This is a genomic window from Burkholderia sp. RF7-non_BP4 (genome assembly GCF_001521935.1).
Classification (GTDB): Bacteria; Pseudomonadota; Gammaproteobacteria; order Burkholderiales; family Burkholderiaceae; genus Burkholderia; species Burkholderia diffusa.
The window spans coordinates 56,962-111,964 of the sequence record NZ_LOTA01000076.1; the positions used below are offsets into that span (position 1 = coordinate 56,962).

Sequence of the window (55,003 nt, forward strand, 5' to 3'; positions counted from 1 at the left end):
GTGGAAGAACTGCGCGAGCGCGTGCGCGCGTTCATGGACGCGCACATCGTGCCGCGCATCCGGCAGTGGAACGAGGAAGTGCATGCGGGGCAGTATCCCGTGTCGTTCATGGAGGCGCTGAAGGCGCGCGCGAAGGCCGAAGGGCTGTGGAACCTGTTCCTGCCGCACCTGAAGGACGACGAGCCGGGCACCGGGCTGACGAATCTCGAATACGCGCCGCTCGCCGAGATCATGGGGCGCGTGGGCTGGGCGTCGGAGGTGTTCAACTGCAACGCGCCGGACACCGGCAACATGGAGCTGCTGCACATGTTCGCGACGCCCGAGCAGCGCGAACAGTGGCTGCTGCCGCTCTTGCGCGGCGAGATCCGTTCGGCGTTCGCGATGACGGAGCCCGACGTCGCGTCGTCGGATGCGACCAACATCACGACGCGCATCGAGCGCGTGGGCGACGAATACGTGATCAACGGCCGCAAGTGGTTCATCACGAACGCCGCGCATCCGAATTGCAGGATCTTCATCGTGATGGGCAAGACCGATCCCGACGCGGAATCGCACCGGCAGCAGAGCATGATCCTCGTGCCGCGCGACACGCCGGGCGTGACGGTCGTGCGCAACATCACGGTGGTCAATCATTACGCGCCCGAAGGGCACTGCGAGATCACGTTCGACAACGTGCGCGTGCCGGCGCGCAACCTGCTCGGCGACGAAGGCAGCGGCTTCGCGCTCGCACAGGCGCGCCTCGGGCCGGGCCGGATTCACCACTGCATGCGTTCGATCGGCGCGGCCGAACTCGCGCTGGAACTGATGATCGACCGCGCGCAGTCGCGCGAGGCGTTCGGCAAGCCGCTGAACCGGCACGGCACGATCGGCGAATGGATCGCGCGCTCGCGCATCGAGATCGATCAGGCGCGCCTGCTGGTGCTGAAGGCCGCATGGATGATCGACAAGGTCGGCGCGAAGGCGGCGCGCAAGGAAATCTCGATGATCAAGGCGCTCGTGCCGACCGTCTACACGGACGTGTGCGACCGCGCGATGCAGGTGTTCGGCGCGATGGGCCTGAGCCCCGATACGCCGCTCGCCGACCTGTGGACCTGGGGCCGCGCGCTGCGCTTCGCGGACGGCCCGGACGAGGTGCATCTGCAGGCGATCGCGCGCATGGAAATCAAGGACGCCGTGCGCGGTTCGACCGAGCCGTACCTGACGCGGCCGCCGCGCGGTTGAGCCGCGCGCCGCGCGGGGAGGCGACGTGGCGGAGCGGGAGACGCATGCCGTATTAAGATGCCGGCAAGGAGATCCGGCGATGCGCCTTTCGAAGATTGATCTGAACCTGTTCGTCGTATTCGAGGCGATCTACAACAAGCGCAACCTGACGCGCGCGGCCGAGGTGCTGAACCTCACGCAGCCGGCCGTCAGCAACGCGCTGGCGCGGCTGCGCAAGACGCTGAACGACCCGCTGTTCGTCAGCACGCCGGCCGGGATGATGCCGACGCCGATGGCCGAGAACATCGTCGGCCGCGTGCGCGAGGCGCTGCAACTGCTCGATTCGAGCGCGCACGAAGGCGACGTGTTCGATCCCGCTTCGTCGGAGCGCGTGTTCCGGCTCAGCATGAGCGACTTGACCGAGGCGCTGCTGCTGCCCGCGCTCGGTGAACTGCTGCAGACGCATGCGCCCGGCATGCACGTGCGCAGCTACACGATGGATCGCCGCGAAGTGGCGACCGCGCTCGCGAACGGCTCCGTCGACATCGCGATCGACGCGCCGCTGATCGGCGATCCGCACCTGCACCAGGCGCTGCTCGTGCGCGACCGCTACGCGTGCATGATCCGCGACGATCACCCGTTCAAGGGCGACACGCTGACCATGGACGACTACCTGTCGATGGGGCACATCCACGTGTCGAGCCGCCGCAAGGGCAGCGGGCACGTCGACGCGGAGCTGACGCGCCTCGGGCTGCGCCGCAATATCCAGATGCGCGTGCAGCACTACATGGTCGCGCCGCTGATCGCGATGCGCGGCGATCTCGCGCTGACGGCGCCGCTCAGGCTGCTGAAGCGTTACCCGGCGCGGATTCTCGAACTGCCGTTCGAGATGCCGGCGCTCGAATACTTCTGCTACTGGCATCGCAGCGCCGATCAGGATCAGGGCAGTCGGTGGCTGCGTGAGCAGTTGATGATGCTGATGGGCGGGATGGGCGAGCCGCAGTGAAGGGCGCGGCGTGCGCCCGCGCGTGCCGGCTCAATACGAATCGTCGTCGAAGCGCGACGATGCGGGCCGGCGCTTCATGTCCTTCACCCAGGCCCTGACCTGATCCGGATCCTCGAATTCGCGCAGCGCGACGGTCAGGTCCTGGTTGCTGCGCTGCATGCCGGCGATGTCGCGCGCGAGCATGCGCAGGACCGTATCGGGCGCGACCTTGGTGGACGACGCGATGCCGTAGCTCCGCCGAAAATCGTTCTCGACGTGCCGGATCTCCTGATCGAGTTCGCGCAGTTGTTCCTCGAGGATGCCGTTGTAGCGCGCGAGCCGCGCTTCGCCGAGGCCGTCGATCGTGCGCCGATCGATCTGCTCGATCTCCAGCTGCAGTTCCAGCAGCTGCAGCAGGTTGCCCTTCTCGTAAGCGCGGTTGACTCGCTGCATCAGCGCGGTCTTGCGTTGCTGTTCCTGCGGATCGGTTTCGCGATCGGGATGCAGCGCGCTCGCGAGCTTGCGATAGATCTCGCGGATCGATTTGCTCGATTCGGCCTGCTCGGCCTCGATCCTGGCCTGCGCGGCCGACTGCTTCGGCGATTTCTTGCGTTTTGCGCGCTGGGCCTCGCGGGCCGCGTGAGCGGCCATGTCGCGCTCGAACTGTGCGTCGAGTTCGGCCTGCATCCGTTCGGCGAGTTCGTCGGGCGACAGTGAGTCGAGATCCTCGGCCGGTTGCGATTGCGGTTGGGGCTCCCGTTCCGGTTCCCGTTCCGTCGCCTCGGGCTCGGCCGCCACGTTGCCGACGCGCGCCGATTCGGCGTGCCGGTTGAAAATGACCTTCAACGCTGCGTCGTCGCTGACGTTCAGCAGGTCGCGCGCCATGTCGGCGATCAGGTCGGACAGCGTGCGCTGCTCGGCCTTGCTCAAGCCTTTTCGCAGGAACGTGTCGTCGAGCAGATGAATCAGCCGGATCCGCAGCGCCGTCGCTTCCTGTTCGAGCGGCAACAGCCCGTCGACGAACTTCTTCTGGAACGCCGGCATCACGGCTTCCCACGCGCCGAGCCGCTCGCGCCGCTTTTCGATGTGCTCGACGAGCGTATTGAAGGTTTGCTGGGCTTTCGACAGGCTGGCTGTCTCGTGACCGGGCGCGATGGCGACCGCGGCACCGCGACGTGCGGTCATGATGAATCTCCTCCGGCCGCGGCAAGGGGGCGCGGCAGGCCGGTATTTTAGCCGGCATCTCCGTGGCAGGCGGCGGGACGGACGGCTCGGGGAGCCGTGCACGCCGCGCGGCAAGCTCAGAACAACTGCCCCTGCCCCGAGATCACGCGTTCGAAATCGTCGCGCAGGAACGGCAGGATCGCATCGGCGACCGGCTGCAACTGACGGCTCACGTAGAACGCGTAGTCGATCGGCGAGCGCATCGTCTCGAGCGGCTCCGGGCCGGCCGTCGTCATCACGTAGCTGATCCAGCCGCCGCGCTGGTATTGCAGCGGCCGGCCGCGCGCCTGGTTGAATTCGTCGGCGATCCGCGCGGCGCGCACGTGCGGCGGCACGTTGCGCTGGTATTCGCTCAACGGCCGGCGCACGCGCTTGCGGTAGATGAGTTGCGCGTCGTATTCGCCGGCCAGCGTGCGGCGCACGTAGTCGCGAATGAAATCCTGGTACGGCTCGCGCTTGAACACGCGCCGGTACAGTTCGCGCTGGAATGCCTGCGCGAGCGGCGTCCAGTCGGTGCGCACCGTTTCGAGCCCCTTGAACACGAGGTCCTCGCCGCCGTTCGCCGCGAGCGCGAGGCCCGCATAGCGCTTCTTGCTGCCTTCTTCCGCGCCACGCACGGTCGGCATCAGGAAGCGCCGGTAATGCCGCTCGTACTGCAGTTCGAGCGCGCTTTCCAGCCCGAAGCGATCGCGCAGGTGCGCCTGCCACCAGCGGTTCACGTGGTCGACGAGCGCGCGGCCCTTGGCGGCGGCCGCGTCGTCGTCGTGCTCGCGCCCGAGCCAGACGAAGGTCGAATCGGTATCGCCGTAGATGACTTCGTAGCCCTGCGCCTCGATCAGCTCGCGCGTGCGATGCATGATCTCGTGGCCGCGCATCGTGATCGACGACGCGAGGCGCGGATCGAAGAACCGGCAGCCGGTCGAACCGAGCACGCCGTAGAACGAATTCATGATGATCTTCAGCGCCTGCGACAGCGGCGCGTTGCGCTGGCGTTTCGCTTCGTCGCGGCCTTCCGACACGCGCCGCACGATGTCGGGCAGGCAATGCGCGGTGCGCGAGAAGCGCGCGCCGAGAAAGCCCGGCACCGACGTGTCGTCGCCCGGATGCGCGAGCCCCTCGATCAACCCGACCGGGTCGATCAGGAACGTGCGGATGATCGACGGATAAAGGCTCTTGTAATCGAATACGAGCACCGAGTCGTACAGCCCGGGCCGCGAATCCATCACGAAGCCGCCGGGGCTGTTCTGGCCCGTCACGTCGCCGAGGTTCGGCGCGACGTAGCCGAGCCGGTGCATGCGCGGCAGGTACAGGTGCGTGAACGCGGCGACCGAGCCGCCGGTGCGATCGGCCGCGAGGCCCGTGACGGTCGCGCGTTCGAGCGCGAAGGACAGCAGGTCGGCCTTGTCGAAGATGCGCGTGACGAGTTCGCAGTCCTTCAGGTTGTAGCGCGCGAGCGCGGGTTTGTCGTGATCGAAGCGGCGCTGGATCTCGTCCATCCGCTGATACGGGTTGTCGATCGACTTGCCTTCGCCGAGCAGCGACTGCGACACGTATTCGAGGCTGAACGACGGGAACGTCCACGTCGCCGATTTCAGCATGTCGATGCCGTCGAGGATCAGGCGGCCGGCCGCGCCCGCGAAGAAATGGTCGGGCTGCTGGCCGTGCGCGCGCCACTCGAGCACGCTGCCGCCGCGGCCGAGCTTCAGCGGCACGCCGTATTGCTCCGAATGCGCATGGAGGATGCGCAGGTCGAACTGCACGAGGTTCCAGCCGATCACCGCATCGGGATCGTGTTCATCGAACCAGTCGTTGAGGCGTGTGAGGATCTCGGCCCGGCTGTCGCAGTAGTCGAGGCGGAAGTCGATGGCCGGCGCGTCGCCGTTCGGCGGGCCGAGCATGTAGACCTGTCGCTGTCCGCAGCCTTCGAGCGCGATCGAATACAACTCGCCGTGGACGCTCGTCTCGATGTCGAGCGACACGCAGCGCAGTGCCGGCCGATAGTCGGTCGCGGGTTTCAGTTCGGCGTCGGTCAGCGTGCCGTCGCGGCCGGCCGTGCCGCGAAACAGCACGGGTGCGGTGATGAAGCGCTCCATCGCGTAGCGATCGGGCGGCTGCACGTCGGCTTCGTAGACGTCGACGCCGGCCGCGGCGAGGCGTTTCTGGAGGCCGGACAGGTGGCGGTAGCGACGGCAGTAGAGGCCGGCCACCGCGCGCTGCCGGAAGTCGCGCAGCGCGAGCGGGCGCAGTTCGGCATCGCGTTCGCCGGCGAGCGTGCGTTCGGCGAGCGCCTGCTGCTCGGCCGGCACGAACGCGACGGCTTCCTGCGGGCGCAGCCGCACGCGGCGCGGTCCGTGTTCGGTTGCCAGCCAGAACTCGATCTCGATGCCGGATGCGGTGTCCCGCCAGTGGCGGGTGAGGATGAAACCCTGCTCGAACGCCGTCAAAACGCTTGCTCGTCGTGGATGCCCAGGCGGCGGATTTTAGCGCCTCTCGCGCGGTTCCCGCCGAAGGGCGCGTCGATGGCATCAGGTGGCAGGAAGCCGCCGCGCGATCCGCCACGCAGCGCATCGACCGCGTGCAGCCGTCGGCGTCGCGTGCAGACCGGACGACGCGTGTGCGTCACGTATTCGTCTGCCGAGCGTGCCGCGCCGCGGCGGCATTCAAGCCGGCATCGGCGCGAAATTCCGCTTCAGGTGTTCCGCTCGCCGTGGCCGCTGATAGAGATAGCCCTGCGCGTACTGAATCCCGACCGAATGCAGCGCGCGATGCTGCTCTTCCGTTTCCACGCCCTCGGCAATGATCTTAAGGCCGTAGTGGTGGGCGACCGCCGCGATTCCTTCGATCAGTTTCGCGTTGCCCGTCGTGAGCTGCGAGATGAACTGTCGATCGATCTTCACGTAGTCGAACGGAAAGCGCGACAGCATGTCGAGGTTGCTGTGATGCGTGCCGAAGTCGTCGATCGCGAACTTCGCGCCTTTCGCGCGCAGCGTGGCGAACATCTCGGTGGTGCGCGGATTCTTCTCGAGCAGGATGCGCTCGGTCACTTCGAGCACCAGCGTGCAACCCGGTGGAAGCCGGCCGATCGTGTCTTCGACGACGGACACGAAGCGGGCGCGTTCGAGATCCTTCGGCGCGACGTTGATCGCGATGCGCAGCGGCATCGACGGCGCGAGTGCGGTCAGCTCCGATACGGCCGTCCGAAGCACGAACTCGGTCACCTTCGGCAGGACCGCACTCGACTCGACCTGCGGCACGAACACGGCCGGACTGATGGCCCCCCATTTCGGATGGTGCCAGCGCAGCAGCGCCTCGACGCCGACGGTCCGTCGCGTTTCGACGTCGACGATCGGCTGGTAGACGACATGAAATTCGTTGCGCTTCAGCGCATTGCGAACGGCCTTCAGCAACAGCCGGCGCGGCGCTATTGCGAGCAGGTACGCGGCCGCGACGAGGCCGTTGACCAGCAGCGCGATCGTCAGGCAGATGAGGCGGTAGCGCCGCTGCACCTGCGAAACGTAGGGTTCCGCCGAGGTGACGGAGACCGTGAACGGCCAGGCGTTCGACGCGATCTTGCTGCCGGTGGCCGGCGCCGCGCCGAATGACGGCACGAACGCGCCATGCTGATCGATGCTGCCCGCGCCCTCGATCGACAGCGTGGCCGTTTCCGCCCCGAAGCGGGTCCCGTGCGCGAGCATGTCCGCCACATAGTCGCCCTCGACCACATAAAGGACGCCGGAGTCGGGCGCGGTCGCGCGAAACGCCGCCAGCACCGGAACGTTCTGCTGAAACGGCGTCTGCCGGAGCAGCGTGATGGCCGTCATCCCCGGCGCGGGCGCGTGAATGTACGCGTCGAGCGGGACGTCGATCGCGCCCAGCGCCGACGAGCACGTGACGCGACCGCCGTTCGCCAGCCCGACGGCCCGAAGATAGCGCAGGTGAGTGCCCACTTCGGCGAGCGTCCTGAAGATCGTCGTGCAGGGCCGCCCGACCAGCGCGTTCAACTCATTCGGGTGCCGCGAGCGAATCCCGTCGAGGATGCGGTCGACCGATATCACGATGTCGTTCGCGACGTCGCGTTCGTGCCGTGCAATCGAGTCGCGCGCGAGGCGCCCTGCAACGACGAGCGCCAGCATGAACACGAGAATGCAGACGATCAGGGCGCCGGGAAAGACGACATGCGGCCACGCGCCGCTGCGCTGGAACGCGGGCTTCGGGCGCGGTGCGAGCGCGGCGGGTCCTCGGGTCGTACTTGTTGTTGTGCGCATGTGAATGCAGGTCGAACCGGTCGATGGCTTGGCGCGAGGCATTCGCCGTGCCTGGCCGGGGCACGGCGGCTCGCGCCCATATCGGGACGCAAATCGATTCTACGCTCGCGAAACGCACGAAGCGACAGCGCGGCGAGCACAGGATTCGAGGCGCTTTCTCGTAACATACATCGACAACGCATGTATATCGGTATCGCACGCCCAAAAAAAACCCGGCCGCATCGGTATGCAGCCGGGACAGAAGTCACCGTCTCTTGGCACGAGGATGGTGCGCGGCAAGTATAAGGCGTGTCCCACCTTATTACGAAATATTGCTACCTAAAATGTAGATAAATATCGAGATTGATGCTTGGCGAGAAATATTTGCGCCGCGCGTCATTTCCGGCGGCCGTGCTTCAGAAGTCGTTGCGCATCTTGTGGAGCAGGTCGCGAGGCGATTGATGCGTGTCCACGGCGGTAAGGACGTCGGTCAGGAACCACGGCAGGTTCAGCTGCGTATCGGAATCGCCGACGCAGATGCGGATCGGCGGCGCCTTTGGTGCCGCGCGGGAGCCGGGCGCGGTGCCGGCGGACGTCGAGGACGGCACGCAGTTTCTCGCTTGCTGCGCAACCGGCGCGGCGGCGTTGTCCGTCGCGGTGCCGGCGACCGCCGGCAAGCCGACGGCGGCAAGCAGGATCAGGATGGCGAAAGTGGCGGCGCGTTTCATGTGATTCTCCGGCGATGCACGTTCGACACCGCCGGCGGGCCCAAGTTCGGCAAGCCGCCGAGGCCCCGCAGGCGCGACGACATGGGCATGTCCGACGCGTTCGAACGCGCTGCGTGAGCGGTCTCGCGCACCGGATCGATCGTTCAAACGTCAAGAATCGTTTGGATCACCCATCAGACGCTTGCGATGCCGAATGCGCTCATTTATCGTGCCGCCACGACGGCGCCGATACCGGGCGTCGAGCCAGTTCGCAAGGAGCATTCGTCATTACCGCATTCAATCGTCGCACGCAAATTCGTGCCTTTCTCGTCGCATCGGTCGCGTATCTCAACCTGTCGCAGCCCGCGTCGGCGGCCTATACGGAATCGTGGATGAGCGACCACGACGTCAAGGAATACGCACATCAGATCAAGCATTCGCCCGTGGCGGCGAGCGGTGTGACGGCCGTGAAGCCGGGGCGGCAAACCGGCTCTTCGCGGTCGAATGCGCCGGCCGCGGCGCACGCCGACGCGAAACCCGTGTCGAAGGCGCACGCGGCGCCTGCGAAGACCCGCAAGGTCGAGCATGCGGTCGGCATCGATCCGAAGGCGCCCGTCGTCGCGAAGCCGAAGGCCGTGCGAACGGCGCACAAAACCGCGGCCGTCCAGCATTGACGCCGCGATAACCAACGCATTCGACCTTCACGGAGAATCTCATGTCGCTGATGGACCGCCTGCTGTCACGCGGCGTGCAGAACGGCACGTCGAGAAGGCGCGTGATCGTGCGTGTCTGGCTCGACGAGCACGGGCGTGTCCGCGATCTCAAGGTCAGGCGCAGTTGCGGCGACGCCGCGCTCGACGAGAAGGCGCTTCACGCGATTGCGGTGATGCGCTTCCCCGGCGGTCACCTCGGCTCGGGCGGGAAATCGGCGAAGCGCTGGCACGATCTCGATTACCCGGTGGACTGACGACGCGTCACGGATAGCCGTAGCAGCACTTCAATTTCCTGCAATCGTAGACGTGGCTTCGCTCAGTCGCACGCTGCCTGAAAATCCGACTCGCGTGCGTTGTGCAGCATCTTCACGATGACCCGCGAGCCGTTCCGATGCGCGTATGCAGGTGCTCAGGTCAGTGCAGGCCTGCCGATGCGATCGAGCGCATCGTGTCGGTGATGCGCACGCAACGCGACAGGCCGAACGTCTCGGCTTCGCGGCGTTCCGGTTCGCTGCTCGCGACGGCCACCGCGCGCTCGGGCGGCACGCCCAGCGCCTGCAGCGCGACGTCGAATGGATGCTGATTTGCTACGGAGTCCTTCTGATGAGCGTCGGTCACGACGACCGAGAAGCGGTCGAGGTTCGCGCGGCCGAACTGGCCTTCGAACATGTCGCTGAGCCGGGCGGCAGGCAGCGTCGTGACGAGACCGAGTCGATATCCTTGCTCCGACGCGCTGTCGAGCCACTGGATGATCGCATCGCGCTGGTTGCGCGATTCGTGGGAATCCGGTGTCGCTTCGATCTGAGCGAATGCGGCGTCGAGACGGGTGACGATGGCTTCGATGACCACGGTGATTCCTCTCCTGAGACGTGACGATCCGTTCGCGGACGGGAATGCCGCACACATTAGCGTCGATCCGGAATATGCGACCAATTAATATTTATATCCGACTCATACGATTCGACTAATGAATGGGGCGATGAGCCAGCGCTGGCGCGGGATGCATGTGAGGGCGTGTTTTCCGGATGATCTGCATCGAATCGACGCGCTTAGACGTGATGCACCAAAGGCGCGCACGAAATGAATGCACCCGATGTGTGCAGATGAAAAAACGGCGTATCGGGCGAGATGCGCCCGATACGCCGTGTTGCGATGCCGCGTGGCGGTCGGCGATCAGTGCAGCTTGATCGACGGCTGGTTGCGGCTTTGCAGCCAGTGGCTCAGCGACTGGAACAGCGCGCGCTTCAGTCCGTACACGCTGAACAGATGCTTGCGGTACAGGAACTTGTACAGCCCGATCGCGGCGAGCCCGTCGACGATCAGCGAGCGCGAACGCACGCCGAGGTCGGCCTGATACACGGCGCCCGCTTGGCCGAGCGACACGACGGTGCCCGCATCGCGGAACGTGAAGCCCGACACCGGCTTGCCGGCGAGGCGCCGTGCGAGCGCATCGCCGAGATACACGGCCTGCTGGTGCGCGACCTGCGCGCGCGGCGGCAGGAAACCGCTCGCATCGGCCGACGGGCATGCAGCGCAGTCGCCGAATGCATACACGTGCGGATCGTCGGGCGTCTGCAGCGTGTCGGTCACGATCACCTGGTTCGACCGGTTGAGCGCGATGTCGCCCAGTTCCCGCAGGATCGCGGGGCCCGCGACGCCGGCCGCCCAGATCGTGATGTCGCTCGCAAGCCGCTCGCCGGTCGCGGTCATGACCGCGTCCGCGCCCACTTCCGCGACGCGTGTATCCGTCAGCACGTCGACGTTCAGCGTGCGCAATTGCGCGTGCATCCTGGCCGACAGCCTTGCGTCGAGCGCCGGCAGGATGCGCGGGCCGCCTTCGATCAGCCGGATATGCACGTCGCGCGCGGACACCAGTGCCTTGAAGCGATACGTCGTCAGCTGCTGGATCGCGTGGCGCAGCGCCGCGGCCAGTTCGACACCCGTCGCGCCCGCGCCGATCACGTTGATGCAGATCGGTGCCGCGCGGTGCGCCGGCTGCTGCTCGGCCAGGTGGTTCGCCTTCGTGCAGGCGGCCAGGAACTTGCGGCGGAAATCCTCGGCCTGGTCGAGATTTTCGAGCGGTAGCGCGTGCCGCGCGGCGCCCGGCACGTTGAAGAAGTTCGTCACGCTGCCGACGGCCAGCACCAGATCGTCGTAGCCGAGCTCGCGTTGCGGCAGGACCTCCGTGCCGTCCGCGTCCTGCACCGGCGCGATCGTCGCCGTGCGTGCCGCGCGGTCGACCTGCTGCAACGCGCCCCGCACGAAGCGGAAGCCGTGGCGCTTCGCCTGCGCCGCGTATTCGATCGTGTGCGAGGCCGGATCGCGATGGCCGGATGCGGCTTCGTGCAGCAGCGGCTTCCAGAAGTGCGTCGGGTAGCGGTCGACGAGCACGACGTCGGCTTGCCCGCGGCGGCCGATCGTGTCGCCGAGACGCGTGGCGAGCTGCAGGCCGCCGGCGCCGCCGCCGACGATCACGATGCGCGGCACGCGCGGTGCGCGATCCGTTGCAAGGGTAGGCGTGATGTGGTCCATGTTGTGGCTCCCGCTGATGACGATTCGGATGACATTGCTCAAGAACCGACGATATAGTTTTGAACCTACGCGAACAATTTAATGTTTATAAGCGACCCATATGTATTCACTTATAGGAAAGACCGCGACGTTCCGGCAGCTCAAGGCGCTGGACATGATCGCGCGGCTCGGCAGCGTGTCGCGCGCGGCCGAGGAGCTGAACCTGACGCAGCCGGCCGTGTCGCTGCAGGTTCGCCTGCTCGAGGAGGCGGTGGGCGCCGCGTTGCTGCAGCGGGTGGGGCGCGGCGTGCAGCTGACCGCCGCCGGTGAAATCGTGGCGCGCTATGCGCGCGAGATCCTGCATCTATGGAGCGAGGCCGGCGACGAAGTGGCCGCGCTGACGGGCGACCTCGGCGGCACGCTGCGGATCGGCGCGATCACGACGGCCGAATACCTGATTCCGCCGCTGCTGGTGAAATTCACCGCGACGCGACCGCACGTGAAGACCTACTTCAAGGTCGGTAATCGCGACGACATCATCCGCATGCTCGCAACGCATGAAATCGATCTCGCGGTGATGGGCAGCGCACCGAAGGAGCTGCGCACGCACGCGGTCGAGTTCGCGAAGCATCCGATGGTGTTCGTCGCGGCGCCGGGCCATCCGCTGATGCAGCGCAAGCGCGTCGCGCTGAAGGATCTCGAATCCGCGCATCTGCTCGTGCGCGAACGCGGCGCGGGCACGCGCTCGACCGTCGAGAGCCTGTTCAAGACGGCCGGCTACCGTTTCCATGTGGGCTCCGAACTGTCGAGCAACGAGGCGATCAAGCAGATGGCCGAAGCGGGGCTCGGCGTCGCGTTCCTGTCGTTGCACGCGTGTGCACTCGAATTGCGCACGGGGCTGCTCGGGCAACTGCCGTTTCCGGGCAACCCGATCGAGCGCGAATGGTATGTGGTCACGCTCGCCGACCGGCGGATCTCGCAGGTGACGGGGCTGTTTCGCGACTTCCTGATCAAGCAGGGCGCGCCGGTGATCGACGGCGCGACGGTCGCGCCGCACGAGCGGCGGCGCAAGTAGACGCACGCCGGGACGCGGGCGGCGTGTGCGAGCCGTGCGTGCCGTCGGTCAAACGAGCCCGAAGTCGTCGTTGCTGTCGGGAATCGACGCGAGCAGCCGTTCGAGGCGGTACCAGCCGAGCATGCGCAGGCATCGCGCGGCGAAGGCGATCCGGTCGTTGCGGGGAGCGGGGCCGTCAGGACGGCGGGTTGTCCGGGACGGCGAAGAGGGAATGAACGCCGCGCGCAATGGGCAGGAATGGGGCATGACGGTCTCCGTAGGTGTCGGATGAAGCCCATCGTAAGCGCCGCGGCGCCCGTCGGCGCGCACGCAAGGATGCGGCGGAGCAGGAACGGATGATCTTTTTCTGCTCGTTGCGGGAATGGCGGCGCGCGCCCGGCGAACGGCCGGAAAAAGCGTCACAATGCGCGTTCGACCCACGATCTGGTGGAGAAGAACCATGAGCGATCCGATTCTCGCCGCGCCGACCGACAACGGCGTGCCGGTCAGCCTGCGCTCCAGCCGCGGGCTCGGCTGGCGCGGCTTCGGCGCGTCGCTGCTGGAGATTCGCGCGGGTACGTACCGGATTCCGGCGGCCGATCATCACCGCATCGGCGTGCATATCGGCTCGCCCGTGCGCGCGGATTGCGTGTGCGACGGCCAGCGCGTGTCGCGCATCCAGGCGCACGGCGACATCGACGTGATTCCCGCCGGCCTGCCGGGCCAATGGACGGACAGCGCCGACTGCCGGATCCTGCACGTCATGCTCAGCGACACGTTCGTGCGACGCACGTTCGAGCAACTCGAGCTGAAGCCGTCGCAGGCGCAGATCCGCCGGCGGCTGCAGGTGCGCGATCCGCGCCTGCAACACATTGCATGGGCGATGGCCGCCGAACTCGAGGCGGAAGACGCGTCCGACCCGCTCTATGCGGAGAGCCTGTGCACGGCGCTCGTCGCGCGACTGGTCGATGGCCAGCCCGTGTTCCACGAGCGCCGGCGGACGCTCGCGCCGAAGGCGGCGGCGCGCGTGATCGACTATGTCGAGGCCAACCTCGAACGCCGCATGACGCTTGCCGAGCTTGCGGCGCTCGTGTCGATCAGCGTGCCGCATTTCAAGGTGCTGTTTCGCGAGACGCTCGGGATGCCGGTGCATCAGTACGTGGTGCGGCGCCGGATCGAGCGCGCGAAGGCGTTGCTGCTCGAAGGCCGGCTCAGCATCAGCCAGATCGCGCTCGAAGCCGGGTTCGCCCATCAGAGCCATATGGCGAACTGGATGAATCGCGTGCTGGGCGCGACGCCGACGGAGGTCGCGCGGTCCGGCGCGCGGGGCGGGCTCCGGCTGGCTTATGACGGCGAGGACGATGCGTCGACGTCGGATCGATAGCCGCTGACGAACCGGTGGGCCGTGCGATCCGTGTGCGGCCCCGCATCCCGTCATCCTTTCCTGTTCACATCATCCGCGCCTGCGCGCCTTCCCGTTCGCGCACGCCGACAATCACTGCACCTTCATCCTCCAGGAGCGGATCGTGTTCGTGATTTTCGGAGCATCAGGCAACATCGGCTCGTCGACCGTGACGACCCTGCGCCACGCAGGCCATCCCGTGCGCGCCGTGCTGCGCGACGCACGCCATCGCGAACGTTTCGCGCAACTCGGCTGCGAAGTGGCGATCGCCGACCTGACGGATGCAGGTGCGATCGCCACGGCGATCGACGGCGCGCAAGCCGTGCAGATGCTGTGTCCGGTGCCCGTCGCCGACGGCGACCCGGCCGCGACGATGGCGCGCACGCTCGACGTCGTGACCGGCGCACTCGCCGCGAATCCGCCGCCGGCACTGCTTGCGCTGTCGGACTATGGCGCGGAACTTGACGGCAACACGGGCATCACGCGGTTGTTTCATCTGCTGGAAGAGAAGTTGAAGACGGTCCCGACCCGGCTGACGCTGTTGCGCTCGGCAGAACATCTGCAGAACTGGACTCGCGTGTTGCCGGTCGCGCTTGCAACCGGCGTGCTGCCGAGTTTTCACCATCCGGTCGACAAGGTATTTCCGACGGTATGGGCGCTCGACGTGGGCGTCGCGGCGGCGCGGCTGCTGCTCGATGCCGCGGAAACCGGCAACGGGCCGCGCATCGTCAGCATCGAGGGCCCGCGGCGCGTGAGCGTGCGAGACATCGCGGAGACGCTCGGCGCGGCCGCGGACCGCGAGATCGTCGCGCGCGAACTGCCGCGCGACGCATGGACCGCGACGCTGCTGCGCGCGGGCCTTAGGGAGCGACATGCGCAGCTGATCGTCGATCTGTACGACGTGCACAACGCGGGGCAGATCGACGTCGAGGCTGGTGTGTCGGAGCGGTTTTACGGGAAGACGACGCTGACCGATGCGCTTGCGCAACTGATGCGGCAGCACGCGCGATGACAGCGGCGGCGACGCGTGTGGCGCATCACGCCTGCCGCCGCACCCTGCTCAACACCGCATAAGAAAGCGACCCGATCACGATCCCCCAGAACGCGGACCCGAGCCCGAGCCAAGTCATCCCCGACGCAGTCGCGAGGAACGTGATCACCGACGCTTCGCGATGCGCCTCGTCCTCGAAGATCCCGTGTACGTTCGCGCCGATCGCACCGATCAGCGCGAGCCCGGCGAGAATCGCGACGAAAGCCTTCGGCAGTGCAAAGAACAGCGTGACGATCGTCCCCGCGAAGAGCCCGCCGATCAGGTAGATCACGCCGTTCGCGATGCCCGCGATATAACGCCGGTCCGGATCCTCGTGCGAATCCTTGCCGGTGCACAGCGCCGCGGTGATCGCCGCGACGACGATCGTGATCCCGCCGAAGCACGCGACGACAAGCGACATCACGCTGGTTGCGGTGATGATCGGCCGCGCCGGCGTGTGATAGCCCGAGACGCGCAGGATCGTCATGCCGGGCAGGAACTGGCCGGTGAGACTCACGACGACGAGCGGCAGCGCGAGGCTGAGCGTGGTGCCGAGCGTCCATTCGGGGGCGATGAAGATCGGCCGCGCGATGCTCGGCGACACGTTGCCGAGATGCGCCATCCCGAGCAGCATCGCGAGCGCGGCGCCGGTCAGCAGCACGAGCACGATGCTGTAGCGCGGCAACAGGCGCTTGAAGATCACGTACGCCGCGATCATCCCGAACCCGAGCACCGGCTGCGCAGTCGCGGCGGAGAACGCATGCATGCCGAACGGCAGCAGGATGCCGGCCATCATCCCGCACGCGATGCCGCGCGGAATGTGGCGCACGAGCCGGTCGAAATAGCCGGTGATGCCGATCACGAGGATGATCAACGCGGCCGTGATGTACGCGCCGACGGCCTGGTTCAGCGTCAACTGCGGAAAGAGGCCGACGAGCAGCGCGGTGCCGGGCGCCGACCATGCGGTCACGATCGGCACCTTCAGTTTCCAGCTCGCGAAGAGGCCCGACACGCCCGCGCCGATCGAGATCGCCCAGACCCACGACGCCACCATCTCATCGGATACATGCGCGGCCTGCGACGCCTGGAAGAAGATCGCGAGCGGGCCCGCGTAGGAAATCAGCACCGCGAGAAAGCCCGCGGTGACCGCGGAGACGGACCAGTCGTTGCCGATCGAGCGGATCGCGCCGGGCGAGGTGTTCGGTTGCATCGTCGTAGGGGAGTGCGGCGCGCGGCCGGGAGGCTGAGCCGGGGCGAATGATTGTTGGAGGCCCCGGACGATCCGTCATTCTGGGCATTGCCGCTGAAAATGGCAATTTGCCGATGAGGATCGGTGTTGTCGGCTTTTCGTAAGCAATGCGCGTCGCGGTAGCCGTGCGGCCTTGCGCGGGCGTCGCCGCATCGGGCGCCTTCCCGGCGCGGCGCGACCCGCTCAAGCGTTACGTACTGATCTGAAGATACCCGTCGACCGCGGCGACCTTCGCACCGCTGCCCGTCGACAGCGACGCCGTGCCGTGGTCGAACGGATGCACGGGCCCGTCGGTCGGCGTCCACGCGTGGCGCGCCAGCAGTTCGCGATAGCCGCCGCGGATCACGAAGCCGCCGCATTTCTCCAGATACGCGTCGCGCCGCATCCGGTACGCGCGCGGCAGGTCGTACCACGGCAGCCTCGGCAGGTCGTGATGCACGAGGTGATAGTTGTTGTTCAGGTACAGCAGCCGCATCGCGAAGCCGGCCTCGTTGATGACGATGCGCGCCTTCGGATGACGCGCGGCGCGGTGCTCGAACAGCGAACGGATCATCGCGAGCGACAGCGCGGGCCACGTGACGGCCAGCAGGTAGTACCACCACGGCACGCCGATCGCTCGCTGCAGCCATGCGAGTAGCGCGCCCACGCAGACGGCGTGCGTCACCCACATCCGCAGATAGCGGAAGTCGCCGCGCCGGAACGCCGCGAATGCGTCGGCGAACATCGCGGCGACGCTCGCCGGCGGCCCGAACACGAGACGTCCGACGAAGGTGGTGCGCGCAACGGTCAGCGCGCGACGCCAGCGCGGCAACCGCGCCCACTGCGCGCGCGATACGTAGTTCGTTTCCGGGTCGACGCCCGGCACGGTCAGGTCCTCATCGCGGTGATGGTCGAGGTGCGTGTCGCGATAAAGCGTGTACGGATACCAGATCGTCAACGGCGGATAGCCGAGCAGCCGGTTCACGAACGCGGAGCGCGTCGGGTGGCCGTGCAGCAGCTCATGCTGCAGCGACATGTGCCACGCGCCGAGCAGGATCAGCGGCGGTGTCGCGGCCGCGAGCGACAGGCGCTCGGCACGTACGAGCAGCAGCACGGCGAGCCAGCCGCCGTAGATCGCGACGACCAGCAGCCACGTCGGCCACTCGGTGCGGGCAGTGAAGCGGGCGTCGAGTGCGGCGATCGCGCGCGCGTGGTCGACGTCGAAGTATTCGGCCATGGTGCTGGGGCGGGATGTAGCGGGTGATACGGGTGCTGCACGGGTAACGGGTAGCGGACGATCGCGCCGTTGCGAGCCGCGATGCAGGTGGCCGACTTGCGTCGCGACTCGCAGTCGACCGCTACGGCGAGCGGCTTGCGACGGCGTCGCGACACTGGAACGCTACCCGGCTCGCGTAGTCAGGCCAACCAAGCAATTCGCATTTGCTTATCGCTGCGCGACCGATAAGCATTGACCGCGCCCGGGCGCGTGCCGGACCTGTGCGAAACCCGGGCGAACGGGCTTTCTCCAACGCACCGCCGATGCGTAGAATGCGCACATGAGCCCATGGATCGCCGGACTGCCGATGTATAACGTGACGCCGCGCCACGCCGCACTGTGGCGCGCGTTGCTGCGTGACGCACTCGATGCGTTCGCGCGTCACGGCGGGCCGGCCGGCGTCGCGCTGCTCGACGAACCGTTCGGAGATCTGCACGCGCTGTGGCACCGCAGCGACGTGCTGTTGTCGCAGACATGCGGTTATCCGTACCGGATGCTCGGATTGCGCGATGCCGTTCACCTGATCGCGACTCCGGCATTCGATGTGCCCGGCTGCGACGGCGCGCGGTACCGCAGTGTGCTGGTGGTATCGGCGCGCGTGCATGCGGGTGGCGCGACGACGCTGGCTGCCTGTCGCGGATTGCGGGCCGCATTCAACGGCGCGGACTCACACAGCGGGATGAACGCGTTCCGGCACGCGGTCGCGCCGCACGCGCACGACGGGCGCTTCTTCGGTTCGGTCGTGTCGTTCGGCTCGCACCTGAACGTGCTGCGCGCGCTGGCGGCAGGTGCTGCCGATTGCGCGGCGATCGACTGCGTGACGTTCGCATACGTGCGTGACGCACTGCCCGAGTTATTGAACGACATCCGGATCATCGGCATGACGGCGTCGGCGCCGGGCTTGCCATTGATTGCATCGAGGGCGCTGAACGGGAGCCTCGTGGAGGGGTTGCAGGATGCGCTCGATCACGCGGTCGCGGTCGATGCTGATCGGGTGACCGCACTGCGCCTGAAGGGGTTCGAGCGCCTGCCGCCGGCTGCCTACGACACGATTGCCGATCTCGCGCGGGACGCGGCCGCGCACGGGTATCCCGAGCTGGCGTGATGCGGCGGCGCGGCTGCCGTGGCAGCCGCGCTACTTCAGGTCATTCCTCGTCCATCAACCGGACCTTGACCCGCTTGCCCTTGATCTTCCCCGCATTGAGCTTGCGCAGCGCGTCGCGCGCGACGCCGCGCTCGATCGCGACGTAGGTCGAGAACTCGGTCACGTTGATCTTGCCGATCTGCTTGCCGTCGAACCCCGCGTCGCCGGTCAGCGCGCCGAGCACGTCGCCCGGACGGATCTTGTCCTTGCGGCCGCCGAGAATCTGCAGCGTTTCCATCGGCGGCAGCAGCGTGTCGTTGCCGGCCGGCTTCAGTTCCGCGAGCGGATGCCATTCGACGTCGCGCTTCTGCGCCTGCTCGATCGCGCCGACGCGGCCCATCTCGTCCATGCTGGCGAGGCTCAGCGCCCAGCCTTCCTGGTCCGCGCGGCCGGTGCGGCCGATGCGGTGCACGTGCACTTCGGGGTCGGGCGTCACGTCGACGTTGATCACCGCCTCCAGCTGCGCGATGTCGAGCCCGCGCGCGGCGACGTCGGTCGCGACCAGCACCGAACAGCTGCGATTCGCGAACTGGATCAGCACCTGGTCGCGTTCGCGCTGTTCGAGCTCGCCGTGCAGCGCGAGCGCGTGGAAGCCCTGCGCGTGCAGCACGTCGAGCAGGTCGCGGCATTGCTGCTTGGTGTTGCAGAACGCGATCGTGCTCACCGGCCGGTAGTGGTTCAGCAACTGGCCGACCGCGTGCAGCCGCTCGGTTTCCGTCACTTCGTAGAAGCGCTGGCGGATCTTGCTGTCGTCGTGGCGCTCTTCGAGCTTCACTTCCTTCGGATTACGCAGGAACTGCTGGCTCAGCTTCGCGATGCCGTCGGGATAGGTCGCCGAGAACAGCAGCGTCTGGCGCGTCGTCGGGCACATCCGCGCGACCTTCGCGATGTCGTCGAAGAAGCCCATGTCGAGCATCCGGTCGGCTTCGTCGAGCACGAGCGTGTTCAGCGCGTCGAGCTTCAGGTTGCCGCGGTCGAGGTGATCCATGATGCGGCCCGGCGTGCCCACGACGATATGCGCGCCGTGCTCGAGGCTCTGCGCCTGCGGCCGCATCGGCGTGCCGCCGCACAGCGTCAGCACCTTCACGTTTTCCTCGGCGCGCGCGAGGCGGCGCACTTCCTGCGCGACCTGGTCGGCGAGCTCGCGCGTCGGGCACAGGATCATCGCCTGCACGTCGAAGCGGCGCGCGTCGAGGCGCGCCAGCAGCGCGAGCGAGAACGCGGCGGTCTTGCCGCTGCCCGTCTTCGCCTGCGCGATCAGGTCCTGGCCGGCCAGCGCGATCGGCAGGCTCGCGGCCTGGATCGGCGTCATGTCGACATAGCCGAGCTGCGTGAGGTTCGCGAGCGTGGCGGGCGTCAGCGGCAGTGCGCTGAACGGCGTGGCGGTCGATTGGGTCATGTCAGGAGAGGTCTCCGAGGTAAGGGCGGCCTTCCATCTGTTCGTAGAGGACGTTACCTTCATCGTCCTCGAAGCGTTCGAGATAGTTGCGCGCGCCGCACAGCGGGCAGCGGAACAGCAGCCCCTGGCCTTCGTCCTTGATGACGACGTCGGACGTCTCCCACTGCGTGCCGCAGCTCTGGTTTCGGCAGGTAAACACGGTCTTTCTCCAGCTGAATTCGGTTGATGGCGCGCCCGGCGGGCGCGGCAACGGCGTGCGGCGCTCGCGCGGCTCGGGCGCGGGCCGCACCGGCGGTCGCGTGGACCGCGTCGATGCGGATGGTGGATCGGGTGGCGACGGCGTCGCGCGTGCCCGCAATTCTAGCGGATGCGGGGGGCCGGCAGTGGGCGACACGGCAGCGGACGAGCGTCGAGGCGCGGCCGGGGAGGGCGTCGCCGACGGGTGCGAGCGGTGCCGCCCGCATCCGCCATGAAAAACGGCCGCCCCGAAGGGCGGCCGTGCGATGCGGCGAAACGGGGCCGGACGCGTTACAGCGCCATGTCGGCCGATGCCTTCGCGGGGCGCGCCGGGGCGGTGCCCGTCGCCTGCGACGGCGCCGTCAGGTCGATCTTCGGCGGCGGCGAGAGCTGCAGCACGTCGCTCGTGTAGGTCCATTCCTCGACGACCTTCGCCGGGCTGTCGTTCAGCTTCGTGCCGTAGCTCGGCACGATCTGGCGGAGCTTCTGCTGCCATTCGGGCGTCGCGACCTTGTCCTTGAACACCTTCTGCATCAGGTTCAGCATGATCGGCGCGGCCGTCGACGCGCCCGGCGATGCGCCGAGCAGGCCCGCGATGCTGCCGTCCTGCGAGCTGACGATCTCGGTGCCGAGTTTCAGCACGCCGCCCTTTTTCGGGTCGCGCTTGATGATCTGCACGCGCTGGCCGGCCTGCCACAGGCGCCAGTCTTCCTTCTTCGCGTCCGGGAAATATTCCTTCAGCGCGTTGAAGCGGTCGTCGTCGGACAGCATCAGCTGGCCGGCGAGGTACTGGACGAGCGGGAATTCGTCGACGCCCACGCGCATCATCGGCGCGACGTTGTGCAGGTTGGTGCTCTTCGCGAGGTCGAAGTACGAGCCGTTCTTCAGGAACTTGGTCGAGAACGTCGCGAACGGCCCGAACAGGATGATCTTCTTGCCGTCGATGATGCGCGTGTCGAGGTGCGGCACCGACATCGGCGGCGAGCCGACCGACGCCTTGCCGTACGCCTTCGCGAGGTGGCGCTTCACGACCTCGGGGTTGTCGGTCACGAGGAACGAGCCGCCGACCGGGAACGCGCCGTAGTCCTTCGCCTCGGGGATGCCCGACGCCTGCAGCAGGTGCAGCGCACCGCCGCCCGCGCCGATGAACACGAATTTCGCGTCGACGGCCTGCGGCGGTTCATCCGAATGCAGCTTCACCCACGACACGTGCCACGTGCCGTCCGCGTTGCGCGAGATCTCGCGCACTTCGCTGGACAGCGACAGCGTGAAGTTCGGCTGCGTCTTCAGGTAGCCGACGAACTGGCGCGTGATCTCGCCGAAGTTCACGTCGGTGCCGATCGGCGTCCACGTCGCCGCGACCTTCTGGTTGCGGTCGCGGCCTTCCATCATCAGCGGCACCCACTGCTTGATCTGGTCGTGGTCTTCCGAATACTGCATCCCGCGGAACAGCGGGCTCGCCTGCAGCGCGTCGTAGCGCTTCTTCAGGAAGCGGACGTTGTCGTCGCCCCACACGAAGCTCATGTGCGGCGTCGAGTTGATGAACGAGTGCGGATTCTTCAGCACGCCCTGCCTGACTTGCCAGGCCCAGAACTGGCGCGAGATCTGGAACGACTCGTTGATCTCGATCGCCTTCGAGATGTCGATCCTGCCGTCCGCCTTCTCCGGCGTGTAGTTCAGTTCCGCGAGCGCCGAGTGGCCGGTGCCCGCGTTGTTCCAGCCGTTCGAGCTTTCCAGCGCGACGCCGTCGAGGCGTTCGACCATCGTCATCGACCAGTCGGGCTGAAGCTCGTGCAGCCACACGCCGAGCGTCGAGCTCATGATGCCGCCGCCCACCAGCAGGACGTCGACCTTCTTCGTATCGGCGGCATGCGCGGACGACGCCGCGACGCACAGCGCGAGCGCCGACAGTATTACCCGTAACGTTTTGATCACAGCAGATCCCTTTTTCAACTTGGATGCATCGGTTTGCCATGCCGCCCGGCCGATGCGGATTCGCGTCCGGCCCGCGCATCCGGAGATCCGGATCGCGAATCCGGAATTCCGGAACGGCCGCGTTCGCCGTTGCATTTGCGCACGCGAAGCCGTTGCGAAGGACACCTTCGGATCGACTTCAAGAAGTCATGCAATCGCATGCTTCGCGGTCGTGCCGGGCGCGCGCGGGCCCGTGCCGCAGGCCTCGCCGGACGGCGCTTCAGGCCGCGTCGAAAGAGGCCGCGCGCAATGCATTTCGCGGGGGCGGGATGGCAAGGGGCGCGTAATATAACCGAACTCGATTGCCGTGTCGCACGCGCGGAATATCCTTGTTTTCGTGGGGTTTTTTGCGTGTCCGGGTTTCCGGAACGACGGTGCGCGGAACGGGAAGAACGGCGGGGTCGGAACGGTCGCGACGCGCGCGATATCGATACTTCATCCGGACCGCGGCGTTGCACCGCGATCCGGTTCCGGTCACGGCATCACTTCGACGAAGCGCTCCGGCAAAACTGTTCGTACGCCTGCGCCGAATTCGCGAAGCCTTGCGCCTTCGCGAGTTCCCACGGACGCTCGCATTGCTGCGTGCGTTCGCACCATGCGTAGCCGGCCGAGCCGATGCAGCCATGCGCATCGCGATCGCCGCCGACGATCGGCGGCGCGGCCTGGGCGGTTTGCGCGGCCTGCGAGGCCCGCGTGTCCTGCCCGGCGACATCGGGCGGAAGCGGCGAAGCCGGCTGAGTCGCGCACGCGCCCAATGCAAGCGCGCAGGCGATCATGGCGGCAAGCGACGCGGAAGAAATGCAATGCTTCATACGGTAGCGCTCCATGGGATGAGGTTCGACGGTGGATGCCCGCGGACGGGCGCTTGAACGATTCGATCACGTATCCGGCACCGGCACGCGTGACGAGAACTTGACCTCGCACGTCGCGCTGCGCGTCACGACGCCTGCACGCGGCGCGTGTCGGCCCGGCGCTGCTGTTCGGCGTCATGCACGATGTGCAGCTCGCGCGTGCGGATCGGCAGTGCGCAATCCGCATCGGCAAGCGTCTTGCGCACCTGGCGCGCGAGGCGCCAGCGCATCGCCCAGAACGTGTCGGGGTGCGTCCACACGCGCACGTTCGCGATCGCCGTGCTGTCGTCGAAACGCATCACCATCACGTCCGGTGCGGGATCCTGGAGGACGTCGGGATCGGCTTCCGCCAGCGCGCGCAGTGCGTCGAGTGCACGATCGATGTCGTCGTGCACGGACACTTCCACTTCCAGATCGAGACGCCGCGTCGGATTGCGCGTGTAGTTGCGGATCGCGCTGCCCCACAGCGCGCTGTTCGGCACGTATTCGCAGATGCCGTCCGGCTTCGTCAGCCGCGTCATGAAGAGCCCGACTTCTTCCACCGTCCCGGCGACGTTCGATCCGCCGTCGATGAAGTCGCCCACCTTGAATGGCCGTAGCAGCAACAGCATGATGCCGGCCGCGATGTTCTGCATCGTGCCCTGCAGTGCGAGCCCGATCGCGAGGCCGGCCGCGCCGAGCACCGCGACGACGCTCGCGGTTTCGATGCCGAGCTGCGACAGCGCGCCGACGATCGCGACGATGCGGATGCCCCACACGGCGACGTCGCAGAGGATCGGCCGCAGCGTGTCGTCGACGCGCTCCTTGTTCGCGAGCAGCCGGTTCAGCCAGTTGCCGATGCGTTTCGACAGCCACCAGCCCGCGACGAGCAGCGCGAGGGCGGCGCAGAGCCTGAGCGAGAGTGTGGACAGCGCGTTCCACAGGAACGTCCAGCGTTCCGGATGAAGATGATCGAGAAACATGACGGGATTCCGGGTTGAGGGCGGAAGGCGCGCGACGGATGCCGGCGACCGTCAATGTCGGACAGGCATGCGCTCGCGCGTCGGCAGCCCTCGACTGTACACGCCATGCGGGTTTTCGCGCGAACGCATGGGTGACGGCACGCGATTTCCGATTTCGCGGCCAGCGCGTTGCGGCGGTGTGGTTTTCCGCGGAAACGGGCTCGTCGGATGCCCGTGCCGGGACGTCGACTTCGACCTCGACCGCTCGCCGCGCGCGGACGCGCGGTTCGCGACGCCGGCCGCACGTGGCGCATGCGGCCGTGCCGCTTCGCGCCGGCGGGCGGCGTCGATGCGGATCGCCACGCCGGACGGCGTGGCGAACATCGACAGGATCGAGCGGCTTAGCCCAGCGGCCAGTTCAGGATCGCGATGCCGTCGTTGTAGTCGCCGTCCGTGCCGTCTTCCGAGCCGACCAGCCCGAAGTAGGTTTTCTTGAAGATGTCGACCTGGCGCGAGCCGATCTTCGACGGCTTGCCGTTCGCCGTCACGACCACGCGCACCTTCCCCTTGCCCGAGTTCACGATCTGCGTGTTCAGGTTCGCGTCCTGCGTGCCGGCGCCCTGGAACGTCGCGGCCGGTTTCGGGTTGTCGTCGACATAGACTTCGATCGTCTGCTGTGCGGACGAATTGACCAGCGCCGTCACGCCGAACGCGATGTTCGGCGGCAGGTTGAAGATGCCGTCGCGCTCGCCGCCGCCGGCCGTCGTCGGTTCCGGCTGCGCGGGTTGCGGCGTCGCCTTCGAGAAGTAATTGACCACCGCGCCGACACCGAACTTCGCCGCCGCGCCGGGCAGGACACCGGGCGCGCCGGCCCACGTCACCGTGCACGCGATCACCTGGCCCGCCGCATCGGCCTTCACCTTGTTCTGCCAGCTGCCGACGTCGAAGCTGTACGGGATGGTGGCGATGTCGACGAACACGTCGTATTGCGGCAGTTTTTCCACGAGCTGTGCGGTCATGAACTGACGCATCCGGTCGAGCACCGCCTGGTCGCCGTTCGCCTGCACGGCGGTTGCGTCGTTGCCGGCGAGCTGCAGAAGCGCATACAGGTCGTCGTGGGTAAAGGGTTGGGTCATGTCGTCCTCGTCTTGATGGATTGTCTTTGCGTGATGCGGCCGGCGAGCGGATGTCGCCGTGTCGTGCGTGGCGCGGCGCGCCGGACATGCCGCGCCGCGAATCTTCGTCAGCGTTCGGCCGTCAGCCGATCGGCCATTGCAGCACGACGATGCCGTCGTTGTAGTCGCTGTCGTGACCGTCTTCCGACACGACGATTCCGAAGTTGACCGTGAACGGCGAGCCGTCCGATTTCTTGCCGGTGATCGGCGCGAGGCGGGCATCGGTGGCCGACGTCTTGCCGTTCACCGTCACTTCGAAGCGGAGTTTGCCGTTGCCGGAATTCAGCGTGGCTTCGCGCGGGCCGTCGCGCGTGGTCAGCTTGTGATAGGCGGCGGGCTCCTTGCTGTCGCCGATGAACAGCTTGATGTGCTGCTGCTCGGCGGCGTTCGCGAAGAAAATCGCGCGGAAGTCGGTGTTCGGCGGAATCGAAAACTCGCCGGCGCGATTCGAGGACGTTTGAGAGTCGGCCATGCTTGCCTCCTGAAGGTCGGTGGATAAGGCGTTTTGTGCGTCGCGCAAACGTTTGTCGTTTAAAACGCGACGCGGCCAAGCATGGCGAAAAATAAATAAAAAAATATTCGACCGGGAATGGAAGTTGTCCAGAAAATCGGAGATCGAAACAGTCCGATTTAATGATGAGTATTCAATCGAATATGGGTATGAGTTTCCGCGAAATGATTTCGTTGCGCGTCACGCTTTTTTGAATAATGAACGGGTGCGCGGGCGGGAACAACGGGAGGATCGGGCTTCGGCGCCCGTCGGAACGCCTGATTTATTCCTTCAATGTTGCGATGCGCTCGCCTGATACACCTGACAGGCGATTAATTTCGAGATTAGAGTTATCGTGCACGGCGTGCGCTCGATATTCGGCGGCTTTTATTCAATCGACCCTTGCCGGGCCCTCACGAGGACAGTGCGATGACGAAACCCGATAGTCTGAAAGGCGAGATAAAGGGGCAGGCTCAGGAGGCAGACCGTCACAACCTGGCGCGGCCGGCGGTGAATGGCGCGTTGTGGGCGCGCGGCCTGACGACGCAGCGCGTGGCCGATCTGTTCAGAACCCTGCCGGGCCTCCCGGGGCACTGGATGCAGCTGCAAAACGAAGTCAACGCAGGGAATCGCTATTTCTACGGCGTCCAGAACGGTCACCAGACGACCGACGAAGGAAAGGAACTGATCCGCTGGATCGCCGACGCGGTGGTCAGCGCCGCGCAGCGGGCGGGATTCGATTTTCCGTTGCAGCAGCTTCGGTTCACGGCCGACACGGGGTGGTTGAAGCTTCAGCGCGTGTCGGGGCGCGTGATGGTGTTGTCGAGACCGTAAGCGTGGCGGGCGGTTATCGATGTGCCGGCATGTTGTGGGGCGCACCAGCCGCGGCAGCGGGAACGCGCGCTGCCATCGACGATCGAGCATGGCCGCGCGCAGGCGGCCGACGGGATCACTGACCGAAGCGCTGCACGACGGCGTCCTTCAACCGCGCGGCGGTGATCTCGCCCATGTGCGATTCGACGAGTTCGCCCTTCGCATCGAAGAACAGCGTCGTGGGCAGCCCGCGCGACCCGTACGCATGCATCGCACGCAACGGCGGATCGAGCAGCACGTTGTCGAAGCGCAGCCCCTGCTGTTCGAGGAACGCGCGCACCGCCTGCGCGTTTTCTCCCTGGTTGAGCATCAGCACCGTGATGCCGGGATGCTCCCGCTGCGCCTGTTCGAGGATCGGCATTTCGCGCCGGCAAGGCGCGCACCATGTTGCCCACAGGTTCACGACGACCGGCTTGCCGGCAAAGCGTTGCGGCAGCACGGGCGTCGAATCGAGCGCTTCGAGCCGCATCGCGGCGAACGGCGGCGCGGTGCGCTGCAGCGTCGCGAGCGTGCCTTGCGCGATACCCCATGCGGCGAGACCCGCGACGATGCCGGCTGCCACCGGGCGGCGCAGCGCGGGCAGGCGACGCAGCCGCCACACGGCGAACACCAGCGCGACGGCGACGCCGATCCGCCAGTCGAAGCCGCCGTCGCCGAGCGCGATGATGGACCGTGGCGCCGTTGCATATTCGCGCCACCATTGCGCGACATAGCCGATGCGCGCGGCGACCAGCCCAAGCAGCAGCACGTCGAGGATCAGGCTCGACGCGGTCTTGTGCTGGCCGTCGGGCGGGCGGCGCTGGATGAAGCGGGCGACGAGCCACGCCAGCAGCGCGGCGGCGGCTACCGCGACGACGCGGATCGAGAAGGGACCGATGCTCAACATGGGAAGAAAAAAGTGCGGGGATCGTGGATCGACCGGTGAAGGCGATACCGTTGCCGGTCATGTGGCGTTTCGACCCTGCGTGACGCATGCGGGTTCCCGTTGCGAGCTCGCGACATGCGTCGCCCCGCGCGCGCGGATTGCATGCCGGGTACGAGCATTCAGGATGACGTCGTTTTCGTCGAAGCGTCTCGAAGCATCAGGTCGACTGACGATCGCGCACCACCGGTAACTACTGCCTGTTTCCGCCGGAACCGGGCGACGCGCCGCCGAGCCGGTACGCGGTGAAGAACTCGTACCACGGCGAACCCTGACCAACCGGCACGCCGAGTGCCGACGTCCGCTGCTTCAATGCCGCGAACACGTCGTCGATACGCGCGGCCTGCGCGGCGTCGCTGAACGGACGCGGCTTCGCCCTGCCGGCCGCGAACACGCCGTAGGCGATCGCGAGCAGGCGCGCGCTGTCGTCGATCGAGAAGATCGACGCGCTGATCGCTTCGACGAAGCGCGGCCGGTCCGCTTCGCGCGACGCGGCGAAGCACTGGAACACGATCGCCGACACTTCATGCAGGTCGTTCGCGCGCAGCAATGCCGGCAGGCGCGCGACGATCCGGTCGGCCGGTTCCTCATGCAGCGCGGCGCCGAAGTCGAGCACGGCGGCCATCGGGTTGCCGTCCTGCTTCACGCGATCGAGCGCCGATGCGGACGCGGTGGCCGCCGCTTGCGCGTCGTCGCCGGACGCGGCGCGCAGCACGTCCGCCACCTGCTGGCGCCACTCCGGAAAGATCATCCGCACGTTGCCGAACTGCTCGCCGCCTTGTGCGGCCGGATTCCAGCGATAAACGATCGTGCCGCCGTGAATGAACGGCGAATACAGATGCTCGGGCGTTTGCGGCAGCGGCCGCTGGTTGATCGGCAGCCACGCGAGCGTCAGCCAGTCGTAGCGGCCGGTGGCGGGCACCGACGGGCTCGAACTTGCGACAACCTGCCAGGTGCCGCGATTCGCATAACGCCGGCGCGCATCGGGCACCGCGACGGTTTGCTGTTTCGCGGTATCGAAGTAGGTCGTGCCGGTCACATTTTCGCCGCTGTCCGGGGCCGGCGTGAGGGTCGCGATGACCCACGCTGCGCCGTCGGCCGAGCGATAGTCCGACGGCCGCAGCGTGGCGACGTCGTGCACCATGCGCGTTTCGGCGGCGACGGGGCTCGGCGGAAGATGGGCGGGACCGGCGACGATACTCGGCATGGACATTCCTCGGAATCGGGTGCGTATCGACGGACGCGAACCGGACGTGAAAGTGGCTGGCGCCGCATGTCGTCTCTCGTAACTGTAGAACGCCGCCGCCGGAAACGGAAACCGGTCGCGGCGGCCCCAACTCGCGCAACGCGCTCACGCGCACCGACGCTTCGGCTTAACATGCGCATCCTGGGCCAGCACGACGCACACCGATCGGGAGCGCACATGACCGACACGAAAGCCATTACCGAACACTGGACGCACGTCGCCGACCAATGGATCGACTGGGCCGGCAGGCCGGGCCACGATGCGTTCTGGAAGTATCGCGAGGGGTTGGCGGCTTACCTCGGCCGCGGCAGCGGCCACGCACTGGAAATCGGTTGCGGCGAGGGCCGCGTGAGCCGCGAGCTGAAGGCGCTCGGTTACGACGTGACCGCGAGCGACGCGGTGCCCGCGATGCTCGACGCCGCCCGTCGCGCGGATTCCGCGCACCGCTACGCACTCGCCGATGCGGCATCGCTGCCATTCGATCCGGCAAGCTTCGATGTCGTGATGGCGTACAACGTGCTGATGGATCTCGACGACATGGCGGCCGCATTGCGCGAGGCGCGCCGCGTGCTGAAGCCGGGCGGGCTGCTGTTCGTGTCGCTCGTGCATCCGTTCCGCGATCGCGGCCGTTTCGCGGGGCCGCAGCCCGACGCGCCGTTCGTGCTCGAAGGCACGTATTTCGGCAGCGAGCATTTCGAAGGCGTGGAAACGCGCGACGGGTTGTCGATGCATTTCGCGGGCTGGTCGCTGCCGCTGCAGGCCTACATGGATGCGCTGGAGGCGGCCGGCTTCGCGATCGTGTCGCTGCGCGAGCCGCCGCCCGACCGCGCCGACACGGACACGCTGAAGCAGTGGTCGCGCGTGCCGCTGTTCCTGTGGATCAAGGCGCGGCCGCTGGCATGAACCCGCCGCCACGCCCCCGCGTGCGGCCCCCTCAGCGCGGCAAAACCTTCCGGTAGATCACGAATCCGGTTTTTTCCGCGACGGTGTCGTAGAGCCGCATCGCCGTGCGATTCGTCTCGTGCGTCTGCCAGTACACGCGTTCGGCGCGTTGCGCCTGCGCGGCGTCGTACACGGCTTCGATCAACGCGCGGCCCACGCCCTTGCCGCGTTCGCTCTCGAGCGTGAAAAGATCCTGCAGATAGCAGGTCGGCCCGATCAGCGTCGTGCTGCGGTGATACAGGAAATGCACGAGCCCGACGAGCCGGCCGTCGCGTTCCGCGACGCGCGCATGCACGGGCTCGTAACCGTCGAAGAAGCGCGACCACGTCAGCTGCGTGATCTCGCTCGGCAGCGAGGTGTCGCCGAAGCGGCCGTAGAAGCGGTTGTAGCCGTCCCACAGCGGCAGCCAGTTGTCGAAATCGTCTTCCCGAACGGGGCGTACGGTCAGGCCGGTGTCGGTAGCGTTCATGGTCGCGAACCTTTCGAGGATGGATGAATTGAAGCGTTGCCGGCGCGGCCGGAAACGAGAACGGACATCCACGATAGAAAGTTCGTGGCACCATGTGTAGACCCATGACATTCCCACATTCTGGAGCCACGATGGATTACGCGGTGCTGCTGTCGACCTTCGAGCGCGAGGCGGGGCCGCACGCGGTCACGCGGATGTCGCAGCAGCAGCGGCTGTACGCGTGTCTGCGCGACGCGATCCTGAGCGGTCGCATCGCCGAAGGCGCGCGGCTTGCCGCCTCGCGCACGCTGGCCGACGAACTCGGCATCGCGCGCAACTCGGTGCTGTACGCGTACGAGCGGCTCGCGTCGGAAGGGTTCGTGACCGGCACGCGGCAGGGCACGGTGGTCGCCCGGATGGGGTTGCGCGGGTCGCGGATCGTCGCGGCGGCGCCCGCCGGCGATGCGGCGATGCTGTCGCGGCGCGTCGCGCAGGCGGAGCGCGCGACGAGCGGCCTCGACGAATCGCTGCCGTTCATGCCGGGCGTGCCGGCCGTCGACGAATTCCCGCTCGCGCAGTGGCGGCGCTGCATCGAACGCGCGTGGCGCGCGGCGGGGCCGGCGCAGCTCGGCTATCAATCGGCGGAAGGCGACGCGGTGCTGCGCGACGCGATCGCCGGGTATCTACGCGCGTCGCGCGGCGTGCGTTGCGACGCCGCGCAGGTGATCGTCACCGACGGCACGCAGGGCGCGCTCGACCTGTGCGCCCGCGCGCTGGCGGACGCGGGCGACGTCGCATGGATCGAGAACCCGGGCTACCACGGCGCGCGCAACGCGTTTCTCGCGGCCGACCTGCGCGTCGAGCCGATCGGCGTCGATGCGCAGGGGCTGGCGCCGCATCCGGACGACTGGCGCGATCGTCCGCCGAAGCTCGTCTACATCACGCCGTCGCACCAGTACCCGCTCGGCGCGGTGATGAGCCTCGAACGGCGGCTCGCGCTCGTCGCGCAGGCGCGCGCGGCCGGCGCATGGATCGTCGAGGACGACTACGACAGCGAGTTTCGCCACCACGGCACGCCGCACGCGGCCGTGCAGGGGCTCGCGGACGACGCGCCGGTGATCTACCTCGGCACGTTCAGCAAGGTGATGTTTCCGGCGTTGCGGCTCGGCTTCATGGTGGTGCCGCCCGCGCTCGCGCAGCCGCTGCGCGACGCGGCGGGCGCGCTGATGTTGCAGGGTCGCGTGGTCGAGCAGCGTGCGCTCGCGGATTTCATCGAGGCCGGGCATTTCACGCGCCACCTGCGGCGCATGCGCCGCGTGTATGCCGAGCGGCGCGATGCGCTGCACGACGCGCTGGTGCGGCGATTGAGCGCGCGGCTGACGGTGTCGGGCGGTGCGGGCGGCATGCATCTGTCCGCGCGGCTCGACGTGCCGGTGGCGGACACTGAATTGAGCCGCGTCGCGCAGGCGCACGGGCTGATCTTGCGGCCGCTGTCGTCGTTCTGCCTGCCGGGCACCGCGCACAGCTACAACGGGCTTGTGCTCGGCTACGGCGGCGTGCCGGCCGAGCGGATGGACGCGCTCGCGCGGCGGATCGGCGAGATGATCGACCGCGCGCTGGCCGGGCGGCGAGACTGATGTACGTCGCGCCGGTCCGCCGTTGCGTCGGCGCGTGCCTGCTCGTTGGTCCGCTCAGCCGCGCATCGGCGGATTGAGTCGCGCGAACGCGTCCTGGCGGCGATACGGGAAGTACGGATACGGCGCTTCGACCGCACTCGCCGCATCGAGCTTCGCGATCTGCGCGTCGGTCAGCGACCAGCCGACCGCGCCGAGGTTCTGGCGCAACTGCTCCTCGTTGCGCGCGCCGACGATCACCGACGACACGGTCGGGCGCTGCAGCAGCCAGTTCAGCGCGATCTGCGGCACGGTCTTGCCGGTTTCCTCGGCGATTGCGTCGAGCGCATCGACCACGTCGTACAGCCGTTCGTCGTCGACCGGCGGGCCGAAGCCGGCCGTGTCGTGCAGGCGGCTGCGTTCGGGCAGCGGCGCATCGCGGCGGATCTTGCCCGTGAGCCGGCCCCAGCCGAGCGGGCTCCACACCAGTGCGCCGAGGCCCTGGTCGGCGCCCAGCGGCATCAGGTCCCACTCGTAGTCGCGGCCGACGAGCGAGTAGTAGACCTGGTTCGCGACGTAGCGCGACCAGCCGTGCCGGTCGGCCGCAGCGAGCGACTTCATGATCTGCCAGCCCGCGAAATTCGACACGCCGATATAGCGCAGCTTGCCCGCGCGCACCAGGTCGTCCAGCGTCGACAACACTTCCTCGACCGGCGTGGCCGCGTCGAACGCGTGAAGCTGCAGCAGGTCGATGTAGTCGGTGTCGAGGCGGCGCAGCGCGTCGTCGACCGCGCGGATCAGCCGCGGGCGCGACGTGCCTGCGTCGTTCGGGCCGTCACCGGTCGGCAGGCCCGTCTTGGTCGAGATGAGCACCTGGTCGCGCCGTCCGTGGATCGCGGCGCCGAGCACGCGCTCGGATGCGCCGTCCGAATACACGTCGGCCGTGTCGAACAGGTTGACGCCGGCTTCGAGGCAGATGTCGACCAGGCGGCGCGCTTCGTCGACGCCCGTGTTGCCCCATGCGCCGAACAACGGGCCGGTGCCGCCGAACGTGCCTGCGCCGAAGCTCAGCACGGGAATCTTGAGGCCGGAGCGGCCGAGCGTGCGGTATTCCATGTCGTGTGCCCTCTCGTCGTCGAGGCCGGCGCGTGAGCGCGCCGGAAAGGTAGCGCTCACTCTAGCGCTTGCGGTTGATCCGGATAATTGGGCAGACTTCGAAAATATCCTTCGGAGGAAGCGAAGAATGCTGCTCGACAATCTGGCGCTGTTCCTGCGCATCGTGGAGAAGGGCGGGCTGGCCGCGGCCGGCCGCGAGGTCGGGCTGTCGCCGGCCACGGTTTCCGAACGGCTGGCGGCGCTCGAGAGTTACTACGGCGCGGCGCTGCTCACGCGCACGACCCGCGCGATCAGCCTGACCGACGAAGGCCGCACGCTGGTCGCGGGCGCGCGGCGCCTGCTCGCCGAGGCCGACGAACTCGAAAGCCGCGTGAGGCTGGGCGCGCAGACGCTGTCGGGGCCCGTGCGGCTGAGCGCGCCGGCCGATCTCGGGCAGGCGCGCGTCGTGCCGGTGGTCGACGCGTTCCTGACCGAGCACCCTGGCGTCACGGTCGACCTGCATCTCGGCGACGGCTACGTCGATCTCGTCGGGCAGTGGCTCGATTTCGCGATCCGGCGCGGCACGCTCGCGGACAGCGCGTTGCGCAGCCGTTCGCTCGGCCGTTCGCGCCGCGTGGTGTGCGCCGCGCCCGCGTATCTCGCCGCGCACGGCACGCCGCGGCATCCGGACGAACTCGCCGCGCACGACTGCATCGTGATGCGCTTCGGCCAGGAGCTGTATGCCGAGTGGCCGTTCCGCATCGACGACGAACTGAAACGCGTGATGGTGCGCGGCCGGCGCGTGGCCAACGACGGTGCCCTTGTGCGCGCGTGGTGCGTCGCGGGGCGCGGTATCGCGCTGAAATCGCGACTCGACGTCGAGCAGGATCTGGCGTCCGGCGCGCTCGTCGAAATCCTCCGCGACTTCTCGCCGGGCGAAGTCGACCTGCAGATCGTCTATCCGGGCGGTGCGGTGCAGCCGCGGCGCGTGCGGGCGCTGATCGAAAGGTTGGCGCAGGCGCTGACCGCCGAGTGATCGCAACCAACCGGATCACATCGACTGGCGCTCCCGAGTCGGCCTCCGACGTGATGACGTCGAATGCGACGCAGCAGCGCAGAGGCCGCTTCCGGCACCTTCCCGCACGCCGGCAAACGCAACGATCCCGCGCGCAACCCGGTTGCCCACGTTTCGTCATTTAGCTAATATTCGAAACGTCAAACGAGGCCGAACCATGGACGACGTCACCCGCATCAGCGCACTGGCCAACGAAAGCCGTCTGGCCGTGATGCGCTGGCTCAAGCAGCCGCGCAAGCATTTCCCGCCGCAACCGCATGGCGACTTCGACGAACTCGGCGTGTGCTGCACGTACATCACCGAGAAGCTCGGCATCGCGCCGGCGACGACCACGCGCCACATGCGCATCCTCGCGGATGCCGGGCTCGTGCAGGCGACGCGCGTCGGCAAGTTCACGTACTACAAGCGGATCGACGATGCGCTGCATCGGTTGGGCCGCGATCTCCTGCAACTCTGATCTTCACAGAGGCAAACGACATGGATGAACTCGCCCTGCTGGCCGACGCCGACCGGCGCGCGCACGCGTATCTCGCAGCGACCGGCGAACGGCGCGCGTATCCCGATGCGGCCGCGCTCGCCGGTCTTGCGGCCTTCGACGAACCGCTGCCCGATACGGGTCGCCCGGCCGACGACGTGCTGCGCCTGCTCGACGAGCGCGGCACGCCCGCGACCGTCGCATCGAACGGCCCGAACTACTTCGGCTTCGTGATCGGCGCGACGCTGCCGGCCGCGGCGGCGGCCGAGCGGCTGATGCTTGCGTGGGACCAGTGCGCGTCGTCGTTCGCGAATTCGCCGGTGGCCGCGACGATCGAGCGGCAGGCCGCGCGCTGGGTCGTCGACGTGCTCGGGCTGCCGGAGGGCAGCGCGGTCGGCTTCGGCACGAGCGCGACGGCCTGCACGCTGGTCGCGCTGGTCGCCGCGCGGCGTGCGCTGCTCGCGCGCAAGGGCTGGGACGTCGACGAAGCAGGCCTGATCGGCGCACCCGAGGTGAAGGTCGTGCTCTCCGAGCTTGCGCACATCACGGTGAAGAAGGCGCTGCGGGTGCTCGGCTTCGGGATGAAGCGCCTGATCGTCGCGCCGGTCGATCCGCACGGCCGCATCGATCCCGCGCAATTGCCGCCGCTCGACGACATGACGATCCTCTGCGTGCAGGCCGGCGAAGTGAACACCGGCGAATTCGATCCGTTCGCGGCGCTGGTTCCGCGCGCGAAGGCCGCCGGCGCGTGGGTGCACGTGGATGGCGCGTTCGGGCTGTGGGCGCGCGCGTCGTCGAAGCGCGCGCTGACCGACGGCGTCGACGGCGCGGACAGCTGGACCACCGACGGCCACAAGTGGCTCAACACGCCGTACGACGGCGCGATGGTGATCTGCCGCGACGCGGCCGCGCTCGCAACCGCGATGAACAGCGATGCCGTCTACCTGAGCGGCGCGCAGGACGCGCAGAAGAACCTCAACCTCGAATTCTCGCGGCGGGCGCGCGGCATTCCGGTGTGGGCCGCGCTGCGCGCGCTCGGCCGCGCCGGCGTGGCGACGCTGGTCGAGCGGCATTGCGCGCAGGCCCAGCGCGTCGCCGACGGCCTGCGCGCGGCCGGCTACGACGTGCTGAACCGCGTTGTGCTGAACCAGGTGCTCGTGCGCGCCGGCACCGACGACGAGACGATCGCGATCCTTCAGGCCGCGCAGGATTCGGGCGACGTCTGGTTCGGGCAAACCGTGTGGCAGGGGCGGCCGGCGTTCCGGATCAGCGTGTCGTCGTGGCGCACGGAGGACGAACACATCGATCGCCTCGTCGCCTTGCTGACGAAGCTGCGCGGCGTGCACGTGGGCTGAGCGACGTCTCCAGGGCGCGGTGGACGCGGATCGTGCCGGCGATCTCGTCCGCGTGAAAATGTCGGACAATAGCGCGGCATGCACGCCGCGCCCGCCCGGGCGGCGCGTTCAACCGCTGCATTGACGCCGACGAGATCCCCATGTCCACGACACCTCCCCGGGAACTGCTGAAAGCCGCCGACATCGCGAAAGTGGAACCGACCCGCGCGGTGCATTCGCTCAATCCCAACGCCGTTCGCCTCAAACGACAGCTCGGCGACCTGACCGGCCTCACGCAGATCGGCGCGCATCTGCTGACGCTGATGCCCGGCCACGAATCGGCCGAGTATCACCGCCACCTGTACGAGGAGGAATGCGTGTACGTGCTGTCCGGCACCGGCACGGTCACGATCGGCGAACGCACGTGCGAAATCGGGCCGGGCGACTTTCTCGGCTTCCCGCGCGGCGGCGATGCGCACACGTTGCAGAACACCGGCGACGTGCCGCTGGAACTGTTCGTCCTCGGCCAGCGCCTCGAACACGACGTCTGCGAATACCCGAGAATCGGCAAGCGGCTTCACATCGCCGGCGAGCTCGAGGATTTCGTCGATCTGCCGAAACGGCCGTAGACGGCACGCATCCGCATCGGCCGCCGTCATGCTTATGATGCGGGAACGCCACTGACAGGATTCCACGCCATGGACGCGCCGCATCCGCCGATGAATGCCCCGGTCTCCGAAACGGAACCTGAAACCGAAACCGTCACCGAGCCGCGCGCGTCGCGCGTGCAGCGGCCCGTCGCGCTCGTCACCGGATCGACGTCGGGAATCGGTGCGGCCATCGCGCGACGGCTGGCGGCGGACGGTTACGCGGTGATCCTGCATTCGCGCAGTTCCGCCGAAACCGGTCGCGCGATGGCGCGCGAACTCGGCGCGGCCTACGTGCAGGCCGATCTCGCCGACGATGCGCAGCGCGTGCGGCTGATCCGCGACGCGGTGGCGGTGCACGGCCGCCTCGACGTGCTGATCAACAACGCGGGCGCGAGCCGTGTGATTCCGCACGACGATCTCGCCGCCGCGACGCCCGACGTGTGGCGCGAGATGCACGAGATCAACGTGATCGCGCCGTTCCGGCTCGTCGCCGAAGCGCAGCCGGCGCTGCTCGAGGCGGCGTCGAGCGGGCGCGCCGGTTGCGTGATCAACGTCAGCTCGCATGCGGGTGTGCGGCCGAAGGGCGCGTCGATTCCGTATGCGGCGGCGAAGGCCGCGCTCAATCACACGACGCGCTTGCTGGCGCGCACGCTCGCGCCGGCGATTCGCGTCAATGCGGTGGCGCCGGGGCTCGTCGATACGCCATTGACCGCCGACTGGACCGACGCGCAGCAGCTCTGGCGCGAGCGCGCGCCGATGCGCCGCGCGGCGACGCCGGATGACGTCGCGCAGACGGTCGCGATGCTCGTCGCGTCCGATTACGTGACGGGCGAGATCGTGATGCTCGACGGGGGATTGAACCTGACGTGACCGCGTACGGGCGATGCGGGCGGCGCCGACGGCGAAGCCGCCGGCCGGCATCACCCCCGAGGTCAGCCGAGGTTCGACCGCAGCCGCGCGAGCGCGTGGTCGTGCGTGCGTTCGAACTTCAGCGGCGTGACCGCGATGTAGCCTTCGCCGAGCGCGACCGTTTCCGAATCCGCATCGTCGTCGCGCGGTGCGCGCGCCAGTTTCAGCCAGTGGTATTCGATGTCGCGCGGATCGCGCCCCGACACGATTTCGACGCCCTGCAGCGTGCCGGCGCCCTGGTTCGTCACCTTCAGGCCGCGCACGTCGTCGGCCGGACGCGCCGGGAAATTCACGTTGAGGCACGCGTCGCTGTCCCAGCCGGCCGCGACCAGCCGGCGAATCACGTCCGGCGCATGCGTGAGCGCCGTGGTCCACGGCACCGCGTTGCGGTCGCTGAACGCCTGGCTCAGCGCGATTGCCGGTACGCCGACCAGCATGCTCGTCATCGCGGCGCCGACGGTGCCCGAGAACACCGTTTCGGTGCCGAGGTTCGCGCCGCGATTCACGCCGGACAGCACGACGTCGGGCCGTGCGTCCTTCATCAGGTGGCTGACCGCGATCGCGACGCAATCGCCTGGCGTGCCGCGCACGGCGAAGCGGCGCTCGCCCTTGCGATGCACGCGCAGCGGTTCGTGCAGGCTCAGCGAATGCGACGTGCCGCTCTGGTCTTCCGCCGGGGCGACGATCCAGACTTCGCGCGCCAGTTGCGTGGCGACCTGTTCGAGCACTTCAAGGCCGGGGGCGTCGAATCCGTCGTCGTTGGTGAGCAGGACGCGGTCGAACAGCGGGCGGGTTTCTTGCATCGGGACGATCCTCGCAGGCAGGCAATCAGGGGGAAGGCATCGCGGGTATAGCCGCAAGGCTAACACCCCGTCGCGACGCGTGCCGCTTGCCGCGTCACGCAGAGCCGGAGCCTCGGCCGGCGCGCGGATGCGAAAACGGGCGCATGGCGCGCCCGTCTTCCGCTTCGATGTGTCGCCCGCGCGGCGCTCGGAATCGCGTTACCCGATTACCCGAGCAAATACCGCAGCAGGCCGGCCGACACGACGCCGACGATGACGGTCGGCAGGATCGACAGGCGGGTCGCCGCGATCAGCGTGACGGCGAGCGCGAGCAGATCGGCCGGGCGCGTCGACACGAAGGCCGGCGCGATCACCGAGATCAGCACGCAACCGGGCACGTTCTCCATCACCGACGCCATCCGCGGGCTCAGCGTGCGGTTGCGCAGCAGCACGTAGCCGAGCACGCGCGACAGGTAGGTCGTCGACGCCATCAGCACGATGGTCGCGACCGTCGCGAAATCAGGCAGCATCGCGCGGCTCCCACAGCAGCGCGGCGATCAGCCCCGCGCACGCGCCGGCCGGGACGTACCACGCGCCGGGCACGGCCAGGTGCGTGGCGGCCGCGACGACGAGGCTCACGAACCACGGACGGCTCGCGCGCATGCCCTTCCACATCCCGCGCAGCAGCACCAGAAACACGGCCGTGAACGCCATGTCGAAGCCGTACTGCTCGACGTTGCCGATCGTCGGGCCGACCGCCGCGCCGAGCGTCGTCATCGAGATCCACGTCAGGTACAGCCCGGCGCACACGCCCGCGTAATACGGGACGCTGATGTGCGTGGCCGAGCGCGAGCGTGCGTCGGCAAGCGACATCGCCCAGCTTTCGTCGCACATGAAGAACAGCGCGGCGAACGCGCGGCGGCGCGGCAGGCGCCGGATGTACGGCGCGAACGCCGCGCCCATCAGGATGTGACGCGAATTCACGAGAAACGACATCGCGACGATCAGCGCGATGTGCGGCGGCGACGTCCACAGATGGATCGCCGCGAATTCGGAGCCGCCGCCGAAATTCAGGCCCGTCATCATCGGTACCTCGAACAGGCTCAGCCCTTTTTGCGCGGCCTGCGCGCCGAGCACCAGCGCGAACGGCACGAAACCCAGCATGACGGGCAGCGCCGCGCGCAATCCGCGGCCCATCTCGGCGACATAGGCGGGCCTGTCGCGAAGCCCGGACGACGTTGAAACGCTACTGCTCATTACTCCTCCTTCTGGGAGGAGGATTGTCTGCTTTTTTGACTCGAATCGGGTTGCGTTGCGGATCGATATTCACGAGAATTTGGCATTGAGCGAGCGATTCGCGAATTTTTTGGAATTTGATGCCAATGAAGCTTGACGCTATCGACCGGCGGATCCTGAGCGCGCTGCAACGCGACGGCCGCATGCAGAACGTGGAACTCGCGCATGAGGTCGGGCTGTCGCCGTCGCCGTGCCTGCGACGCGTGCGGTTGCTCGAGGAAGCGGGCGTGATCGAGAAATACGTGGCCGTGCTGAACCCGGCGAAGGTCGGCAAGGGGCTGACGATCTTCACGCGCGTGTGGCTGAAGGGGCAGGACGCCGAATCCGTGAACCGCTTTGCCGAGGCCGTCCAGCAGATGCCGGAAGTGGTCGAATGCCACCTGATGGCCGGCGACTGCGATTTCCTGCTGCGCGTGGTGGCCGCCGACATCGACGACTACCGGCGCTTCCAGATGGAATACCTGACGCGCATCCCGGGCGTGCTGAGCGTGAAGACCGACATTCCGATGCAGAAGGTCAAGCTCACGTCGGCGCTGCCGACGTAACGCGGCACGGGCGCGTGACGACGATTCGGCGAATCGTCACCGGCCGGTGACATTTGGCCGATACACTGGGGGGACGAGCCGCTTCGCCGCCCATCCGCTGCATCACGATGTGACTTCGATGCGCAAGCAACTAACGGTCAACCGCGAAGGGATCGACGAACGCGCGCGCTGCGCGCGATGCGATCCGCCGCGCGGTGCGTCCTTCTTGTCGAGCCATTCATGCAGCCATTCAACAATCCGTGGAATTCGCTGGAAATCGTCAAGCTCGTGCTCGGCGTGCTGACGCCGTTGTCGGTTGCGTGTCTCGGCTGGCTCGTCGCGCGCCGGCTGAAGCGGTTGGAGCTCGTGCAGTGGACCAACCAGCGGCTGATCGAGAAGCGCCTCACGCTGTACGACACGGTCGCGCCGCAGCTCAATGCGCTGCTGTGCTTCTACACGTGGATCGGCTACTGGAAGGACATCTCGCCGGACGACGTGATCCGCGCGAAGCGCGACCTCGACCGCACGTTTCACATCTACCGTTACCTGTTCGACGATGACGTGTACGACGCGTATCACACGTTCATCCACGCGCTGTTCGAGATGCACACGGGGCCGGGGCGCGACGCGCGGATCCGTTCGCTGATCCAGTCGCCGGACGGCGACCGCAGCGTGCACGGCACGTATGAGTGGAAGGCCGCGTGGTCCGAGCGGTTCTCGACCGCGAACGTGACGGACAAGGCCGATGTGGTGCGGCACTACACGCGGCTGATGGAGCGGCTGCGCGTGGCGCTCGGCGCGAATCGCTGACGATTGCGCGCGCGCCGCGTGCCGGTACCGGAATTTGCTACCGGTGAGTTGCGCGTGGTGGTGGATACGCGTGAACGCCATGCCGGGGCGCCGGACTTGCGTGACTCGGAGGATGGGGAAACCGGCGGCGCATGTGATTGCTGACGCGGCATCGTCCACGTTTTGAACGACCGTGGTGACGCGCGTGCCGCTCGAGCGATGGGAGGCCGGTAGCGATGAGTCAAGCGAACGCCACCGCGCCGATCACTCTTTCCGGCAGGCCACCTGATAATCGATCACGGTATTCGCCGACGGCGTGTCCGGCTCGCCGCCGGCCGTCGTCACACCGAGCACGCCAGCCGCGCTCCGATACCGTAGCGCGCAATACCCCATGCCGGTGCCGGAGCACGCTTCGGCTTCGATGATCCCGTGCTTCGCCAGCGTGGCCGCGCCGTCCGCCGGGTCCGGCTTCTCGCGCGGACGCAGCGGCTGCCAGCCACGCGAGATCAGGATCTTGCGCGCCGTATCGAGCGGCTTGCCGTATACGTTGGGCACGACTGCACGGCCGTGGCAATACGTGCGTTCGGCGGCGACCGCCGTCAGCCGCAAGCCGCCATGCTCTTCGCGCAGCTCGCCGACGGGCGCCGACGGGCCGTCGCCGCCCCAGACCAGCAGCGCGCCGCTTTCCAGCGACTCGGCCGAGCCGAGCTGCCAGCCGGCCGAGCGTGCCGTATAGCCGAGCGCGACGAGCGTCGTGCCGTCGAAGACGCCGATGTTTGCGTTGCGCGCGTAACAGATCGCGCTCGTCCCCGGCTTGAAACCGCTCGCGAACGTGACGACCGTATAGCGGCCGAGCGGCGCTTCCGACGTCACGATCCAGCCGAGCTTCGCGACGTCGCGGCCGGCCGCGGTTGCGGTCTTCGCGCGATATCGCGCACAGAATGCGTCGAGCGTGCCGTTCTCCGGCGAGCGCGGCAGCGCGCCGAGCGCAACCAGGGACGCGCCGGCGATTTCGGAAGCCGTGTGCAGCGTTTCGGCGGACGCCGCGCCGCCGAGCGCGACGCACGCGAGGGCGACGAACGATGCGACGCGGCGGGTGAACGGCCGGACAGTCATGCGACGCATGTGGAGGGTTTCCGGGAAAGGACGGGCATCGACCGTTTGCGTGCGTGCCCGTCGCCGGGCATTCAGGCCTTCGCGACCACGTCGATCCGCAGCGCGTCGCCGCCGTCGACGATCGCCAGCAGACGATCGACGTTCGGGTGTGCGCCCGGGCGGTTACGCGCGTCGGCGGTGTGCTCCGCGAACACGGCGAGGCCGTGCTCGGCGGCCTTCGCGTCGAGCGTGCCGAATGCCTGCTTCAGGTAGTTGTACACCGCGAGCGAACCCTGCTTGCCCGGCTGGTTCTCGATGCTGGCGACCACGTCGCCGTTCGCGCCGACGAGATCGATGCGCGCGACACCGTCGATGGCCGGCAGTTGCGCGAGGTTGTCCTTGAATACTTGGGTCGGTTGAATCACTGAAACACTCCGTCGGTTCGGTCATGGGTCGATCGGCCCGTATCTTATCCGATCGACATGCCCGCTTCGCGCGCGCGGTCGATGTCGGGGCTGCGATACGCGCGCTCCGGAATCTCGGCGAGCCGTGACGCATGCACCTGATGCGGCGCGAGGCCATAGAACTTCTGAAAACTCATGATCAGCGGCGACCATTTGTCCGGATCGATGCGGTCCGGATGACCGTCCATCAGCAGGTCGGGATGTACGTGAACGCGCTGGATGCGCACCTCGAACACGCGGATGCGGCCGCGCAGGTCGGGCGCTTCGTCGCCGATGCCGTGCGTGGCGGCGACCACCGCTTCCAGATGCACCGGACATTCGAGCGCGCGCGGCGGGGCGATGGTCTGCGAGGGCGTCTCGGTGAGCCCGGCGGTGCCGAACTTGTCCGGTTCGTACACGTAGCCGCGTGCCTGCTTCGACTCCGGCACCGGATGCGTGCCCGTCGTGCGCGCGATGCGGTCGACCGCCTGCGCCTGCGCCGCCGACGGCAGGTTCAGCACGCATTCGCCGGTACGCATCAGGTTGTGCGTGGTCTGCGAGCTGGCGGCGAGCCCGAGCATGCCGCGCCAGCCGAGCCAGAACGCGGACGACATCGGCGCAAGATTGGCCGTGCCGTCCGGATTCAGCGTGCTGATCAGCACGACGGGCGTGCCGAAATAGAGGATGTTGGGTTCGGTGACGCGATGCGGGGCGTTCATGGCCTTTCCTTCGTTGACGGGATCAGTTCGCATGCTGATCGCGTCGCCGCCGCGCGGCGCTCCGATTCTTGTCGTGTCATTCGCGTGGCGCGGCGCGGCGCGGCGCGGCCGCCGTCGGCATCGCGCGTGCTTTTCCGCTACAGTGGGAAATCGAAGGCCGCAAGTGCCGCCCATGCCGGCGCGCGGCGGCCACGTTCCGCAATTGCACACGAGGGACCGATGGACATCGAGCAACGCTACACCGCCAACGCGCCGACGCGCGCGGAAGTCGACGCACTGGCCGGTGCGACCGTCATCGAATTCGGCACGAACTGGTGCGGAATCTGCGCGGGCGCGCAGCCCGCGATCGTCGCGTCGTTTTCCGCGCATCCGGCCGTGCGGCACCTGAAGATCGAGGATGGCCCGGGTCGGCCGCTCGGCCGTTCGTTCGGCGTGAAGCTGTGGCCGACGCTGGTATTCCTGCGCGACGGGGTCGAAGTCGCGCGCGTCGTGCGCCCCGCCGATGCCGGTCAGATCGAGGCCGACGGCTTCGCCGCGCTCGCCTGAGGCCGTCGTCATGCAACAGGCTATCACGCATATCGGCGTCGACGCGCGCGGCAGCGGCCTCGTCGAGTTCACGCCGCAAGTGCGCGCATTCGTCGACCAGCAGGCGATCCGCACCGGGCTGCTGACCGTGTTCTGCCGCCATACGTCCGCGTCGCTGCTGATCCAGGAGAACGCGGATCCGTCCGTGCAGCGCGACCTCGAACGCTACTTCGCGACGCTCGCGCCCGAGGACGACACGCGCTACGAGCACGACACCGAAGGCCCCGACGACATGCCCGCGCATTTGCGCACGGCGCTCACGCAAGTGCAGCTGTCGATCCCGATCGAGCACGGACGCATGGTGCTCGGCACGTGGCAGGGCATCTATCTGTTCGAGCATCGTCGCGCCGCGCATCGGCGCGACATCGTGCTGCATTTGATCGGCGAGTAAGCGGGAAACGCGCAACGGGCGGCCGGAACGCCTGCCCGTCACGCATCACGGCCGTGCTCAGCCGAGCAGCTTCTCGACGAGCGCGCCGAGTTCGCGCAGGTGAACGGGTTTCGGCAGGAATTCGTCGAACACCCGCTGGTTTTCGCGCAGCGCGGCCGATTCGTACGCGCTGACACCGAGGATCGACGGAAACTTTCCGTCGTCGTCCGGTTGCGCGACCATCCGGATGCGGTGCGCGACTTCGAAGCCACTCAGGTCCGGCAGTTCGAGATCGAGCACGACGAGGTCGTAATGCGTGTCGCCGAAACGGGCGATGCCTTCCTGCCCGGTGCCGCACAGATCGGCGTCGAGGCCGAGCGCCGACAGCATCGCGCCGAGCGTTTCGCGCGCGTTGTCGTTGTCGTCGACCACGAGCGCGCGGCGGTTGCGATGCGCGGCGACGGCCGGCCACGCGGGCGCGTCGCCGGTCGTTTCGCCGGCATCCGGCACCTCGGCCGGCAGCGTCACGACGAACTCGCTGCCTTCGCCGACGACGCTGCGCACGTCGACGTGGCCGCGCAGCGTCGTCACGATCTCGCGCACGACCGCGAGCCCCATGCCGATTCCGTCCACATGCAGGCCGACCGCGTCGTTCGCGCGGTAGAACGGCTCGAAGATCTTCGGCAGATGCTGCTTCGCGATACCGGCACCCGTGTCCCGCACCGCGAGTTTCAGTTGGCGGCCGGCCGGTGCGTCGACGAGCATGATCGATACGTCGATCGATCCGTCGGCGGTGTATTTCACCGAATTCTCGATCAGGTTCGACAGCACCTGACGCAACAGCTTGCGATCGGAGCGGATCGCGAGGTCGTGAGGCTCGACGCGCTGCGCGACGGCGATCCGCTTGGCCGCGATCTTCTCGCGCAGCGGATCGAGCACCTCGGCGAGCAGCGACGCCATGCCGACCGTTTCGGTTTCGGCGAGGCGCTTGGTCGAGCGCAGCTTGATGTAATCGGTCAGGTCCTTGACCAGCGCTTCGAGCGACGACGCGGAATTCTGCAGCCGCCGGATCGTCTTCAGGTTGGCGTCGGACTGCGGCCGCGCGAGCAGGATCTCGATCGAACCGCAGATCGCCTGCAGCGGCGTGCGCAGTTCATGGCTGACCATCCCGAGGAACGCGTTCTTCGCCTCGATCATCTCGAACGCGCGATCGGATGCCTTGCGCTCCGCATCGAGCGCCGCGTCCTGTCGTTCGAGCAGGTCGTCGCGCGTGCGCATCGTGTAGAACAGCAGCAGGAACAGCGCGCACAGGATCACGCCGAGGATGATGCCGAGCGACAGGATCGCCCGCTGCTTTTCCTTCAGCTGATGGAACGTGAAGTCGCGCTGCGCCATCTCGATCGCGCGGAAGTAGTTCGCGAGGCCGTTGACCTTCGGCCAGTACGCGTTGACGTCGTCGATCACGTGCGGCGCATCCTGTGGCGCGTTGCGCAGCAGCGGCACGTCGTGTTTCAGGCGCGCCATGAATGCGCCGAGCACCGCGATTTCGGCGCGCGCGCGCGGGATGCGCAGCCAGTATTCGGACACTTCTGACGGCCGCTGCAGGAATCCGAACGACACCGACAGGCTGTCGAGCTGCATCTGCACGTGGTCGAAGTCGTCGTCCACGTGCGTCGAGTAGAGGATCAGCTGGCGGTCGAAGCGCGTGTAGGCGTTCCGGTATTGCGCGGCCGTCCAGAACACGCCTTCGCGCGGCCCTTCGAGCACGCCCTCGTTGACCGAGGTCGCGAGCAGGTCCCACAGCAGGAATGCCCACGCGGCGAATCCCAGGATCCACAACGATCCCAGGATGAGGATGATCTTTCTGTTCTTCCACCGCCCGCGCATCATGTCACGCGCTTACTTCACGGTCAGGCCGATGATCTGCCATGCGAACTTGGCTTCGCCGAGCGGCGTCTTCAGCTCGTCGGGATACTGGTCGCGCGGATACATGATCCACAGCGGGCCGTAGTTGTCGTTGCCGAGCACCTTGCCGTTCATCGTGCGCGCGAGGATCACGCCGTACTTGTCGGCATCCGACACGGGGATCGTGAACGTGTATTCGTCGATGCAGCGGAACTCGATCTGCGTGCCGTGCGCGTCGACGGTCTTCAGCACGTCGGACAGGCGCGGGCCGGTGAAGGTGGCCTTCGGCGTCCAGCTCGTCGACGTGACGATCGTGTGCTGCGGCAGCGCCATCAGCGCCTGCTCGGTGAAGACGAACGTCGTCTTGCCGGGCTGGTTGCTGCGGCCGATCTTGCCGTCGACGGTGAACGTGAACGACGCGGCCCAGCTCGCGGCGGCCATGCCGAGCAGGCAGGCCGTGACCAGGCTCTTGACCCAGATGGTCGAAATTCGCATGTGTTTCCCCTTGATCGTGTTCGTGTGGTGGAGTTCTTGTCGTGGACTCAGCTCGCGGCGGCGGCCGTGGCGGCCGGCAGCGCGATCTTCAGTTCGCGCGCGACTTCGGCGAACAGGATCGGCAGGCGCACCGGCTTTTCCTCGCAGCGCGCGTTGTAGTGCGACACGATGTGCGCGATTTCGTCCTCGCTCGCTTCGCCGGTGGAGATCTTGCCGGTCAGCAGGAAGATCGGCGCGCCGCCGTTCTCGCTCGAACGGATGCCGCGCACGAGCTCGGCGGCGGTCTGGTCGCCGAGCATCCAGTCGAGGATGTAGCCGTCGAAATCCTCGACTTCCAGCGCCTTGCGGAACGACGCGCCGTCATGGTACGGAATCGCGTTCACGCCTTTTTCGATGAAGTATTCGCAGACGGTTTCGGCGACGTCCCGCGAATCGTCGACGACCGCGATCCGCGCCGCGTACACGGTCGGCTGGCTCGAGCGCAGTTCGATGACGTCGACCGGATAGAGCCGACCTTCGCGCGCGTGCTGGCGTTCGGTGACGATCCATTCGCCCTGCCACTGCAACGCGACGAAATCCGTTTCGGTCTGGCTGCTGGCCTTCGCCGAGATCGCCGCGCGGCAGCGGAAACGACGCGACTCGATCACGAGCGTCGCGTCGATCATCTCCGCGGCGGCCGGCTGCGTGCCCTTGTCGTCGAGCAGGATCGCGGGCGGCACGCCGAAGTGCGTCGCGATGTCCTGCAACTGCGACAGGTTCCACGGGATCAGCCCTTTCATCTTGCGCGTGACGACCGAGAAACTGAGGCCCAGGACGTTCGCGATCGTCGTGTTGTGACTGCGCGGCGGGATGCCGTTGCGCGTCAGCAGATCGCGCACCTTGGTGGCGGTGATGAGGTCGGCGTTGGCCTGCTCGCTATTGGGCATCTCGAAGGGGTCTCCTGGTTTGAGCGACGAAGAGCATATTCAAAAGTGACGCGATGCGCAAACTTTGAAATCGCGAATCACCTTGACATGCCGTTTTTCTCCATTATTATTGCTCACCACGTCACTATTGTTTGTTGCGTCATGTTTGGAAGCCGGTGTCGACAACGGTCGGCCCAGCGAAAAGCGGCAACCAGCGCGTGACTGAACGATTCGAAGAGAGCCTGAGAGAGCCTTGGACTGCGTGTCGGCGTGGGTGAATTGTATTCGCCCCGCCGCGCGCAAGCCGGGTACGCGCTCGCGACAAGATGGCGCGAAGCAGTGCGGCGCAAATGGATCGTGGGAGAAGAAACGACGGTTCGTCGTTTGCTGGCGCCGGTGCTGTTGCTGTTGGCCGTATGCGCGTGATGCGTCCGTCACCGGCAACTTGGTGCGGATCTGCAATGACACCGGGTGTTCCGATCGCCCTGACGATCAGGTTTCCTATCAAAAAAGGGCGATTCCGACGACGGCGACGGATCCGCGCATCGTTTCGTTGAAGCAGCCGTCGAAGGCCGCCTGCGACCCCCGCCTTGCGTTATTTCCGCGGCGCCGACGTCGCGCATGCGTCGCCGGTCTGCCGCAACGCGAGATCAACCTTCCCGAAAAATCCCGCTATACGCGCTCAACGCCGGCACTCCGCCAAGGTGCGCGTACAGCACCTTCGACCCCGGCTCGAATTCCCCGCGCCGCACCTTGTCGATCATCCCGTGCATCGATTTGCCTTCATAGACGGGATCGGTCAGCACGCCTTCCAGCCGCGCACACAGACGAATCGCCTCCAGCGTGCCGTCGTTCGGCAGTCCGTATTCGGGCCCGGCATAGCGCGTGTCGAGCACCACGTCCCGCTCGTCGATATCGCGCCCCAGCCCGACCAGCTCGGCCGTGTGCCGGGCGATGCGCGTGATCTGTTCGTGCGTGCGCTCGGGCGTCGCCGACGCGTCGATGCCGATCACGCGGTCCGCGCGTCCGTCGGCCGCGAAGCCGACCACCATCCCCGCCTGCGTGCTGCCCGTGACCGAGCAGACCACGACGTAATCGAACTTGAAGCCGAGTTGCGCTTCCTGCTCGCGTACTTCTTCCGCGAAGCCGACGAACCCGAGCCCGCCGAGCGGATGCTCGGAACACCCGGCAGGAATCGGATACGGCTTGCCGCCCGCCTGCCGCACGCTTTCCATCGCTTCTTCCCAGCTGCGGCGAATGCCGATGTCGAAGCCGTCGGCGACGAGCCGCACGTCGGCGCCCATCATCCGCGACAGCTGGATGTTCCCGACGCGGTCGTACACCGGATCCTCGTAGTTGACCCAGTGCTCCTGCACGAGCACGCACTTCATCCCGAGATGCGCGGCGACGGCCGCGACCTGGCGGGTCTGGTTCGACTGCACGCCGCCGATCGACACGAGCGTGTCGGCGCCTTGCGCGAGCGCGTCGGGGACGAGGTATTCGAGCTTGCGCGTCTTGTTGCCGCCGAAAGCGAGGCCGCTGTTGCAGTCCTCGCGCTTCGCATATAGCTCGACCTTGCCGCCGAGGTGCGCGCTCAGGCGCTTGAGCGGCTGGATCGGGGTCGGGCCGAACGTGAGCGGATAACGGGGGAAACGTTGCAGGTTCATCGGCAAGCTCCGAAAGGCGGTGGGCGGGAATTCGAGTCGGTCGGGTGCGGCCGGCACGCCGTGTCCCGATGGAAAAATGATAGGCAGGACCCCGCGAAATGAGCTTGCGAAATAAGTACTGGCGACCTACGTTATCGATGAAATGACGACAAGATAGTTAATTTCGATTCGCAAAAAGTACGGGAGACGCAATGAAATTAGATCGTGGAAGCGCAGTGCCGGCCGAAACGGCGCCGGTGCTCGACCGCATCGACCGCGCGATCCTGCGGCAGTTGCAGCAGGACGCGTCGATCTCGAACGTGAGCCTCGCCGCGAAGGTGAAGCTGAGCGCGCCGGCGTGCCTGCGGCGCGTCGAGCGGTTGAAGGAGATGGGGTTGATTCGCGGCATCGTGGCGCTGCTCGACCCGAAGCCGCTGGGCGCCGGGATGCTGGTGGTGATCGGCTTCGTGCTCGATCGTTCGACGCCGGAGGCGTTCGCCGAGTTCGAGAAGGCCGCGCAGAAGGTGTCGGGATGTGTCGAATGTCACGTGGTGACCGGCGAATTCGACTACTTCATGCTGGTGCGCACGCGCGACAACGAGAGCTTCAATCGCTTGCACGCGGAACAATTGCTGTACCTGCCCGGTGTGCGGCAGGTGCGCTCGTTCATGGTGTTGAAGGAGATTCTGTCGACGCATGCGCTGCCGGTGTAGCGCATCGCGATGTGGTCGGCCGCGCACGCTGCGTTGAACGGCATGCGTCAACCGAAGAGGAGCGCACCTGGCCGCGTCGCCGCGCATGACGCCCGCGTCGTCACGACGCCGCGCGGCACGATCGCGTATGCTCGTCCCGTCGGCGGCGACGGCGGCTGCCGTGGCCGAATATCGTGTGACGACCGATCAACGAGCGAGGGCATGATGGCTAGACAGACGATGGCGGAATACCTGGCGAAGACGCTGGCGGCAGCGGGCATCGAGCGCATCTGGGGCGTGACGGGCGACAGCCTGAACGGGCTGTCGTTCAGCCTGAGCCAGATCGGTTCGATCCGCTGGATGCATACGCGGCACGAGGAAAGTGCGGCGTTCGCGGCCGGCGCGGATGCCGCGTCGACCGGACGGCTTGCGGTCTGCGCGGGCAGCTGCGGCCCCGGCAACCTGCACCTGATCAACGGCCTCTACGATTGCCACCGCAATCACCAGCCGGTGCTCGCGATCGCCGCGCACATTCCATCGACCGAGATCGGCCTCGGCTATTTCCAGGAAACCCATCCGCAGGAACTGTTCCGCGAGTGCAGTCATTTCGCGGAACTCGTGACCAACGCATCGCAGTTCCCGCGCGTGCTCGCGCGCGCGATGCGCACCGCGATCGAGGAACGCGGCGTCGCGGTGATCGTGCTGCCGGGCGACATCGCGCTCGGCGACGGCCCGGACGAGCTGCCGGCGTGGAGCGACTCGGCGCCGCCGTCGATCCTGCCGGCCGACGCCGATCTCGACCGGCTCGCGGCGCTGCTCGATGCGTCGGACGCGGTCACGCTGCTGTGCGGCAGCGGCACGCAGGGCGCGCACGACGAGGTGGTCGCGCTGGCCGACACGCTCGGCGCGCCGGTCGTGCATGCGCTGCGCGGCAAGCAGTTCGTCGAATGGGACAACCCGTTCGACGTCGGGATGACGGGGTTGATCGGCTTCAGCTCGGGCTATCACGCGATGGAGTCGTGCGACACGCTGCTGATGCTCGGCACGGACTTCCCGTACCGGCCGTTTTATCCGACGCATGCGAAGATCGTGCAGATCGACTGGAAGGGCTCGCAGCTCGGCCATCGCGCGCCGCTCGCGCTCGGGCTCGTCGGCACCGTGAAGGAAACGGTCGCGGCGCTGCTGCCGCGCCTCACGCGCAAGACGCAGCGGCGCTTCCTCGAGAATGCGCTGAAGCACTATGCGGCCGCGCGCAAGGGGCTCGACGATCTCGCCGTGGCCGAGCCGCCGGGCCGCGCGATTCATCCGCAATACCTGACGAAGATCGTCGACGACGTCGCGGCCGACGACGCGATCTTCACGGCCGACGTCGGCACGCCGACGCTGTGGGCCGCGCGCTACCTGACGATGAACGGCAAGCGCCAACTGCACGGCTCGTTCAACCACGGCTCGATGGCGAACGCGATGCCGCAGGCGCTCGGCGCGCAGGGCGCGCATCCGGGCCGGCAGGTCGTGTCGCTGTCGGGCGACGGCGGGCTGTCGATGCTGCTCGGCGATCTCTTGACCGCGCGCCAGCTCAACCTGCCGATCAAGATCGTCGTCTACAACAACAGCCTGCTCGGCTTCGTGTCGATGGAGCTGAAGGCGGCCGGCTATCTCGACACGAACGTCGACCTGAGCCCGACCGACTTCGCGGCGATCGCGAAGGGCGCGGGGATCTTCAGCGTGCGTGTCGAGCATTCGGAGAACGTCGAGCATGCGCTGCGCACGGCGTTCGCGCACGACGGGCCGGCGGTGGTCGACGTCGTCACGTCGAAGTACGAACTGGCGATGCCGCCGAAGATCGAGGTCGCGCATGCGAAGGGCTTCAGCCTGTTCATGCTGCGCGCGATCCTGAGCGGGCGCGGCGACGAGATCGTCGAGCTCGCGCGGACCAACCTGCGGTGAGGCGGCCGGGCGGGGCGAACCATCAGTTGTCCGACGTGTTGCCCGCTGCATCCGTCCATTCACGCACCGCCTCTACGAACAACCGCAATGCCGCCGGCGGATGCCGGTTCGCCGGATAGTAGAGGCACAGGCTGTCGAACGTCTGCTCCCATTCGGGCAACACGCGCACGAGCCGGCCGTCGGCCAGATGGTCGGCGACGCGCGCGTGCGTGACCCACGCGATGCCGATGCCGGCGAGCGCCGCGTCGACCATCAGGCTCAGGTTGCCGAGCGTCATCGGCCCGTCGACGTCGACGCTCACGCGCTTGCCGTCGCGCGTCAGGTCCCATCGATAGAGCGCGCCGCTTTCGAAGCGGAACCGGATGCACCGGTGGCGCGTGAGGTCCTGCGGCGTATCCGGCGCCGGGTGTCGCGCCAGGTAGTCGGGCGACGCCACCGCGACCAAGCGGACCGCATCGCCGAACCGCACGGCGATCATGTCGCGCGGCACGTCCTCGCGCACGCGGATACCCGCGTCGAAGCCGTGTTCGACGATGTCGATCATCCGCGAATCGACGACGAACTCCACATGAATGTCCGGATAGCGCGCGACGAAGCCGGGCAGCACGTGCCGGATCAGCGGGCGGGACGCGGATTCCGACGCGCTGATCCGGATCTGGCCGGACGGCCGGTTGCGGGCGGTCGCGGCGTCGTTCATCGCGTCCTCGAGATCGGCGACGGCGGGCCGCACGCGCAGCAGCAACTGTTCGCCGGCCTCGGTCAGCGCGACCGAGCGGGTCGTGCGGTTGAACAGGCGCACGCCGAGCCGCGCCTCGAGATGGCGGATCGCGTGGCTCAGCGCCGACGGCGACACGCCGAGGATGCGGGCCGCGCCGCTGAAGCTGCGCTGTTCCGCGATCGTGATGAAGGTCGTGAGTTCGCCGAGGCCGGTGCGCAGCATTGATGAAATTTCCTCAATAACGCATGAAATGGTACGCCGATTGTTGAGGCGTATCCATCAACCTACACTCGCTTCCTCGGCATCCCGTCGATCGTCTTTACCTTTCAGCAGGAGAAATTCATGCAAAAGCGCATGCTTGGCAAGAGCGGCCTCGAAGTCTCGGCAATCGGGCTCGGCTGCATGGGATTGAGCTACGCCTACGGTCCGGCCACCGACAAGGCGAGCGGTATCGCGCTGATTCGCACGGCGTTCGAACGCGGCGTGACCTTCTTCGATACGGCCGAAGCGTACGGTCCGTTCGTCAACGAGGAACTGGTGGGCGAGGCGGTGGCGCCGTTTCGCGACCAGGTCGTGATCGCCACCAAGTTCGGTTTCGAGAACGGCGAGCCGATGAAGGGCGTCGACAGCCGGCCGTCGACCATTCGCGCGGTGACCGATGCAGCGCTCAAGCGGCTGAAGGTCGACCGCATCGATCTGCTTTATCAGCATCGCGTCGATCCGAACGTGCCGATCGAGGATGTCGCGGGCACCGTCAAGGACCTGATCGGCGAAGGCAAGGTCGCGCACTTCGGGCTGTCGGAAGCCGGTGAGCAGACGATTCGCCGCGCGCACGCGGTGCAGCCCGTCGCGGCGCTGCAAAGCGAATATTCGCTGTGGTGGCGCGAGCCGGAGGAACGCATCCTGCCGACGCTCGAGGAGCTCGGCATCGGCTTCGTGGCGTTCAGCCCGCTCGGCAAGGGTTTCCTGACGGGGGCGATCGACGCGAACACGACGTTCGATGCGACCGACTTCCGCAATCTCGTGCCGCGCTTCTCGGAAGAAAACCGCAGGGCCAACGCGGGCCTCGTCGACCTGCTCGGCCGGATCGCGGCCGACAAGGGCGTGACGCGCGCGCAGATCGCGCTCGCGTGGCTGCTGGCCCGCAAGCCGTGGATCGTGCCGATTCCGGGCACGACGAAGCTGCATCGGCTTGACGAAAACATCGGCGCGGCCGCGGTGGTGCTGACGACCGACGAATTGTCGGCGATCGAGACGGCGCTGCGGCAGATCACGATCGTCGGCGAGCGGTATCCCGCGCAGTTTCAGCAGCGCGTCGACCGCTGATCGGGCCGCCGTCGGTTGCACGGCCCGCATCGGCGACGCAATCAGGGACAATCTTCACGTCGCCTTAAGTTTGCATTTCCTAGAATCGATTGATCGCCGCGCGAGCGCGGCGAACCGATTCCTCAGGAGGATGCACGTGAAAGAACCCCGTGTCGTCGTAGCCCTGTTGCAGGCAGTCATTGGCACGTCGAAGCCGAACGCGCAACCGCGCAAGGTCGGCCGATGACCTGGCCGAACGCGTTGCGTGTCTCGGCACTGTTCGTGCGCGAGTGGGTCGGCCGCCCGGCCGCGGTGGGCGCGTTGTGCCCGAGTTCGCGGCATCTGGCGCGCGAGATGGCCGATGCGGTGCCGGACGGCGACGGACTCGTCGTCGAGCTCGGCGGCGGCACCGGCGCGATCACCGCCGCGTTGCTCGAACGCGGCGTCGCGCCACGGCGTCTCGTCGTGGTCGAGCGGTCGCCGGCGTTCGTGCAGCACCTGCGACGCCGCTTTCCCGGCATCGCCATCGTGTCGGGCGACGCGCGGCAGCTCGAGCGGCTGCTGCCGCCCGACGCGGCGGTCGATGCGATCGTGTCCTGCCTGCCGCTGCGCACGCTGCCGCGCGAGGACGTGACGGCGATCGTCGGGCAGTGCGAGCGCGTGCTGTCGGTCGACGGCGTGATGATCCAGTTCACCTACGATTTGCGCGTGCCCGAGCGTCACCCGCTGCGCGATCCGGCATTTGTTGCCGACGCCAGCCGGATCGTGTGGGCAAATATTCCGCCTGCGCGCATCGTCACGATGCGCCGGGCCGCCATCGGACAGGTGGCGTGATGCCCGCATCGTGGCGCGCTTCCTTTCATCGACCCTGCGGATGACGCGCTCGAGCGGCGTCGCGTAGCCGCGCGCGACGGCCGCGCTCAATCCAGCCGACAACACCAGATACGCGACGAGCAGCACGAGCTTGCGTGGGGCGCCAGGGGTTCAAGCGGGACTCCATCGGATCGGGAACGGGGCGAAATGCGTGCGATGCAGGCGGGCCAACCGGAAGCGGCCGAGCGTGCGTGCCATGAAAGCGCCGTCCGGCATCGAGGACGCCGGACGTCACGGTGGCACCAGTGTATCGGCGGATCGTCGGCGATTGTCCTGTCAGCGTTGACGGGGCGCACGCAGCGCAACCCGGCCGGTATGCGCCGCTGTTCGGGCATGCCGTTTTTTTCACTGCAAAGCCGTTTTTTTGCACGGTATTGATGCGGCGCCTTCTAAGCTCGGGATGTGTCCAACAGCCAGGACGCCCTCCGTCCGCGCCATGACCTTCATCCATCCCGTACCCGAATACGACATCGCCGGCCGCCAGCTGGGCGCCGGCGCGCGCACGACCGTCATCCCGTTTCCGCCGCCGCGCCCGCGCCTGCGGTTG

General features: G+C 67.4%; 57 protein-coding genes and 1 pseudogene (2 of these 58 running past the window's edge). 27 read left to right on the forward strand and 31 right to left on the reverse strand.

Annotated features, from left to right (window positions below; translation table 11 throughout):
* Both WS49_RS23070 and WS49_RS23075 read left to right on the forward strand, forming a co-directional pair.
* Positions 1–1,221 carry the 3' portion of an acyl-CoA dehydrogenase family protein gene (locus tag WS49_RS23070; protein ID WP_059533615.1) on the forward strand. Its footprint begins 24 nt before the window's first position, so only the last 1,221 of its 1,245 coding nucleotides appear in the window; the start codon falls outside the window, past its left edge; the stop codon is at positions 1,219–1,221.
* Between the two features lie 79 nt (positions 1,222–1,300).
* A complete protein-coding gene (locus WS49_RS23075; protein ID WP_059533617.1) occupies positions 1,301–2,206 on the forward strand; it encodes a LysR family transcriptional regulator in 906 nt (301 codons plus the stop codon).
* A 30-nt stretch (positions 2,207–2,236) separates the two neighbouring features.
* On the opposite strand, the gene WS49_RS23080 is transcribed toward WS49_RS23075, so the two are convergent.
* The 4 genes from WS49_RS23080 to WS49_RS23095 all read right to left on the reverse strand — a co-directional run bounded on the left by WS49_RS23080 (position 2,237) and on the right by WS49_RS23095 (position 8,381).
* On the reverse strand, positions 2,237–3,370 hold the full coding sequence (locus WS49_RS23080) for a J domain-containing protein (protein WP_059533619.1): 1,134 nt from the start codon (positions 3,368–3,370) through the stop codon (positions 2,237–2,239).
* Between the two features lie 116 nt (positions 3,371–3,486).
* Positions 3,487–5,853 carry a DNA polymerase II gene (locus WS49_RS23085; protein WP_059533621.1) on the reverse strand — a complete coding sequence of 789 codons (2,367 nt, stop codon included), beginning with the start codon at positions 5,851–5,853 and terminating at the stop codon, positions 3,487–3,489.
* A 216-nt stretch (positions 5,854–6,069) separates the two neighbouring features.
* Positions 6,070–7,716, reverse strand: a complete 1,647-nt coding sequence (locus WS49_RS23090) for an EAL domain-containing protein (protein WP_059533623.1) — start codon at positions 7,714–7,716, stop codon at positions 6,070–6,072.
* Between the two features lie 353 nt (positions 7,717–8,069).
* Entirely contained in the window at positions 8,070–8,381 is a 312-nt protein-coding gene (locus tag WS49_RS23095) for a hypothetical protein (protein ID WP_059533625.1), read from the reverse strand.
* 371 nt (positions 8,382–8,752) lie between these two features.
* Here WS49_RS23095 and WS49_RS23100 point away from each other — a divergent pair, with 371 nt between their 5' ends.
* Together WS49_RS23100 and WS49_RS23105 are read left to right on the forward strand one after the other, a co-directional pair.
* On the forward strand, positions 8,753–9,034 hold the full coding sequence (locus tag WS49_RS23100; RefSeq protein WP_059533626.1) for a hypothetical protein: 282 nt from the start codon (positions 8,753–8,755) through the stop codon (positions 9,032–9,034).
* 41 nt (positions 9,035–9,075) lie between these two features.
* On the forward strand, positions 9,076–9,327 hold the full coding sequence (locus WS49_RS23105; protein ID WP_059447486.1) for an energy transducer TonB family protein: 252 nt from the start codon (positions 9,076–9,078) through the stop codon (positions 9,325–9,327).
* 160 nt (positions 9,328–9,487) lie between these two features.
* Here the strand turns inward: WS49_RS23105 and WS49_RS23110 are convergent, their stop codons facing one another.
* Entirely contained in the window at positions 9,488–9,922 is a 435-nt protein-coding gene (locus tag WS49_RS23110; RefSeq protein ID WP_059533628.1) for a phosphatase, read from the reverse strand.
* Positions 9,923–10,246: 324 nt separating this feature from the next.
* Positions 10,247–11,605 carry an NAD(P)/FAD-dependent oxidoreductase gene (locus WS49_RS23115; protein ID WP_059533630.1) on the reverse strand — a complete coding sequence of 453 codons (1,359 nt, stop codon included), beginning with the start codon at positions 11,603–11,605 and terminating at the stop codon, positions 10,247–10,249.
* Between the two features lie 100 nt (positions 11,606–11,705).
* Here WS49_RS23115 and WS49_RS23120 point away from each other — a divergent pair, with 100 nt between their 5' ends.
* Positions 11,706–12,659, forward strand: coding sequence for a LysR family transcriptional regulator (locus WS49_RS23120; RefSeq protein WP_059533632.1), 954 nt, complete (start codon positions 11,706–11,708; stop codon positions 12,657–12,659).
* Between the two features lie 48 nt (positions 12,660–12,707).
* Here WS49_RS23120 and WS49_RS23125 read toward each other — a convergent pair whose 3' ends face one another.
* A complete protein-coding gene (locus WS49_RS23125; RefSeq protein WP_059533634.1) occupies positions 12,708–12,905 on the reverse strand; it encodes a hypothetical protein in 198 nt (65 codons plus the stop codon).
* A gap of 193 nt (positions 12,906–13,098) precedes the next feature.
* On the opposite strand from WS49_RS23125, the gene WS49_RS23130 reads away from it, so the two are divergent.
* Both WS49_RS23130 and WS49_RS23135 read left to right on the forward strand, forming a co-directional pair.
* On the forward strand, positions 13,099–14,022 hold the full coding sequence (locus WS49_RS23130; protein ID WP_059533636.1) for an AraC family transcriptional regulator: 924 nt from the start codon (positions 13,099–13,101) through the stop codon (positions 14,020–14,022).
* A 142-nt stretch (positions 14,023–14,164) separates the two neighbouring features.
* Positions 14,165–15,052 (forward strand): NmrA family NAD(P)-binding protein, encoded by an 888-nt coding sequence (locus WS49_RS23135; protein WP_059533638.1) that lies wholly within the window; start codon positions 14,165–14,167, stop codon positions 15,050–15,052.
* Between the two features lie 25 nt (positions 15,053–15,077).
* Here WS49_RS23135 and WS49_RS23140 read toward each other — a convergent pair whose 3' ends face one another.
* Both WS49_RS23140 and WS49_RS23145 read right to left on the reverse strand, forming a co-directional pair.
* Positions 15,078–16,280 carry a benzoate/H(+) symporter BenE family transporter gene (locus WS49_RS23140; RefSeq protein ID WP_059533641.1) on the reverse strand — a complete coding sequence of 401 codons (1,203 nt, stop codon included), beginning with the start codon at positions 16,278–16,280 and terminating at the stop codon, positions 15,078–15,080.
* Between the two features lie 229 nt (positions 16,281–16,509).
* A complete protein-coding gene (locus WS49_RS23145) occupies positions 16,510–17,535 on the reverse strand; it encodes a fatty acid desaturase (protein ID WP_059533643.1) in 1,026 nt (341 codons plus the stop codon).
* Positions 17,536–17,854: 319 nt separating this feature from the next.
* On the opposite strand from WS49_RS23145, the gene WS49_RS23150 reads away from it, so the two are divergent.
* Complete coding sequence (locus WS49_RS23150) at positions 17,855–18,679, forward strand: phosphate/phosphite/phosphonate ABC transporter substrate-binding protein (protein WP_059533645.1); 825 nt, start codon at positions 17,855–17,857, stop codon at positions 18,677–18,679.
* A gap of 40 nt (positions 18,680–18,719) precedes the next feature.
* On the opposite strand, the gene dbpA is transcribed toward WS49_RS23150, so the two are convergent.
* The 7 genes from dbpA to WS49_RS23190 all read right to left on the reverse strand — a co-directional run bounded on the left by dbpA (position 18,720) and on the right by WS49_RS23190 (position 25,767).
* On the reverse strand, positions 18,720–20,117 hold the full coding sequence (gene dbpA / locus WS49_RS23155) for an ATP-dependent RNA helicase DbpA (RefSeq protein WP_059533646.1): 1,398 nt from the start codon (positions 20,115–20,117) through the stop codon (positions 18,720–18,722).
* A gap of 1 nt (position 20,118) precedes the next feature.
* On the reverse strand, positions 20,119–20,316 hold the full coding sequence (locus tag WS49_RS23160) for a hypothetical protein (protein ID WP_059447636.1): 198 nt from the start codon (positions 20,314–20,316) through the stop codon (positions 20,119–20,121).
* A gap of 329 nt (positions 20,317–20,645) precedes the next feature.
* Positions 20,646–22,307: a malate dehydrogenase (quinone) gene (mqo, locus tag WS49_RS23165; RefSeq protein ID WP_179949197.1), complete on the reverse strand. Its 1,662-nt coding sequence runs from the start codon at positions 22,305–22,307 to the stop codon at positions 20,646–20,648.
* 503 nt (positions 22,308–22,810) lie between these two features.
* Positions 22,811–23,140 carry a hypothetical protein gene (locus tag WS49_RS23170; RefSeq protein WP_059533799.1) on the reverse strand — a complete coding sequence of 110 codons (330 nt, stop codon included), beginning with the start codon at positions 23,138–23,140 and terminating at the stop codon, positions 22,811–22,813.
* 125 nt (positions 23,141–23,265) lie between these two features.
* Entirely contained in the window at positions 23,266–24,141 is an 876-nt protein-coding gene (locus WS49_RS23175; RefSeq protein ID WP_059533650.1) for a mechanosensitive ion channel family protein, read from the reverse strand.
* Positions 24,142–24,521: 380 nt separating this feature from the next.
* A complete protein-coding gene (locus tag WS49_RS23185) occupies positions 24,522–25,256 on the reverse strand; it encodes a fucose-binding lectin II (RefSeq protein ID WP_059533653.1) in 735 nt (244 codons plus the stop codon).
* Between the two features lie 121 nt (positions 25,257–25,377).
* Positions 25,378–25,767 carry a fucose-binding lectin II gene (locus WS49_RS23190; protein WP_059533655.1) on the reverse strand — a complete coding sequence of 130 codons (390 nt, stop codon included), beginning with the start codon at positions 25,765–25,767 and terminating at the stop codon, positions 25,378–25,380.
* A 19-nt stretch (positions 25,768–25,786) separates the two neighbouring features.
* Here WS49_RS23190 and WS49_RS35270 point away from each other — a divergent pair, with 19 nt between their 5' ends.
* Positions 25,787–26,101, forward strand: a complete 315-nt coding sequence (locus WS49_RS35270; RefSeq protein ID WP_156441436.1) for a hypothetical protein — start codon at positions 25,787–25,789, stop codon at positions 26,099–26,101.
* Positions 26,102–26,214: 113 nt separating this feature from the next.
* The gene (locus WS49_RS23195; protein WP_059533657.1) at positions 26,215–26,619 is read left to right on the forward strand and encodes a hypothetical protein; all 405 of its coding nucleotides are present in this window, start codon (positions 26,215–26,217) and stop codon (positions 26,617–26,619) included.
* 115 nt (positions 26,620–26,734) lie between these two features.
* On the opposite strand, the gene WS49_RS23200 is transcribed toward WS49_RS23195, so the two are convergent.
* Both WS49_RS23200 and WS49_RS23205 read right to left on the reverse strand, forming a co-directional pair.
* Entirely contained in the window at positions 26,735–27,544 is an 810-nt protein-coding gene (locus tag WS49_RS23200) for a TlpA family protein disulfide reductase (RefSeq protein ID WP_059533659.1), read from the reverse strand.
* A 229-nt stretch (positions 27,545–27,773) separates the two neighbouring features.
* Entirely contained in the window at positions 27,774–28,787 is a 1,014-nt protein-coding gene (locus WS49_RS23205) for a hypothetical protein (protein ID WP_059533661.1), read from the reverse strand.
* A 216-nt stretch (positions 28,788–29,003) separates the two neighbouring features.
* On the opposite strand from WS49_RS23205, the gene WS49_RS23210 reads away from it, so the two are divergent.
* Positions 29,004–29,729, forward strand: a complete 726-nt coding sequence (locus WS49_RS23210) for a class I SAM-dependent methyltransferase (RefSeq protein ID WP_059533662.1) — start codon at positions 29,004–29,006, stop codon at positions 29,727–29,729.
* Positions 29,730–29,760: 31 nt separating this feature from the next.
* Here the strand turns inward: WS49_RS23210 and WS49_RS23215 are convergent, their stop codons facing one another.
* A complete protein-coding gene (locus WS49_RS23215; protein WP_059533664.1) occupies positions 29,761–30,237 on the reverse strand; it encodes a GNAT family N-acetyltransferase in 477 nt (158 codons plus the stop codon).
* A 131-nt stretch (positions 30,238–30,368) separates the two neighbouring features.
* Here WS49_RS23215 and pdxR point away from each other — a divergent pair, with 131 nt between their 5' ends.
* Entirely contained in the window at positions 30,369–31,853 is a 1,485-nt protein-coding gene (gene pdxR, locus WS49_RS23220; protein ID WP_059533666.1) for a MocR-like pyridoxine biosynthesis transcription factor PdxR, read from the forward strand.
* Between the two features lie 54 nt (positions 31,854–31,907).
* Here the strand turns inward: pdxR and WS49_RS23225 are convergent, their stop codons facing one another.
* Entirely contained in the window at positions 31,908–32,945 is a 1,038-nt protein-coding gene (locus WS49_RS23225) for an aldo/keto reductase (RefSeq protein WP_059533668.1), read from the reverse strand.
* A gap of 127 nt (positions 32,946–33,072) precedes the next feature.
* Here WS49_RS23225 and WS49_RS23230 point away from each other — a divergent pair, with 127 nt between their 5' ends.
* The 5 genes from WS49_RS23230 to WS49_RS23250 all read left to right on the forward strand — a co-directional run bounded on the left by WS49_RS23230 (position 33,073) and on the right by WS49_RS23250 (position 37,328).
* A complete protein-coding gene (locus tag WS49_RS23230) occupies positions 33,073–33,960 on the forward strand; it encodes a LysR family transcriptional regulator (protein ID WP_059533670.1) in 888 nt (295 codons plus the stop codon).
* A gap of 196 nt (positions 33,961–34,156) precedes the next feature.
* A complete protein-coding gene (locus WS49_RS23235) occupies positions 34,157–34,456 on the forward strand; it encodes an ArsR/SmtB family transcription factor (protein ID WP_059533672.1) in 300 nt (99 codons plus the stop codon).
* 20 nt (positions 34,457–34,476) lie between these two features.
* On the forward strand, positions 34,477–35,829 hold the full coding sequence (locus tag WS49_RS23240; RefSeq protein ID WP_059533674.1) for a pyridoxal phosphate-dependent decarboxylase family protein: 1,353 nt from the start codon (positions 34,477–34,479) through the stop codon (positions 35,827–35,829).
* Between the two features lie 140 nt (positions 35,830–35,969).
* Complete coding sequence (locus tag WS49_RS23245; protein WP_059533676.1) at positions 35,970–36,437, forward strand: cupin domain-containing protein; 468 nt, start codon at positions 35,970–35,972, stop codon at positions 36,435–36,437.
* 69 nt (positions 36,438–36,506) lie between these two features.
* Positions 36,507–37,328, forward strand: coding sequence for an SDR family NAD(P)-dependent oxidoreductase (locus WS49_RS23250; RefSeq protein WP_059533677.1), 822 nt, complete (start codon positions 36,507–36,509; stop codon positions 37,326–37,328).
* Between the two features lie 62 nt (positions 37,329–37,390).
* Here WS49_RS23250 and surE read toward each other — a convergent pair whose 3' ends face one another.
* The 3 genes from surE to WS49_RS23265 form a co-directional block, all read right to left on the reverse strand.
* Complete coding sequence (gene surE, locus WS49_RS23255; RefSeq protein WP_059533679.1) at positions 37,391–38,170, reverse strand: 5'/3'-nucleotidase SurE; 780 nt, start codon at positions 38,168–38,170, stop codon at positions 37,391–37,393.
* Between the two features lie 206 nt (positions 38,171–38,376).
* Positions 38,377–38,679 carry an AzlD family protein gene (locus WS49_RS23260; protein ID WP_082721853.1) on the reverse strand — a complete coding sequence of 101 codons (303 nt, stop codon included), beginning with the start codon at positions 38,677–38,679 and terminating at the stop codon, positions 38,377–38,379.
* Positions 38,669–39,406 (reverse strand): AzlC family ABC transporter permease, encoded by a 738-nt coding sequence (locus WS49_RS23265; protein WP_059533681.1) that lies wholly within the window; start codon positions 39,404–39,406, stop codon positions 38,669–38,671. The genes WS49_RS23260 and WS49_RS23265 overlap by 11 nt, the downstream gene beginning before the upstream one ends.
* A 125-nt stretch (positions 39,407–39,531) precedes the next feature.
* Here WS49_RS23265 and WS49_RS23270 point away from each other — a divergent pair, with 125 nt between their 5' ends.
* Together WS49_RS23270 and WS49_RS23275 are read left to right on the forward strand one after the other, a co-directional pair.
* Positions 39,532–39,990: an Lrp/AsnC family transcriptional regulator gene (locus WS49_RS23270; protein ID WP_006486309.1), complete on the forward strand. Its 459-nt coding sequence runs from the start codon at positions 39,532–39,534 to the stop codon at positions 39,988–39,990.
* Between the two features lie 219 nt (positions 39,991–40,209).
* The gene (locus WS49_RS23275) at positions 40,210–40,779 is read left to right on the forward strand and encodes a hypothetical protein (protein WP_059533683.1); all 570 of its coding nucleotides are present in this window, start codon (positions 40,210–40,212) and stop codon (positions 40,777–40,779) included.
* A gap of 243 nt (positions 40,780–41,022) precedes the next feature.
* On the opposite strand, the gene WS49_RS23280 is transcribed toward WS49_RS23275, so the two are convergent.
* From WS49_RS23280 to WS49_RS23290, 3 genes are all read right to left on the reverse strand, one after another.
* The gene (locus tag WS49_RS23280; protein WP_059533685.1) at positions 41,023–41,883 is read right to left on the reverse strand and encodes a hypothetical protein; all 861 of its coding nucleotides are present in this window, start codon (positions 41,881–41,883) and stop codon (positions 41,023–41,025) included.
* A 62-nt stretch (positions 41,884–41,945) separates the two neighbouring features.
* Positions 41,946–42,278, reverse strand: coding sequence for a DUF2322 family protein (locus WS49_RS23285; protein WP_059533687.1), 333 nt, complete (start codon positions 42,276–42,278; stop codon positions 41,946–41,948).
* A gap of 44 nt (positions 42,279–42,322) precedes the next feature.
* Positions 42,323–43,015 (reverse strand): flavin reductase family protein, encoded by a 693-nt coding sequence (locus tag WS49_RS23290; protein ID WP_059533689.1) that lies wholly within the window; start codon positions 43,013–43,015, stop codon positions 42,323–42,325.
* Positions 43,016–43,234: 219 nt separating this feature from the next.
* On the opposite strand from WS49_RS23290, the gene WS49_RS23295 reads away from it, so the two are divergent.
* Both WS49_RS23295 and WS49_RS23300 read left to right on the forward strand, forming a co-directional pair.
* A complete protein-coding gene (locus WS49_RS23295; protein WP_059533691.1) occupies positions 43,235–43,561 on the forward strand; it encodes a thioredoxin family protein in 327 nt (108 codons plus the stop codon).
* A gap of 10 nt (positions 43,562–43,571) precedes the next feature.
* The gene (locus tag WS49_RS23300; protein WP_059464957.1) at positions 43,572–43,991 is read left to right on the forward strand and encodes a secondary thiamine-phosphate synthase enzyme YjbQ; all 420 of its coding nucleotides are present in this window, start codon (positions 43,572–43,574) and stop codon (positions 43,989–43,991) included.
* A 57-nt stretch (positions 43,992–44,048) separates the two neighbouring features.
* Here the strand turns inward: WS49_RS23300 and atsR are convergent, their stop codons facing one another.
* From atsR to WS49_RS23315, 3 genes are read right to left on the reverse strand one after another with little or no spacing between them, the layout of a single operon-like run.
* Positions 44,049–45,860: a hybrid sensor histidine kinase/response regulator AtsR gene (gene atsR / locus WS49_RS23305; protein ID WP_059533693.1), complete on the reverse strand. Its 1,812-nt coding sequence runs from the start codon at positions 45,858–45,860 to the stop codon at positions 44,049–44,051.
* A gap of 9 nt (positions 45,861–45,869) precedes the next feature.
* On the reverse strand, positions 45,870–46,370 hold the full coding sequence (locus tag WS49_RS23310) for a molybdopterin-dependent oxidoreductase (RefSeq protein ID WP_059533695.1): 501 nt from the start codon (positions 46,368–46,370) through the stop codon (positions 45,870–45,872).
* A 47-nt stretch (positions 46,371–46,417) separates the two neighbouring features.
* Positions 46,418–47,296, reverse strand: a complete 879-nt coding sequence (locus WS49_RS23315; protein ID WP_059533697.1) for a response regulator — start codon at positions 47,294–47,296, stop codon at positions 46,418–46,420.
* Between the two features lie 336 nt (positions 47,297–47,632).
* Between WS49_RS23315 and WS49_RS36430 the strand changes: the two are divergent.
* Positions 47,633–47,904, forward strand: a pseudogene (locus WS49_RS36430) (sel1 repeat family protein); the annotation flags it as partial.
* Between the two features lie 21 nt (positions 47,905–47,925).
* Here WS49_RS36430 and WS49_RS23320 read toward each other — a convergent pair.
* A complete protein-coding gene (locus WS49_RS23320) occupies positions 47,926–48,942 on the reverse strand; it encodes a 1-aminocyclopropane-1-carboxylate deaminase (RefSeq protein WP_059533699.1) in 1,017 nt (338 codons plus the stop codon).
* 191 nt (positions 48,943–49,133) lie between these two features.
* On the opposite strand from WS49_RS23320, the gene WS49_RS23325 reads away from it, so the two are divergent.
* On the forward strand, positions 49,134–49,634 hold the full coding sequence (locus WS49_RS23325) for an Lrp/AsnC family transcriptional regulator (RefSeq protein WP_059533702.1): 501 nt from the start codon (positions 49,134–49,136) through the stop codon (positions 49,632–49,634).
* A 204-nt stretch (positions 49,635–49,838) separates the two neighbouring features.
* Positions 49,839–51,560 (forward strand): ubiquinone-dependent pyruvate dehydrogenase, encoded by a 1,722-nt coding sequence (gene poxB / locus WS49_RS23330; protein ID WP_059533803.1) that lies wholly within the window; start codon positions 49,839–49,841, stop codon positions 51,558–51,560.
* 22 nt (positions 51,561–51,582) lie between these two features.
* Here poxB and WS49_RS23335 read toward each other — a convergent pair whose 3' ends face one another.
* On the reverse strand, positions 51,583–52,500 hold the full coding sequence (locus tag WS49_RS23335) for a LysR family transcriptional regulator (RefSeq protein WP_059533704.1): 918 nt from the start codon (positions 52,498–52,500) through the stop codon (positions 51,583–51,585).
* A 120-nt stretch (positions 52,501–52,620) separates the two neighbouring features.
* Here WS49_RS23335 and WS49_RS23340 point away from each other — a divergent pair, with 120 nt between their 5' ends.
* The 3 genes from WS49_RS23340 to WS49_RS23350 form a co-directional block, all read left to right on the forward strand.
* Positions 52,621–53,604 (forward strand): aldo/keto reductase, encoded by a 984-nt coding sequence (locus tag WS49_RS23340; protein WP_059533706.1) that lies wholly within the window; start codon positions 52,621–52,623, stop codon positions 53,602–53,604.
* Positions 53,605–53,826: 222 nt separating this feature from the next.
* Positions 53,827–54,417, forward strand: coding sequence for a class I SAM-dependent methyltransferase (locus tag WS49_RS23345; RefSeq protein ID WP_059533708.1), 591 nt, complete (start codon positions 53,827–53,829; stop codon positions 54,415–54,417).
* Between the two features lie 475 nt (positions 54,418–54,892).
* Positions 54,893–55,003, forward strand: partial view of a hypothetical protein gene (locus tag WS49_RS23350; RefSeq protein ID WP_059533710.1) — the beginning only. 270 nt of this gene lie beyond the right edge of the window; only the first 111 of its 381 coding nucleotides appear in the window; it begins with the start codon at positions 54,893–54,895; its stop codon lies off the right edge, out of view.

Bases quoted from the DNA above. Each gene is read 5' to 3' on its own strand.
- WS49_RS23075 (WP_059533617.1), top strand. From the start codon at position 1,301: ATGCGCCTTTCGAAGATTGATCTGAACCTGTTCGTCGTATTCGAGGCG.
- WS49_RS23315 (WP_059533697.1), bottom strand. From the start codon at position 47,296: ATGCCCAATAGCGAGCAGGCCAACGCCGACCTCATCACCGCCACCAAG.
- WS49_RS23280 (WP_059533685.1), bottom strand. From the start codon at position 41,883: ATGCGTCGCATGACTGTCCGGCCGTTCACCCGCCGCGTCGCATCGTTC.
- WS49_RS23225 (WP_059533668.1), bottom strand. From the start codon at position 32,945: ATGGAATACCGCACGCTCGGCCGCTCCGGCCTCAAGATTCCCGTGCTG.
- WS49_RS23240 (WP_059533674.1), top strand. From the start codon at position 34,477: ATGGATGAACTCGCCCTGCTGGCCGACGCCGACCGGCGCGCGCACGCG.
- WS49_RS23195 (WP_059533657.1), top strand. From the start codon at position 26,215: ATGACGAAACCCGATAGTCTGAAAGGCGAGATAAAGGGGCAGGCTCAG.
- WS49_RS23105 (WP_059447486.1), top strand. From the start codon at position 9,076: ATGTCGCTGATGGACCGCCTGCTGTCACGCGGCGTGCAGAACGGCACG.
- WS49_RS23260 (WP_082721853.1), bottom strand. From the start codon at position 38,679: ATGCTGCCTGATTTCGCGACGGTCGCGACCATCGTGCTGATGGCGTCG.
- WS49_RS23130 (WP_059533636.1), top strand. From the start codon at position 13,099: ATGAGCGATCCGATTCTCGCCGCGCCGACCGACAACGGCGTGCCGGTC.
- WS49_RS23215 (WP_059533664.1), bottom strand. From the start codon at position 30,237: ATGAACGCTACCGACACCGGCCTGACCGTACGCCCCGTTCGGGAAGAC.
- WS49_RS23150 (WP_059533645.1), top strand. From the start codon at position 17,855: ATGAGCCCATGGATCGCCGGACTGCCGATGTATAACGTGACGCCGCGC.
- WS49_RS23125 (WP_059533634.1), bottom strand. From the start codon at position 12,905: ATGCCCCATTCCTGCCCATTGCGCGCGGCGTTCATTCCCTCTTCGCCG.
- WS49_RS23090 (WP_059533623.1), bottom strand. From the start codon at position 7,716: ATGCCTCGCGCCAAGCCATCGACCGGTTCGACCTGCATTCACATGCGC.
- WS49_RS23340 (WP_059533706.1), top strand. From the start codon at position 52,621: ATGCAAAAGCGCATGCTTGGCAAGAGCGGCCTCGAAGTCTCGGCAATC.
- WS49_RS23095 (WP_059533625.1), bottom strand. From the start codon at position 8,381: ATGAAACGCGCCGCCACTTTCGCCATCCTGATCCTGCTTGCCGCCGTC.
- WS49_RS23185 (WP_059533653.1), bottom strand. From the start codon at position 25,256: ATGACCCAACCCTTTACCCACGACGACCTGTATGCGCTTCTGCAGCTC.
- WS49_RS23250 (WP_059533677.1), top strand. From the start codon at position 36,507: ATGGACGCGCCGCATCCGCCGATGAATGCCCCGGTCTCCGAAACGGAA.
- WS49_RS23120 (WP_059533632.1), top strand. From the start codon at position 11,706: ATGTATTCACTTATAGGAAAGACCGCGACGTTCCGGCAGCTCAAGGCG.
- WS49_RS23275 (WP_059533683.1), top strand. From the start codon at position 40,210: ATGCAGCCATTCAACAATCCGTGGAATTCGCTGGAAATCGTCAAGCTC.
- WS49_RS23210 (WP_059533662.1), top strand. From the start codon at position 29,004: ATGACCGACACGAAAGCCATTACCGAACACTGGACGCACGTCGCCGAC.
- WS49_RS23100 (WP_059533626.1), top strand. From the start codon at position 8,753: ATGAGCGACCACGACGTCAAGGAATACGCACATCAGATCAAGCATTCG.
- WS49_RS23235 (WP_059533672.1), top strand. From the start codon at position 34,157: ATGGACGACGTCACCCGCATCAGCGCACTGGCCAACGAAAGCCGTCTG.
- surE (WP_059533679.1), bottom strand. From the start codon at position 38,170: ATGCAAGAAACCCGCCCGCTGTTCGACCGCGTCCTGCTCACCAACGAC.
- WS49_RS23310 (WP_059533695.1), bottom strand. From the start codon at position 46,370: ATGCGAATTTCGACCATCTGGGTCAAGAGCCTGGTCACGGCCTGCCTG.
- WS49_RS23175 (WP_059533650.1), bottom strand. From the start codon at position 24,141: ATGTTTCTCGATCATCTTCATCCGGAACGCTGGACGTTCCTGTGGAAC.
- WS49_RS23320 (WP_059533699.1), bottom strand. From the start codon at position 48,942: ATGAACCTGCAACGTTTCCCCCGTTATCCGCTCACGTTCGGCCCGACC.
- WS49_RS23295 (WP_059533691.1), top strand. From the start codon at position 43,235: ATGGACATCGAGCAACGCTACACCGCCAACGCGCCGACGCGCGCGGAA.
- atsR (WP_059533693.1), bottom strand. From the start codon at position 45,860: ATGATGCGCGGGCGGTGGAAGAACAGAAAGATCATCCTCATCCTGGGA.
- WS49_RS23245 (WP_059533676.1), top strand. From the start codon at position 35,970: ATGTCCACGACACCTCCCCGGGAACTGCTGAAAGCCGCCGACATCGCG.
- WS49_RS23345 (WP_059533708.1), top strand. From the start codon at position 53,827: ATGACCTGGCCGAACGCGTTGCGTGTCTCGGCACTGTTCGTGCGCGAG.
- WS49_RS23270 (WP_006486309.1), top strand. From the start codon at position 39,532: ATGAAGCTTGACGCTATCGACCGGCGGATCCTGAGCGCGCTGCAACGC.
- dbpA (WP_059533646.1), bottom strand. From the start codon at position 20,117: ATGACCCAATCGACCGCCACGCCGTTCAGCGCACTGCCGCTGACGCCC.
- WS49_RS23080 (WP_059533619.1), bottom strand. From the start codon at position 3,370: ATGACCGCACGTCGCGGTGCCGCGGTCGCCATCGCGCCCGGTCACGAG.
- WS49_RS23145 (WP_059533643.1), bottom strand. From the start codon at position 17,535: ATGGCCGAATACTTCGACGTCGACCACGCGCGCGCGATCGCCGCACTC.
- WS49_RS23230 (WP_059533670.1), top strand. From the start codon at position 33,073: ATGCTGCTCGACAATCTGGCGCTGTTCCTGCGCATCGTGGAGAAGGGC.
- WS49_RS23170 (WP_059533799.1), bottom strand. From the start codon at position 23,140: ATGAAGCATTGCATTTCTTCCGCGTCGCTTGCCGCCATGATCGCCTGC.
- WS49_RS23265 (WP_059533681.1), bottom strand. From the start codon at position 39,406: ATGAGCAGTAGCGTTTCAACGTCGTCCGGGCTTCGCGACAGGCCCGCC.
- WS49_RS23325 (WP_059533702.1), top strand. From the start codon at position 49,134: ATGAAATTAGATCGTGGAAGCGCAGTGCCGGCCGAAACGGCGCCGGTG.
- WS49_RS23140 (WP_059533641.1), bottom strand. From the start codon at position 16,280: ATGCAACCGAACACCTCGCCCGGCGCGATCCGCTCGATCGGCAACGAC.
- poxB (WP_059533803.1), top strand. From the start codon at position 49,839: ATGGCTAGACAGACGATGGCGGAATACCTGGCGAAGACGCTGGCGGCA.
- WS49_RS23290 (WP_059533689.1), bottom strand. From the start codon at position 43,015: ATGAACGCCCCGCATCGCGTCACCGAACCCAACATCCTCTATTTCGGC.
- pdxR (WP_059533666.1), top strand. From the start codon at position 30,369: ATGGATTACGCGGTGCTGCTGTCGACCTTCGAGCGCGAGGCGGGGCCG.
- WS49_RS23115 (WP_059533630.1), bottom strand. From the start codon at position 11,605: ATGGACCACATCACGCCTACCCTTGCAACGGATCGCGCACCGCGCGTG.
- WS49_RS23335 (WP_059533704.1), bottom strand. From the start codon at position 52,500: ATGCTGCGCACCGGCCTCGGCGAACTCACGACCTTCATCACGATCGCG.
- WS49_RS23300 (WP_059464957.1), top strand. From the start codon at position 43,572: ATGCAACAGGCTATCACGCATATCGGCGTCGACGCGCGCGGCAGCGGC.
- WS49_RS23190 (WP_059533655.1), bottom strand. From the start codon at position 25,767: ATGGCCGACTCTCAAACGTCCTCGAATCGCGCCGGCGAGTTTTCGATT.
- WS49_RS23205 (WP_059533661.1), bottom strand. From the start codon at position 28,787: ATGCCGAGTATCGTCGCCGGTCCCGCCCATCTTCCGCCGAGCCCCGTC.
- WS49_RS23200 (WP_059533659.1), bottom strand. From the start codon at position 27,544: ATGTTGAGCATCGGTCCCTTCTCGATCCGCGTCGTCGCGGTAGCCGCC.